The organism is Thalassolituus sp. ST750PaO-4 (assembly GCF_020320405.1).
GTDB classification, from domain to species: Bacteria; Pseudomonadota; Gammaproteobacteria; order Pseudomonadales; family Oceanobacteraceae; genus Venatoribacter; species Venatoribacter alkanivorans.
Map to the genome: position 1 here is coordinate 1 of NZ_JABVCB010000005.1, position 46,199 is coordinate 46,199.

Sequence of the window (46,199 nt, forward strand, 5' to 3'; positions counted from 1 at the left end):
CTCAACACGGCCGGTAACAACAGTACCACGACCCTGGATAGAGAATACGTCTTCGATTGGCATCAGGAAGGCGCCGTCGATAGCACGCTCTGGCTCAGGGATATAAGAATCCAGAGTTTCTACCAGCTTCTTAACAGCGGTAGTACCCATTTCGTTCTCATCTTCGCCGTTCAGGGCCATCAGAGCAGAACCCGGGATGATTGGAGTGTCGTCGCCTGGGAAGTCGTATTCAGACAGCAGGTCACGCAGTTCCATTTCAACCAGTTCCAGCATCTCTGCGTATTCTTCAGAATCGGCACCGCCGCAATCTTCAGCCAGCAGGTCAGCTTTGTTCAGGAATACAACGATGTAAGGTACACCAACCTGACGGGACAGCAGGATGTGTTCACGAGTCTGAGGCATTGGGCCGTCAGTAGAACCACATACCAGAATCGCGCCATCCATCTGCGCAGCACCGGTGATCATGTTTTTAACATAGTCAGCGTGGCCCGGGCAGTCTACGTGTGCGTAGTGACGGTTCGGAGATTCGTATTCTACGTGGGAGGTAGAAATGGTGATACCACGCTCACGCTCTTCAGGAGCATTGTCGATACCGTCGAACGCTACCGCTGCACCGCCCCATACTTCGGAACATACGCGGGTCAGAGCCGCAGTCAGAGTGGTTTTACCGTGGTCAACGTGACCGATAGTGCCAACGTTTACGTGGGGTTTTGAGCGTTCAAACGTTTCCTTTGCCATGACCCTGTCTCTTTGTCAGTGTGGTTATCGTTTCTTTGTTACATACACAAAAAGGCAGGCCGCCGGCCTACCTTTTTCTGAATAATGGTGCTGATACCCAGAATCGAACTGGGGACCTCATCCTTACCAAGGATGCGCTCTACCGCCTGAGCTATATCAGCGAAATTTGGAGCGGGTAGCGGGAATCGAACCCGCATCATCAGCTTGGAAGGCTGAGGTTCTACCATTGTACCATACCCGCTTATTCAGAAGACTTGCCGGGACAATGGCCACACAGCTCGCCTGCTGGCTCCAACAACCCATTCCTGCGGGTTGTTAAAAGTGGTGGTGGGGGCTGGATTCGAACCAGCGAAGCTTTCGCGTCAGATTTACAGTCTGATCCCTTTGGCCGCTCGGGAACCCCACCGAAGTGGCGCGTATTATGTTGATGGGAGGAATACCTGTCAACACTTTTTCGCTTATTTATTATCAACTTACGAATTTACAGCAAAAACGGCGCCGATTGTGCAGATTACGTACAATCAGCCTGCCTGGCTGCATTCAACCAGCTCCCAGCTGATCTCTTTATCGCCCGCCTGAATGCGCTCACGCATGCGCTCATTGAGTTGTGAAACTTCGATAACCTCAACCCAGTATTCGCGCACCGACTTGGTAACCACCAGCACTTCTACCGGTATTCCGGAACTCTCCACATCTTTCTGCAGACCATAGGCCGACTCTTTGTTGCGGAACAGTCCCAGTGAAACACCTTCTGCCAGATCGCCCTGGGTAATGATGTAGCTGTCGAATTTCCGCTTCTGCAGCTCCTTTAAAGTACGCAGGGCTTCTTCGCGGGTAGCCCGTGGCGGAACATGCACCCAGTACTCAGAAGGCTCACCACTGGCGATTTCAACAATATTAATCCGTCCGTGCAGACTCAGCGCCGTTACACGCGCCAGCAGATGGCGCGCATCCAGTTCATCGGCATAAGGGCCAGCTACGTAACAGAGCGAATCACGGTGATCGCTGGTTGCGCGCGGAGCGGCAGGCTGCAAACTATCTCCGGCCTCACTGACAAGCTGCAGGCGCTTGACCGACCCTGGAATTTCCAGTGCGCCAGGCGGCGCCGCATTAACTTCACCCTGCTTTTGCCAGAACGTCGCCAGCAACAGCAGGTTGCCAAACACTAAGGTAAAAAAGATCCAGCGCATAAGGAATCCATACCATCAAATACAAGATCAGGCCGGTACTCACAGCCCAGCTGTGTTGCCAACCATAAACCATCGCCACCGGTAACAAGCAACAGATGCTGTGGATAGTCCTGCTGAACAGAGCGCACCAGTGCAACCTGCTGGCGGTAAACACCGGAGCTGACACAACCAACAGTGTCCCGCCCCGGCAACAACTGCTGAGCAGCCTGCTCGTCATTATAAGGACGCACACGCTGCGTACTGTTAAACAGCGCCTGCTGCGCCAGCTGTAATCCGGGGACAATAAAACCACCGTCATGGTGATTGCCTGCTGACATTAAATCAACCGTCAGTGCCGTACCGGCATCGGCCACTATTAATGCAGAAGAATAATGACAACGCGCCCCCAGCATAGCCAGCCAGCGGTCCACGCCGAGCCTTGCCGGGTCAGGGTAACAATGCACAAACTCGGGGTAATTACTTACCGGCTGCGCCAGCCAGTGCAGTCTGGCGCCATAATGCGCATGCAGACTCTGATGCAGCCCGCTATTGTCGCGCACACTGGCAACCACAACACGGTCACATTGCGCCGGGAAAAGACGCCCCACTTCAGCATCAGACATCTGTGCCAGATCGGTATGAGCAACGCCCCCATGAGCCTGCACAACACCGGCCTTGCGCCACTGCCATTTTATGCGGCTGTTGCCGGCATCAATCAGCAGGACGGACACTGAGCTCTCCGGCATTAATAACTTCAATCCCGTTATCCGTCTGCAGCATTAATTCACCTTTACGGTTAACGCCTTTTACCCTGCCGCGCTTTTCATGAGCGGCGGATATGATGCGCACATCCTGTTGATGGTAAATATCGCGTTCCGACCAGTATTGCTGATAGGGAGCAAAACCATTGCGCTGAAACTCATCCACAACGGCAAGCAACTCATCAAGAATGGTGGCGGCCACTTCATTACGCGACAGATCCGGCTTAAAGCTGCGCAACTCGGCCCAGGGTTGTTCAATACTTTCCGCATCGCTGTTGCTGAGCGCCAGATTCAGTCCGACACCAATAACAACCTGACAATGGCTGCTGTACTCACCGGTCACTTCCAGCAAAATGCCGGCGAGTTTTTTTCCGTCGGCGTAAACATCGTTCGGCCATTTCAGACCAATGCCATTAATACCCAGCCGGGCGAGTGCTTTTTCGACCGCAATAGCCGTCATCAGACTTAACCCTTCGAGGGCAGCCATACCGCCGGCAAATGAAACCAGCAGTGATAAATAAATGTTTTTACCAAAGGGGCTGACCCACTGCCGGCCACGGCGGCCGCGACCACTGACCTGCTTTTCAGCCAGCACGGCATAACGCTTACCCATATGATCGCCGGCACGTTCAAACAGATAGGTATTGGTAGAACCAACATCCAGCAGAATTTCCAGAATATCGAGACGCTGACTCAGGGTTTGCTGAATACGCTCTTTGTCCAGCAACTCGATAGCATCCTGCAGGCGATAACCTTTCCCTTTAACGGACGAATAGGGAATATTCAGCTCGTCGAGTTTTTTCAGTTGCTTCCATACCGCAGCGCGGCTGACGCCCAGCGTTTCGCCCAGCTCTTCGCCGGAATGAAACTGACCATCCGCAAGTAATTCAAGAATCCTGTTGAGCATAGTGCTACCTCCGCGCTGCAATATACCCGATCAGCCTGCCCCACACAGCACACCATAATAAGAAGCAGGTAATTTTACCGGCTGCACAGCAACAGCGCTTTCAGCCATACTTTATGCAATCCGGATAATCAGGAACCGCGCACGCCGGTTCACCATCAGAGGCAAACATGGTCAAACCCCTGCTGATACTGTGCCTGTTGATAAGCAGCTCCGCCTTTGCCGCCGAAGCGATACGGGTTCAGCCACAACGGACTGCCGTCGATGGCAGCTACCTTTATTACACCGACCTGTTACGCCTTGTGCTCAATAACACCAGCAAAGAATATGGCGACGCCGAGCTGGTCAGCATCAGCCGCCTGACCCAGGCGCGGGCATTTCAGGCGCTGCACGATAATCTGATCGATGTGTTCTGGGCCGGCACCAGCCGCGAACGTGAAGTCTTCGTACAGCCTATCCGCATCCCCCTGCATGCTGGCTTGCTTGGTTTCCGTATTCCGGTTATCCGCAAAGCCGATCAGGCACGCTTCGATGCCCTGCACAACCTCAGCGACCTGCAACAGCTAGGCGCCTGCCAGGGTGACCACTGGCCGGACTCGGACATCCTTGAAGCCAACGGTTTTAATGTACAGAGAGCAACCAAATTTGAAGTGATGTACCAGATGCTTCAGGCCGGCCGTTGCGACTACTTTCCGCGCGGTATTAATGAAGTCTATGCCGAGGTCAGCCACGTCAGCCGTAATGATCTGATGGTCTACGAACGCATCATCCTCAACTACCCATTTCCGATGTACTTTTTTGTCAGCCATGACAACCCGCGCCTTGCCGAACGGCTGACCAAAGGTATGGAGCAACTGGCCGCCAGTGGTGAACTGCTGAACTTCCTGCAACAACATCCGACAACGCGCGACATATTCCCCCTCAGCCGGCTCAGCAACAGCTGGGTTATTCCACTGCACAACCCGCTTCTGCCCGAGCTGACCCCCTTGTCCAACAAACGCCTGTGGATTGAACTTCCCTCCAGCACCAGGCAGTCACCCACTCCCTGAGTCGCGCAATCAGCTGCCAGCCTTTGGCCCGGGTTCTTCTCACATCACCAGAAAAAATGTCCGGTATAAAGAATATGCGTTCTCTCTATGCAGACAGCGCCGGTGGCCGGAACTGACTCGCCCATAAGAATGAGCGCCGCGGCACACGCAGTGCGGGATACAGCCGCATGCTGGCAAAAATACTGGTAAAAAATTGATCGAAATCAGGGCATCTGAAACCACCTTGTGAGCCTGAAATACAGCATCACCCCCACCGGGCCTGCATTGCGACTAAAGCCCAACATGTGTATAAAACGCCCGTTTGAATTCTGGCCGGCAGACACAATGAGCCACAAGCTCGCGCTGGCAGGCACCAACAGTGCCGAACTGTGTACAGATTTTTACCTACAGGCGAAATCGAATGGCAACAAACAAGGTAGATGTACTGCTTGTTGGTGGCGGGGTTATGAGTGCCACTCTGGGCACCCTGCTCAACAAGCTTGATCCTTCCCTCCGACTGACCATGGTGGAACGCCTGGATCATGTCGCCCATGAAAGTACCGATGGCTGGAACAATGCCGGTACTGGCCACGCAGGCTATTGCGAACTTAATTACACTCCGGAAAACGAGCAGGGCGATGTCGAAATCAACCGCGCCCTGACCATCAATGCCAACTTTGAAGTATCCCTGCAGCTGTGGACTTCTCTGGTTGGCTGTGGCGACCTGCCGGCACCGGACAACTTTATCAATCCAACCCCGCACATCAGCTTTGTCTGGGGTGAAGATAACGTTGCTTTCCTGCGTCAGCGCTGGGAAAAGCTGTCCGCGCATCATCTGTTCAAAGATATGCAATACAGCGAAGACCACGATGTGCTGCGCCAGTGGATGCCACTGGTGATGGAAAACCGCGACCCTGCTGAAAAGATTGCCGCTACCCGTATTAACTACGGCAGCGACGTCGACTTCGGCTCCCTGACCCGCAATCTGGTCGAAACGCTGAAAAAGCGTGAAGCCTTTGAGCTGCTGCTGAACCACGAAGTCAGCGAGCTGGAGCAGAACAAAGACGGTAACTGGAAAGTACGCCTTAAAGACCGCGTCTCCGGTAAGAGCAAAACCATCGAAGCCGGTTTTGTCTTCCTTGGTGCCGGTGGTGGCGCCCTGCCGCTGCTGCAGAAATCCGGCATTCCGGAAAGCAAAGGTTACGGCGGCTTCCCGGTTTCCGGTCAGTGGCTGGTCTGTAAAGACGAAGCCACCGTTAAGCGTCATTACGCCAAGGTCTATGGCAAAGCCGCGATCGGTGCGCCACCGATGTCGGTTCCGCATCTGGATACCCGCATCATCAACGGTACTCCGGCGCTGTTGTTCGGACCTTACGCTGGTTTTACCACCAAGTTCCTTAAGGCCGGCTCCAAGCTGGACCTGATCAAATCCGTACGTGCCAATAACCTGCTGCCGATGATGGACGTGGGTATGAACAATATGGATCTGACCAAATACCTGATCGGTGAAGTGCTGCAATCCCACGAAGACCGCATGAAATCCCTGCGTGAATACTTCCCGGGCGCTGACTCCGGCAAGTGGACACTGGCCGAAGCCGGTCAGCGTGTACAGATCATCAAAAAAGACGGCCGCGGCCGCGGCAAGCTGGAGTTCGGCACCGAACTGGTGGCTGCCAAAGACGGCTCGCTGGCGGCCCTGCTGGGGGCGTCACCCGGCGCTTCGGTTGCCGCGCAGGCGATGATCGAAGTGATCGAACGTTGCTTTAAAGAGCGCCTGGAGAACGGCTGGAAAGCCCGCCTGCAGGAGCTGGTGCCATCCTATGGTGAATCTCTGGTCAACAATGCCGAACTGCTCGGCAGCATCCGCCAGAACACCCTGAGCACCCTTGGCCTGCTGCGCGATTAACGCGCGCAGGTCAGCTGACAATTTCAAGATAATCCAACAGGAGTTTTACCTATGTTGATTGGTGTACCTAAGGAAATCTATCCTGGGGAAGCCCGGGTCGCCCTGATCCCAGCCGGGATTCAGACCCTGCTGACCGCCGGCTTTGAAGTCGTGGTACAGGAAGGCGCAGGCGATGGCGCCCACTTCAGCGATGAAGAATACCGCAGCAGCGGTGCCAGCATCGCCCCGACCGCTGAGTCGCTGTACGAGCAGGCTGACATCATCCTGAAAGTCCGTCAGCCACTGGACAGCGAAGTGCCACTGCTGAAAGAAGGCACCACCCTGATCTGTATGCTGGATGCTTGGTTCAACCAGCCGCTGATTCAGCAACTGGCCGAGCGTAAAGTGCGTTCTTTCGCGCTGGAATTTATTCCGCGCACCACCCGCGCGCAGTCTATGGACGTACTCAGCTCTATGGGTGCGATCTCCGGTTACCGTTCAGTACTGACCGGTGCTATGGCACTGCCACAGTACTTCCCGATGCTGATGACCGCTGCCGGTACTATTCACCCGGCGCGTGTATTCATCATTGGTGCCGGTGTTGCCGGTCTGATGGCGATCTCTACCGCCCGTCGTCTGGGTGCCGTGGTTGAAGCCTACGATACCCGTGCGGAAGTCCGTGAACAGGTTGAATCCCTGGGTGCCAAGTTCGTTGAATTCGACCTGCCACACGAAGAAGGCGGCGCCACCGGTGGTTACGCCAGCGAGAAGTCTGAAGAGTTCTACCGCAAGCAGCGTGAACAGATGACCGCCAAAGTATCCCAGGCGGATCTGGTTATCACCACCGCGGCGATCCCGGGCAAGATGTCTCCACGCCTGATCACCAAAGAAATGCTGCACTACATGAAGAAAGGCTCTGTGATCGTCGACCTGGCTGCCGAGCGTGGCGGTAACGTCGAAGGCACCGTGGCCGGCGAAAAAGTGTACGTCGATGGCGTCACCATCATCGGTTACACCGACCATCCGGGCCGTGTACCTGTGCATGCTTCTCAGCTGCTGACCAAAAACATCTCCACCTTCCTGCTGAACATGTCGAAAGAAGGCGTGCTCAACGTGAATATGGACGATGACATCGTGGCCGCCACTCTGATTACCGAAGACGGCGAAATCAAACACGCGGGCCTGAAAGCCCAGATCGAGAAGGAATAAATCGGATGGAAATGTTCATCATGAGCCTGACCATTTTCGTACTGGCGATCTTCGTCGGTGTGGAAGTGATCAACAAAGTACCCCCTACGCTGCACACCCCGCTGATGAGCGGTACTAACGCTATTTCCGGCATCGTCGTGGTTGGCGCCATCCTGAGTTCCGGCGGCAGCGAGCACACCACTGTGCTGTCTACCGTACTGGGCGTCGCCGCCATCATTCTGGCAACCATCAACATCGTGGCCGGTTTTATGGTAACCGACCGCATGCTGAACATGTTCAAAAAGAAATAAGGTAGCGGGACACAATGGAAATTCTGATTAACTTAGGTTACCTGGCTGCCGCCGTACTCTTTATCTTCGGCATCAAAGGCATGACCACTCCGAAAACCGCCGTGCGCGGTAACCAGATGTCGGCTATCGGTATGCTGGTTGCGGTGATTGCCGCCCTGCTCGACCACAACGTGGTGCGTTTCGAATACATCATCATCGGTGTTCTGGTCGGTGGTGCAATCGGTGCCCTTATCGCCAAGAAAGTGGCCATGACCGATATGCCGGAAATGGTTGCCAGCCTGAACGGTATCGGTGGCGGTGCTTCCCTGCTGGTTGCGGCAGCCAACTACCTGGAAAGCCAGAAGCTGGCGGAAATGGGTCAGTTCACGGCCTCTTACGACTGGTCGCTGGCGGTTATTCTGTCGATCCTGATCGGTGCGGTTACCCTGACCGGTTCTTTCGTTGCCGTGGGCAAACTGAAAGGCAAAATCGGCGACAGCAACAAAGTTATGCTGTTCAAATGGATCGTTAAACTGTGCTTCCTGGTTCTGATCAGTGGGGCGGCGTACTTCGCCATTGTTGATCCGCTGAACTCCGACATGCTGGTTGCCGGTCTGATCATCATCTGTCTGATCCTGGGTGTTTCTCTGGTGATGCCGATCGGCGGTGCCGATATGCCGGTTGTGGTATCCCTGCTGAACTCCTACTCCGGTCTGGCCGGTGCCGCTGCCGGTTTCGTACTGGGCAACAACGGCCTGATCATCACCGGTTCTCTGGTGGGCGCGTCCGGTATCATCCTGACCACCATCATGTGTAAGGCGATGAACCGCTCCCTGACCAACGTTCTGTTCGGTGGCTCAATGGCCGCAACCGCTGGCGTGAGCAAGTCTGAGAACGATGCTTTCTACGAAGGCAAAGTGAAGTTCTCTTCCGCTGACGAACTGGCGATGCTGTTAGACGGCGCGCAGAAAGTGGTCTTCGTTCCTGGTTACGGTCTGGCCGTTGCTCAGGCACAGCACGCCACCCGCGAACTGGCCAACATGCTGGAAGCCAAAGGTTGTGACGTGAAATACGCCATCCACCCGGTTGCCGGCCGTATGCCTGGCCATATGAACGTACTGCTGGCGGAAGCCGAAGTACCGTACGACCAGCTGGTTGAAATGGACACCATCAACCCTGAGTTCTCGCAGACCGATGTGGCCATCGTACTGGGCGCCAACGACGTGGTTAACCCGGCAGCCTCCAAAGACCCGGCGTCGCCGATCTTCGGTATGCCGATTCTGGACGTACACAACGCCAAGACCGTTGTGGTGGTGAAACGTGGTCTGTCACCAGGTTTCGCCGGTATCCCGAACGAACTGTTTATCCGCGACAACAGCCTGATGGTATCCGGCGACGCGAAGAAAGTTCTGCAGGAAACCATTACTGCGCTGAAAGATCTGTAAGACACTTCAGTACGCAGAAACAGAAAAGCGCCCCTAGGGGCGCTTTTTTTATGCCTGACGACTGCCCTGCGGCGACCGTCAACAGCCCGGACACCACCTGCTGTCATTCGAATCCGGTTGTGCGGTTAAAGCTGCTTCTTCCTGCAGCATGATTCTGTGCATTACCCGGTTGCATGCTTAGCGCGGGTCCGAAGGCGGATGTGCTTTCAGTAAGTCGATAAAGTCCTGCAGGTATGGCGGCATATCCTGTTTAAGGGTAACAGCATGCCAGTGACGATTGGCCCATTCGACATTCAGCGAGCGCAATACCACATCCCCCGCATCTGACCAGCGTTTTACTGCCCAGCGGGCCATCAGCGTGATGCCCAGACTGGCACTGCACCATTCCAGAACGGCTTCGGTCAGGGGCATTTCGGTGACGTTAAGTTTGCTGATTTGCGCATCATTAAACATGGCACGCAGTAAACGACTTTTGCCTGAGGGATACAGCAATAAATGCTGATCAAGCAATTGTGCAGGCTGAACAGAATCTGACCGGGCTAATGCATGGTCCGGTGACATCACCACAACAATGTCATCGTTAAACAGAAGGTGATTCGTGAATTTTCCAGCAGACGGTGACATCCGGATGGCAATGTCCAGTTCACCGGATTCTAATTGTTGGCAGAGGTTATTGCTGATTTCCGGCTGCAGCTGAATGCGCACATCAGGGTATTGCTGCTGATAGAGGGGAATAATCCGGGGCAGCCAATGGAATGACGTATAGCATTCTGTCGCCAGGCGAATGCAGACATCATTGCCCCGTTTCAGATTATTCAAGTCGTCGTGCATCGCGGTCAGCTCATCAAATATTGTCCCGGCTGCTTCCAGAACCCGCTGTCCGGCAGGGGTGATCACCATTTTCTTTCCATGGCGATAAAACAGACTGATGGCCAGGGTTTCTTCAAGCACTTTTAACTGATGGCTTAATGCTGACTGAGTGAGATGCAAGCCACTGGCGGCAGCAGAAAGACTGCCGCTGCTGGCAATCGCCCGTATCAGGCGCAGATGGCGAATCTCAAGACGCTTGAGCAGAGATTCCATAGGGCTTGCCCCTCAATAAAACTAATTAAACAGATTCATCATTATTACAAAAACAATGAGATAGATTCACCAATCGCTCAATTCTACACTGCCCGGGTACTGACCACTACCTGAGGAACTACCTATGTACGCACTGTATTATCAGCCTTTCGCCTGCTCCTATGCGGTTCATATCGCGCTGGAAAAAACCGGTCAGCCCTTTGAGTTGCATAAGGTGAATTTACGCAATGGCGAGCAGCAGTCAGAGGCTTTTCTGGCGCTGAACCCGCAGGGACAGGTGCCCGTGCTGCAATATGCTGACGAGACTCTCACCCAGGCCGGGGCCATTCTGTTGCGCTTGTCTGAACGGCATCCTGAGGCTGCGCTTATGCCAGAGCCTTCTTCACCGCTAAGAAGTACGGCGCTGCAAATGCTCTTTTATATATCGAGCACCCTGCACCCGGCTTTTTCGATGCTTTTTTACCCGGAGCGTATCGCCGCATCTGCCCGTGATGAGGTAAAAAGCAAAGCGCTGGAAAAAATTCAGCTGCAACTGAGCCACTTAGAAAGGCGGCTCGGGCAACATACCTATTGCGCCGGTGAGCAGGTATTTGCGCCGGATTACTTACTGCTGGCGATTTTAAACTGGTGCCGCCTGTTTCAGATCTCTCTCAGCTCCTTTCCCAACATTAAGCGGTTTCTGGCCGATATGAATGAAAGAGCCGAAGTGAAAAAAGCACTGGCGACGGAGCTGCAGGAAATGGCGGCTTAAACAAACCTATCCCCGGCTCCGCTTGAGGTGCTGTGCATAAACAGCATCTCAGCTGCCCGGCTACGGCACCCTCGCCCTGACCTTCCTTTACCCATAAGCCCGCAGCCCTGGGTTAGTATTCATATTTTCATTAACAGTGGAGTCAGAGATGAGCGGCAACCACATCCGCGTCTGGGATATTTTCGTGCGCCTGTTTCACTGGCTGCTGGTCGCGGTGATCGGTTTTGCCTGGTGGACTGGCGAACAGGGCGGCGACTGGATGGAGTGGCATAAACGCTGCGGCTATACCGTACTGGGGCTGGTGATCTTCCGGGTGCTCTGGGGTTTTGCCGGTACGGCCTATGCCCGCTTCAGCCATTTTATCTATTCCCCGAAAGCCACGTTCGCTTACCTGGCGGCCATGCTGAAAGGCCGTGAGCCTCTGTACCTGAGCCATAACCCGCTGGGTGGCTGGGCAGTCGTGGTGTTACTGCTGTGGTGTACTTTACAGGCCGGCACAGGCTTATTTGCCAACGACGATATCCTTACCGAAGGGCCGCTGGTGCATCTGGTTGGCTACGATCTGAGTATTGAGATTACCCGCTGGCATAAACTGCTGTTCGATGGTCTGCTGATCATCGTCGCGGTTCATATCGCCGCAGTGCTGTACCACCAGCTGCTGCGTAAAGAGCCGCTGCTGCAGGGCATGCTGACGGGGAATAAAGCGGCCGGCCATAGCCACAATCAGGCAGCCGACAGAGTGTCTGTGGCAGTAAGCGCTGGCTGGCTGAAAGGCCTTGCGCTGGCAGCGATTGCCGCCGCCAGCGTCTGGGGACTGATCAGTCTTTAAACGGCTCAGTCTTTGAACTTGTCGTGGCAGGACTTACAGGTCTTCGCCACATTCATAAAGGCCGGGCGGATGGCGTTCATATCGCCGCTGGCGGCGGTTTCTGCCAGAGCTGCGGCGTTGGTTTCAAAGTCGGACATAATGCCGGCAAAGGTTTCCCAGTCTTTTTCAATCGCTGGTAAGGCATCGGTCGAGCCGCTGTAGCTGCCGTTGTAAGTACCGGCGACAAAACCTTCCAGTGGCATCTTGCTCAGCGCTGCCAGGTTATCCGCGCGGCGGGTAAATTCAGCCGCATTAAACTCCTGCTTGCCTTTCACCATGTCGCCCATCGGGCCGAAGTTCCACTTCACTGCCTTGTAGATACCCTGACGGTATTCCACGGCGTCAGATGCTTTTACTTCAGCCAGGGTTGCTGCACTGATGGCCAGCAGTGTGGCAACGATTCCGGTACGTGTTATCAGGTTCATGCTTTTATCCTCTCAGCATTATCAGTTACCGCTGCAGTGTATCGGTCTGGCCGCCACAGGCTATAAACCATTACCAACCTTTACATTTCTATCAATAAGGGCGTTAACCGGCCCGCGCAGCAACCGTCATTACCGCTTTTAATCAGCGCCATCAGCAGAACTCATTATCCGTGTGGTTATGCCCGCGCCTATGCTGAAAGTTCAGGCTAAAGGCTCAGGCTGACGGCTCATAGCCGAATGCACCGCGTGGCATTCACCGGAGAAATAGAGGACATCACGAATATGATTAAACAAGCGTTTATCAGTGTTTTCGCCCAGTTAGGCGCTCAGGCAGCGGCCGATTCCTGAGTTTCAGGAGCGGCAGCATCGTCCTGCAGTAAGGTGGGGAGCAGAAAAGGCATCAGCGTCTGCGGCGCCAGATCCAGCAGCAAACCCGGCAGGGTGACGGTGAGCGGTGGCAGCCAGCGTGGCGGGCTGTAAGCCAGTTCACATAACTGGCACTGCCCTTCACCGCCGTTACCCAGTCGCTCGGCCAGACTGTGTACGCTGCCCAGTACGATCAGGGCAAGACACAGAAGTAGCAGGGTGAAAGACGGGCGACGACGCATAGCACCTCCGCAGTGGTAACCGGTCAGAACAGAGTTAAGGAGAACACCTGTTCAATCCAGCTTAGCCGCATGGATATTGAAGTGCACCTCAATCGCCCGCTGCACATCACGAATGGTCGGTGTTTTTTCGGTATGCACCAGAATAATCAGCGACTGTGCGTGTACGTGATGATCACCGTCGGGATGGGTAACCACCTCACCGTCTTTGGTCACATACGCCAGCGGTGTGCCCAGATTGGCCTGCACCACCGCATTCACCACATCGGCCCAGCGTTCGCCTTCCAGCCAGACCGGAAAACGCACCGGGTGATCGTCGGCATGGGTAAACATATCTTCAATCACCAGCTCCACGCCGGGTGCGACCATCGCCCGCACAATGATTTCCGGATAGGAGCGGATCGGGCGCAGCACGGTTTTAATCTGCAGCTTACGCAGCCTGGCGCGGTTGCTGTCTTCCACACACTCAACAATAGTGATGTGGCCCAGGTGCAGCTCAAACAGGCGGTAAGCAATATCGAAGGTGTAAGAATCACTGTCGGCGGAATATTCGTCACGCGCCAGCACCACAATATGGCTGGCACGCTCTGCCCCGGCACGTTTTAAATCGTCCGGGCGGCTGGCCAGGCCGGTGGTATGAACGACCCCCAGCTGACGCAGGCTGTCGGGCAAACCATCGGGGAAATCGTCATTCAGCAGCTGGATCGGCGTATCGCGGTATTCGTCGCTTTCACGAATCTGCATGATCATGCGCTGAAAATAGGCTTCGCGGTTATATTTGGGCGAATTAATAATGAGAATATGATCGGCCATGTTCCAGTCCCAGTGTCCGGTGCGGATACGTTCCCGCCGCGCAATGCGGAAATCCACATAATCGCTGATTAAAAAAGTCATAAGTGTGATGCCGCAGATAAACATCAGCAGCATGGTGGCGGCCTGACCGGCCGGGGTAGAGGCAGATACATCACCATAGCCCACAGTAGTAAGCGTGGTCATGGTCAGCCAGATGGCGTGCCAGAGCGCCATCTCCTCCAGCCATACCATCGCCGCCACGTGCAGCGCCGCAAAGCCCAGCAGCACCAGCGCCGAGCGGATAACCGAGCGACGGATATTGGTATCAGTCTGATACACCGCATGCCGCACACGGCGGTGATGATGGATAAAACGGGTTACTTTATTCATGCCCGCATCATAGCCCGGCCCCAGCGCATCCCCAAGCCATCAGTACCTGAAAAATATGCCGTAATCCGCTACACTCGCGCTATTTCTTACCGCGAGAGTCAGCTTATGGGTTACCACATTTACGGCATCGGCAATGCACTGGTCGATAAAGAGTTTGAAGTCGGCGATGAGTTTTTCGCCAAGGCCGGTATTCAGAAAGGCATGATGACCTTAATCGATGAACAGCAACTGGCCAGCATGCTGGAAACCCTGAGCACAGATTACGGCCTGAAAAAACGCGCCTGTGGTGGCAGTGCTGCCAACACCATTATTGGTGCCAGTTATTTCGGCGCGAAAACCTTTTATACCTGTAACGTAGCCGCTGACGAAGCCGGTGATTTTTACGTGGCCGATTTAAAAGCTGCCGGTGTTGATACCAATATTGGCGGCGAGCGCGATCAGGGTGTAACCGGTAAATGTCTGGTGATGGTAACGCCGGATGCCGAACGCACCATGAATACCTATCTGGGAATTACCAGCGACCTGCACGAAAAGCACATCCACGAAGATGCTCTCGCGCAGTCGGATTATGTCTATATTGAAGGCTATCTGGTGACCTCAGACACCTCCCGTGCTGCGGCCGTACGCGTACGCGAACTGGCGCGCAAACACGGGGTAAAAGTGGCGATGACTTTCTCCGATCCGGCGATGGTGCAGTTCTTTAAAGACGGCCTGCTGGAAATGCTGGGCGACGGCGTCGACCTGCTGTTCTGTAACGAACAGGAAGCCAAACTGCTGGCCGATACCGACGACCTGAATATCGCTATCGACGTCATTAAGCAACACGCCAAAACCTTCGCTATTACCCTCGGCGCCGAAGGCGCACTGGCGTTCGATGGCGAAACCCTGCATAAAATTGCGCCGCACAGCGTAACCGCCGTCGACAGTAACGGTGCCGGCGATATGTTTGCCGGCGCTTTCCTTTATGCCATTACTCAGGACTATGGTTTTGATGTTGCCGGACGTCTGGCATCCGCCGCTTCGGCTCAGGTTGTCAGCCAGTTTGGTCCGCGTCTGGATGCTGAACAGCACGCGCCGTTAAAAGCGCATCTGCAGGGCTAGGGTCGACACTAATTAAACAGGCCCTAAGAGAAACGACGGGCGCACAGCCTTTACCTGATGTGGGCAGCCGATAAACACGGCCTGCCCACTTCTCTTTCTGCGGTTCCTTATCCCCTGCGCCGATCCATCAGAAACCGCCGGTCAATCCCGCCCCACCGCGTTATCCAAACAGGATATACCCACAATGATCCGGCCTGCGCTATTGAAGATGCCAGCCGTCCACATAAAATCAAAAATAACTGGTGGCCCCGAAGCTGGGCTTGGTTATGCAGGATTGCTGGTGCTTGTATCATCGGGATAAGAGGGTTGGTGGTACTTTTTGCGGGCAGTCGGGTCATCGGTTTCTTTTAACGCTATTCGATACTGGTGCTTAGATGAATATTGAAAACTATGAGGAACTCATTCTGGCTGCCATGAGCCAGCAGGAGCCACAACGCCTGCTGTTTGTTCTGGCAAAATCAGAGTTGCCCGAGGGATACACAGAAGAGCAGCAGGAACGCTTTGAAAATGGTGAAGGCGGTGTGCTCAGCCCGGTGTTATGCGTTGATAAACTTCCTGGCGAAGTGATGCACTTTCATGAGCTGGTCAGCGAATCGGAAAAAACCGGACAGCAGTGGGACGTGGCATTTATCAGTGCCATGTCTGGCCATGACGGCTTCCCGCCACAGCCGGAAGAGGCTGACCAGTACCTGCAGCTTATGGTGAATAAGATCAACGCCGGCATGATATCCGAATACCTGACGTTCAACCGCAGTGGTGAACTGATCGCCCTTTACTGATTTGCCCTTTGCTGATTTATAGCGATTTCTGGCTCTGTTTATGAATGCGGCTGATTAATTTCATAACCGGGGCCGGAATTCTCCCCATCAGTTCCAGACTGTCGATAAAGTTTTTCAGATACAGCCCGAGCTCGGTGTTACCTGTTATTAACAGCCGACGCTGGAAAAACAGCGTATCCGGATCCACTTCGTTATGCAGCATTTCCAGCAACGATTGCTGATCTGTGCGCAGAGTAACCTCTGAGATCTGCGCCGGGATCATCACTTTGATTCTTTTATCATAAGCCGTAACGGTAAATGAGAAGTTCAGATCACGGATATTAACCGTCGCCAGCTTGCGCTCAAGAAAATCAAGTTCTCCGGCAGACAGCTCTTTTCCAAGAAGATGATTAAGTGCAGATGCGATTACCTGCTCAAGAATAAAATCGGGTGTATAGCGGGTTATTTTCTCAGGTAGTTTTACCAGCCTGTCACCTGCGGCCCTATGAAATTTCCGGGAAAGCATAACTAACCTTCACACCCCAGCACCTGTATTTCCGCCAGAATAAAAAATTCTTAAGCCAATGGGCAAAGCCCATTAATGGGTAGTTCAAACCTACCTATTCGTGGGCTTAGCGGCGATCACCTGATTTCATTAACATATCAATAGTGTCTTAGGTCCTATCATGGCGGAAATACTATGGAATTGCTTTGCCCTGCGGGAAGCCTTCCTGCCTTAAAAGCGGCAATAAACCAGGGTGCTGATGCGGTATATGTTGGCCTTCGGGGAGATACCAATGCCCGCCACTTCGCAGGCCTGAACCTGGCAGGTTCAGGACTGGATGAAGCCGTTGCTTATACGCACAAACATGGGCGGAAAATCCATGTTGCCATCAATACATTTGCGCATACAGACGGCTGGGAGCGCTGGCAGAAATCCGTCGATACCGCAGTAAGAGCCGGGGCTGATGTCCTGATTCTTGCCGATATATCGCTACTGGCATACGCACATGACCGTTATCCAAAAGTTGAAAAGCATCTGTCCGTTCAGGCTTCTGCAACCAATCCTGCCGCTATTGATTTTTACCGCAATCTGGGAATCTCCCGTGTGGTACTGCCGCGGGTATTATCGATGCAGCAGGTAAAATCATTAGCGCGGATTTCAGATATGCCGCTGGAGGTTTTTGCATTCGGCAGCCTCTGCATTATGGCTGAAGGCCGCTGCTATCTCAGCTCTTATATGACCGGTGAGTCACCGAATACTGCTGGCGTCTGCTCTCCGGCTGCCTATGTCCGCTGGGATGAGAAAGCAGACGGATCGCTGGAGTCGCGCCTCAACGGCGTCATGATTGATCGCTTTAATGCTGATGAAAATGCCGGCTATCCCACATTGTGCAAAGGACGCTTTCAGGTCGGAAACGATTTGTACAATGTGCTTGAAGAGCCAACAAGCCTTAATACTCTGGAACTGCTACCGGAATTATTCAATGAAGGCATTGCCTCGCTGAAAATCGAAGGGCGCCAGCGCAGCCCTGCCTACGTGGAAAAAATTACCCGGGTATGGCGCCAGGCAATTGATGCCGTTCAGGAAGATCCGCAACGATTCCGGGTAAAGGATGAATGGAATCAGGTTCTGAATTCATTATCGGAAGGCAGCCAGACCACACTTGGCGCTTACCACCGGAAATGGAAATAAATAATGAAATTTTCTCTCGGTGCAATTCAGTATTACTGGCCTAAAAATACCGTTCTGAAGTTTTATGACGGTGTAGCCGCTTCTGATATCGACATTGTTTATCTTGGCGAAACGGTCTGCAGCAAACGTAGGGAACTGAACTTACAGGATTATCTGGATATAGCATTTAAATTGCGGGAGGCAGGAAAGCAGGTCTGCCTGTCGACAATGACCCTGCTTGAGAGCCCGGCCTTACTGCGGGAAATGGCACGTTATATTGATAACGGTGAATTTGTTATTGAAGCCAATGATATTGGCGCCGTGCAGCTTGCACAGGAAAGAAACCTGCCGTTTATCGCCGGCCCGGCAATCAACTGTTACAACCAGCACACGCTGAAATATCTGGTAAATTCCGGCCTGAAACGCTGGGTAATGCCTGTGGAGCTTTCCCGTGACTGGCTGAAAACATTGCTCGAACAGGAAGTCGTGCGTGATATCCGCAGTTGCTTTGAAACAGAAGTGTTTGCCTTTGGTCATTTGCCTCTGGCCTGGTCAGCCCGCTGCTTTACTGCACGCTCAGAAGACCGGCAAAAGGATCAGTGCGAACTGTGCTGCATTAATTATCCCAAAGGCAGGGAGGTACACAGTCAGGATGGTAAACAGGTATTTGTTTTAAATGGTATCCAGACCCAGTCAGGCCAGCGTTACAACCTGATCAATGATTTACCTTCCATGCACCGGCTGGTCGATATTGTCCGCCTGAGTCCGGAACCGGAAGGTACTCTGGATTGGCTGGACCGTTTCCGGGAAAACATCCGCGGTAAGCATCCGGTCAAGCTCGCAGCAGGAGACAGCAATGGTTATTGGAATCGCCTTGCCGGAATGCTGACGGTTGAAACCTGAGTCAGCACCTGCGCCAATATCTCAGAATGAGTATCTGACATACCTATCTGGTGGGGGCGGAGTATCTCTGCAGCCGAATTGTTTTTGCCCTTAATTCTGTCATCGTAGCCTATTCTATATGGCTTAGTGGCAGGACTTTATATGCCGAATCTGACAGGCTGGAAGCCGGACGATACGGATTTCTGGAAAAATACAGGCAACCGTTATGTACGCCACCTGCCGGTTCTGCAATTAATTCTGTTACTTGCTGGTTCGTCCGTATGGATGGGCTGGTCAGTACTCTCGGCCCTGATGGCCGACAGCAGTTGGGGTTTCAGCCCGCAAGAGCTTTTTTCGCTGATTTATATCGCAGGATTTTCTGGCGCAGCGCTGCGTCTGTGTGGCAGATTTCTGGTATTTCAGCTGGGTACCCGGGCCGTAATCTGGTCAGGAATTATTGGAATATGGATTTCGCTGATTGCCATATTCTGGGTCTTTAAAGAATCAGACACGCCTCTTTGGGCATTCAGAATAGCGGCAGCCTGCTGTGGCTTTGGCGCTGTTATCCTGCCCCAGATCACCAGCATCAACCGCTATATTTATCCACGCCGTATGCGTTTTATTTCCCAGGAAATGCCCATTGGACTGGGTGATGCCGGGCTGATTCTGATTATGGTAATGATCCCGACGATCATCTATTGGAATCCACCACTAAAAAATATTTTTACCGAATACGTTCTTATTCATGACAGCAGCAACCTGATCGGTATCATCCATGAAGGCCACGGGCTTTGGTTTCAGTGGTTAATACTTCCAATTGCCGGAATGTGTCTTTTTGCCGCCTGGCTGAACCGCTTTTCACCGGCAGTTAATATACAGAATATGATGCTGACCCGGTCGGCCAGTATCTCTTCCTGGGGGCGTTCCTGGTTGCTGCTTCTGCTGGTCACATTGGCCAGCATCGGCATCCCCTATATGTCGAATAACAGCATGATTACCGGCGCCTTTCCTGCCGTCAGGGAAATGAGCATTTTTATCGTTATTTTCCTCGTGATTTTTGCCATGCAGAATCTTGCGGGCAATCAGATATTTGCAGAGCAGCAACTGAAAGCCCTGGCTAATCGCGAAGTCCATATACTGGCGCTGATGTACCTTATGGGCCATGGTTCTTTTCTTGGATTATCCGTCAGCCTGCCTCTTCTGACAGACCTGATATTTTCCTATATTCCAACCGATGGTCATACCGGCAGCCGGATCAATCCCGCCGCCCCATCCATCCTGTCCTACTGCTGGATAGGCCCTCTGTTAGGGCTTTCGGCCAGAGCAGCGGGAAGCTGGATGTCTAAACACATCAATCCGGGAAAGATTCATCAGGTGGCACTGTTTGCGCTTTTCCTTAGTACCGTCGGCATGGCTCTGACCATAACATCAGCACTCTCATCACCGAATCCGGAATTCTATTTCTTTCGTTTTTATATGATAACCCTGTTATTTTTCATTGCTTCTGGCATGTCATCCGGAAGCATTACCAGCCTGGCTATTAAGAAGATTCCTGCGAATTACGCCGACCACAGCCTGATATGGATAATCAGTATATCGTCCTTCGGGTTTTTCTATATTCCTGCATTGTTTGCTGATCACTGGCAAAGTGCCGGGCCGGCGGCGGTGTTATCCGGCCTGTCTATTTTTTACCTGACAGGGATGATCATTAACTGGTTTTTTTACTGGCGAAAGGGAGAGGAATCACTCAGCTGAATGACAAGATACAGAATCAGGAATGAATATCGGGGATAATTTTACTTTCTATATGGTTTACCAGATCAAGCAGAACATCGTCGCCATACTCTTCATCCTGGCGTTTTTTTAAGCCATATTCAGAAAGCAACAGATGATGACTCTCGGTGACATCAATGCTGTTAAGACTACGCTGTACGCAGCGCAGCGGACATCCATCAATTGCCAGAACCGGACGACCCGACTGAGCCAACCGGATAATAGGTTTAACCTGGCCACCGATACCGGCTATACAGGACATTTCTGCAACACCTGAACGATCCAGATGAACCGCAATCCGGTTGGCAAGCTGTGCCACCTGAGAACAGCCAGAGCAAGAATAAACCAGTGGTTTTTCCGGATCTTTCATAAGAATTCTCCACTGAAAAAATCTGTATACCAGAGTTTTATTTCCAATAAACAGCTGCGTTTTCTAGTAAAAACGGGGATTAATTACGGGGAAGTTTTAATATATCACGCCGGATATTTTTTACTATCAATCTGTTCAGAACAGATGTCGGTCTTATGCGGAAAAGGTGAGGAGCCTGTGAATAATCCGGTACGGATATGATCCGTTATTCAGAGGCTCACTCTTTGGGTATCAGCCATAGTAAAGGCCATTCCCCCTAGCAGGCTGTTGATTTTCTATCTGCGTTGCCACTGCAGTGTTAAAAACCGACTCAAAATGCTCATTTACGACCTGTAAACTGCGCTTTTTCGCCGGTTTTTGCCTTGCATTGACTACCTCGAAAACGAAAATAAACAACCTGACAAGCCTGTTACTTGGCTTTCTGCTGACTGTAATAGGCAGCAAGGTTAGCAATATCCTGATCACTCAGACCTTTTGCCATTGGCGCCATAATGGCTGCATTGCCTCCGGTTCTCTGGCCATCGCGATAAGCCTTGAGTGCATTTTCAAGATAGGCCGCATGCTGTCCGGCCAGTTTTGGATACATTGGGACCATGCTGTTACCATCAGCATTATGGCAGGCTGTGCAAATTCCTGATTTTGCCTGTCCGGCAGCTGCATCGCCGGCCGCCATGCTGGCAGAACTGAATGCCATAGTAACAATGGCGCTTGCCAGAAGTATTTTTTTCATCATCAATCTCCTTAAGGTTGCCCTGAGGCTTATAGCTGCCAGATGGCAGTCAATGTGACTGCAGAAATGGTTATTATTAACCACCCATACAGAATTCTTTGTAAGAAGAGCGGAGCCTGCTTCATCTCCATAAAATACCGGATGATCCAGATACCTTTTATCAGAGCTGCAAACCAGGCTGCAACTGCTAACAGAATCAGATGCTCCGGCTTGCGGAGAACAACAGCCAGTGTCAGCAACAGCATTAACAACCACAAAGTCTTTAATGACGTTCCTGCCATACTGCTCATAGCATCATCCTGTTTCATCTTAGTACATAAAGCGCCGGGAAAAGAACGATCCACACCAGGTCAACCATATGCCAGTAAGAGGCTGCACTTTCCGCCGCTTTTAGTTTCTGTTCATCGTCCGAGTCTGTCTTTTTCAGCCAGCGGCCGAGAATAATAAGAATCATCATTCCGGCAAGCACATGGAGAAAATGAAAGAACGTCGTGAAAAAATAAAACCCGAAGAATATATCGTAGTGCAACGAATACCCATTGCTATAGAGTGTTTGATATTCACTCACTTTACTAATGACATAGATCATTCCACAGCCGGATGCCGCGAAAAAATAACGCGCATAGCCATCGCCCTGAATGCGGAGCTTATTAACGCCTGTTGCCACCAGGTAACTGCCCGTCAGCAATGCCATCGTATTAATCACCCCGGCATAAACATGCAGCTCCTGCAGACCGGCCTGAAACATCTCCGGCTGCCGGAGGCGAACCAGAGAGAAGCCAGCGATCAGCAGGCCAAAAACAGCCAGTTCAGCACAAAGAAAAAACCACAGGGCAATATCGCCCGGGATCTTGTCTTTTCCGCTCAGAGTCAGCGGGCTGTTCATATGTTCAGTCCGGTCAGATTAAGATAGAGCTTCGGCAGTATCCGTGGCAGCTGATCCGCACGGTTAATACAGAAGTACCCCTGATGACCAAACACATAAGGAACATAATCAGCACTGTTCTGATCAATGGTGACACAGTGGGTTGTTACCCCTGCACGGTGAGCCTCGGTGATCGATACCCGGGTATCTTCAAGGCCATAACGACCTTCATACAGATCCAGATCATTAGGCTTACCGTCGGTCAGTATCAGCAGCAGGCGCTTCTCCGCCGGATGGTCGTTGAGGATATCAGTCGCCTGACGAATAGCGGCTCCCATACGGGTGTAATAGCCGGGCGTTAAGGCTTTAATCCGGCCATGAACATTTTCACCCCAGGGTTCGTTAAAGTTTTTGATCATATTAATCCGCACATGATCGCGCCGGCGTGATGAAAAGCCATACATAGAAAAGCGATCACCGCTGGCATCCAGTGCCTCCCCCAATAAATGCAGACTGTCGCGGATAACATCGATAACCTGCTTATCATTGTTGGCCCAGGCGTCGGTCGACAGCGACAGATCAGCGAGAACAAGACAGGCCAGATCACGGTTCTGACGACGCTGCTGCCGCCATACCGGCGCCACACTTTCGGCGTGTCCCTGCAGCCGGCTGGTGCAGTGATCAATCGCAGCATTTATATCCAGCTGCTGCCCCTGAACCTGCCGCCGCAGTTGCACCGGCTGAGTGTTAAAGCAGGCAAACTGCCGGCGCAGACGCTGCGCAGTCTGCTTAAGCTCATCCGGTAAAGGAGCTGGCTCAGCACCGCGCGGCAGCATCGGAATAACCCGGCAGTAATCCTCACGTAAACGCTGCTGGCGGTAATCCCACTCCGGGTAAGACAGGCCGGAGCCCAGCGGTATGTCATCCTCCGCCGCGCTGGGCAGATCCAGATCGAGACGTATTTTTGAAGCCTGACTGCCACGGGTCCGCGATAGCGTAATCAGATCAAGATCTTCTGCTATTTTTCCGGCATCCGCGTCATCGGCATCATCTGCGGTACGGTCAACAGGAATAAATTCCGACCACGACAATAAGCTTTCCAGACGAAATAACAGCAGGCCATTACGGCCATCAGGATCATCGGCAAATTCGGCCTGGCGGCGGATATTTGCCGTGCTTTTCTGTTGCAACTCAGACGCTGCGGGCTCCTGTACATCGCCACTGCGCTGAAGCGGAGCCAGATTTCTGCCCGGATATAACCACAGGGGCACAGGATCAGGATCTCCCGGCCCGTCAGGCAGCGCAGTAACAGATCCCGGCTCCTTCAGAGCAGCACGCAATGCCATCTCTCTGGGCAGAGCCGCAGCACTGAGCTTCAGCCGTAAATCTCTCTGTTGCAGTTCGGCCTCAACCAGACGCCGGTAGACAGGGACAAGACCGGGATAGCGTTGCAAACAATGCTGCACGCTATGCTGATTATCAACAAACCACGAGGCAGAGCCGGCAGCTGCCGGAAGCGTGCAGGATGCCAATGCCGCCAGCCACAGGTACAGGTCAGCATTCAGCGTCCGCTGCGGATAAAAGTCGATATGATCCGGCAGATATAAATGATTCTGATCGCGCCACGCCAGCGCCTGACGCAGGCCGGAACCCGCCACCTTCTGCAACCACGAGCGCGACGCTTTAACCCGTTGCTCAGCAGCAACCGAGAGACGCAACCCGGCATCGCCGCCCAGCGCCCTGAATATCATCGCCAGTGTTTTCTGTTCATCGCTGAGCAACACCGCCGCATCCGGATAAGTACGGACAGCCACGCGGGTAATAAAATGATGCCAGCGGATACCAACAGCTTCTTCCATCGCAGTTACTCCTGTTCCCGGGCAATAATTACTGGTAATTGCCGCTCATACTGTCTGGCATCATCGCCACTGGCCCAATACAGCAGTGATCCGGCAGGATTGTATTTTTGCACTTCAGCACAGGTATCAATACAGAGCCTGCATTGAGTGCAGCTAATCTTCCGCTGCTTATGTGCTCTTGGCGGCAGGCGCATAGGGCAGACCTGATCACAGGCATGACAGTCACGGCAGTCTTTTCCCCGCTCTTTGCGGTAACCAATTACCAGGCCACGCGGATTAGCTGCCCAGATCAGACTCTGAAAAATTCCGACCGCGCAGCCATACCGGCAGAACCAGTGACGGGCCAGCGTAAATTCGATAAAAAATAATACCGTTGCCGCACACAGAAAAATCAGCGGATATGTATCAACCTGCAGCCGGAAAATACCCTGCCATAAAGGCAGCGGAGGAATCAGATAACTGAGCAGAGAAACCGCCCATAAAAAAGAACAGGCCAGAATCCAGAAAAAAAGTACCGTTCTGGAACCAGGACGCGCCCCGCTGCTGCTCTTTTCCCACAACGAACGCCTGCCAAGCCAGTAATGCATTTTACTGTCCAGCCACTCCAGAACAGAAAAATGCGGGCACAACCAGCCGCAGTAAATTCGTCCCCAGCGCCAGACAAAAGCAATAAGTACGATGACCGTCAGCAGGACGGGCAGCGCCAGACGCCAGAATAATTGTGAAAATACTGAAGCAGCACTCTGACCAGCAGCAGGTGCAAGCTCCAGCGTCCAGTCATAACCAAAAAAAATAAAATGGCCGAGCGTCAGATCCAGGCGAAAAATATCCAGAACCGGCGCCAGCAGAAATAATAAAAAAAATACGCTGCGGCTGATCAGACGGTAGCGTTGCACCCCTGAATTCATCAGCCTGTCTTCCTGGCCGCTGCCCGAAGGCAGCGGCTGTGAACTTTGCATATATTCAGGCACTGACAGGTAAAGCAGGTGCATCAGCCTGAGTACGGCTGGCGACAACAAAACTGTATAAGTACAGCATCACGCCACCACCAAAAGCGATACCAGCAACCAGACGTGCCCAATAAATAGGAACAATCAGGTCTTGTGTCGCCATATAGCCCAGGGCAATGCCATCAGCCGGCATACGCTGCTGCATCACCTGAATAATACCCGCCGCAGTCAGCAGCAGAGTAATCATCAGCATGGATACACACATGACCCAGATGGAGGCAATTTCCACTTTCTGCGCCTGCAGACTGTTACTTAAACGTCCCTGCAGCTGTGGCCATGCGTAAGAGATAATCGCCAGCACAATCATCACGTAAGCGCCAAAGAATGCCAGGTGACCATGAGCGGCCGTAATCTGAGAGCCGTGGGTGTAATAATTTACCGGCGCCAGGGTATGCAGGAATCCCCAAACGCCCGCACCAAGGAAAGCCATAATGGTACAGCCGGCAGCCCAGGTAACGGCGGCTTTGTTAGGGTGTTCGCGGCGGCGCTGTTTAATCATGCTGAAAGCGAACACCATCATCATGAAGAAAGGTAACGGCTCGACGGCAGAGAAAACCGATCCGATCCATAACCAGTATTCCGGAGCGCCGATAAAGAAATAATGGTGGCCGGTGCCAAGAATGCCGCTGATCAGAGCCATCGCAATAATCAGGTACAACCATTTTTCCACAACCTCACGATCCACACCGGTGGTTTTGATCAGAATAAAGGCGAGGATACTGCCGAGAATCAGCTCCCAAACACCTTCAACCCACAGGTGCACAACCCACCACCAGAAATACTTATCCAGAGTCAGTGATGCCGGATTATAAAAAGAGAACAGGAAGAACACGGCCAGGCCGAGAAGACCGGTGATCAGCACCATGTTAATCACGGTTTTACGGCCACGCAGAATAGTCATACCAACGTTAAACAAGAATCCGAGTGCAACAATAACAATACCTATTTTGGTAATAGTTGGTTGCTCCAGAAATTCCCGCCCCATGGTTGGCAGAATATTGTTGTATGTAATCTCCGCCAGCGTTGCATAGGGAACCGATAAATAACCAACAATGGTCAGGGTGCCGGCAATGGCATAAGCCCAGAACAGTATCCAGGCCAGTTTCGGACTATACAGCTCACACTGAGTTTCTTCAGGTACAAGATAGTAAGTCGCGCCCATAAAACCACAGAGCAGCCAGACGATCAGAAGATTGGTGTGCACCATACGGGCAACGTTAAAAGGGATTTCCGGAAACAGGAAATCACCGATGATGTACTGCGTGCCAAGAATCAGACCGAAGACAATCTGACCGACAAACAGCAACATGGCAAAGGCAAAGTACGGTTTTGCAACCGCCTGGCTTTGATATTTCATGATGTTTGATCCTTGAATAATTAAATTGAAATGGTCGTCATGCATCAGCCTTCGATATTTGGTGGCCAATCGTTGGTGTCGATGCGGGAAGTCCAGATCAGGAACTCAGCTAAATCGTTAATCTCCTGCTCTTTTAAATGGAACTGTGGCATTTGGCGGCGTCCTTCAACACCGGTAGGCATTGCCTTCATCCAGGCAGAAAAATACGCCTTGAATACCTGCTCATTTTCCATCCCGCGGCGCTGAAAAACGTTCCCCAGCTCGGGAGCAAAATAGGCCCCCTCTCCCAGCAATGAATGACAGCCGACGCAGTTATTTTTTTCCCAGATTTCTTTGCCATGTGCGACTTCAGCGGTGAGCAGTTCACGATTCTCACGCTTCGGCAGCACCGTAACGGTATCAACCGTCAGAGCAACAAAGAGGAGGAAAAAGAATGCGCCCCCACCGTAGTAAATATTCCGGGCCATGCCCTTAGTGAAACGTTCTGACATAAAATGTCTCCTCGCGGTTATAAAAAGACGGCTCATTCACCAACTGGCATAAGAGCACGGATAATCTGGCGAACAGCTTGCTGGGCGGCGGGCTCGTCACTCAGGGTTTCAGTCAGAGCCGCTTCCGTTGCGATTTCTGCCGGCAACCCGCTGCGGATCAGACGGGCACAATGAATCAGAAGGCGGGTAGAAGGAGACTCCTCAAGATCGGCGTCATTAAGCTTGCGCAGAGCAGCAGCAACCGCACACAGACGCTGCGCAGTCTGCAGATCGATACCACTTTCCTGCATAACGATCCGGGCTTCCTGCTGTTCATCCGGGTAGTTAAAACCGATGCTGACAAAGCGCTGGCGGGTACTGGGTTTAAGCCCTTTCATCAGGTTGCGGTAACCCGGGTTATAAGACATAACCAGCATAAAACCCGGCGCGGCATGAAGCTGCTCTCCGGTGCCATCAAGCGGCAGAATGCGTCTGTCATCGGTGAGGGGGTGAATAACAACCGTTGTATCCTTGCGGGCCTCAATAACCTCGTCCAGATAACAGATTGCCCCTTCGCGCACAGCGCGCGTCAGTGGGCCGTCCTGCCAGAACGTGCCGTCGTTACCGATCAGGTAGCGGCCAATCAGATCGGCAGCGGTCAGATCATCATGACAGGCAACGGTATAGAGCGGGCGCTTCAGCTGCTCCGCCATATGCTCAATAAAACGTGTTTTACCGCAGCCGGTAGGGCCTTTAATCAGAACAGGAAGCTGATTACGGCTGGCGTGCAGGAAGAGTTCAACCTCACTTCCCTGCGGCTGATAAAAGTGCAGCCGTGAGTCCGCTGGCGACACAGCAGGAGCATTCATATGCCGATCCTATGGGTAACTTTACGGTGCTAATGCTGTCCTTTAGCAAAGAGGTCATAAATACCAAACAATAGAGATCGATATACCTACATATAGGTACTTTTCCTTAAAACAGGCAAAATATACCTCTTCAACCAACTATCAGAATCAAAACCGAATGAAAGCAAGTTATTGTTTATTAAAGATTTTAATTTAAAAATCAAAACCAAAAACCTAAAAATGGTTATTTATTCAACCTAAATGGTTAAATATACCCAAGTATAAAAAATACCAACTCAAGTCAATTTTATAGCCGGGATAAGGCAGTCGTTATTATATTTTTGACCTGAATCAGTTTTTTATCCGCACATCTGGTTGAGCATGCAATTCCATTCAGGAATTAATGGATTTCGGCATGACACGCAAACCTCCGGGTCTCCTCAGCCTGTTATTTGTATTGCCTATGGCATCCCCCGCCCTGCCATCCCGGGCCGATAACACAGCCGCAAGCCTGCCACTGATGGTGGTTTCCGCAACCGGCTACCGCCAACAGGCACTGATGAGCCCGGCAGCTATTACCGTGCTGGAACAGGAGCAACTGAATCAGCAACCGGTATCCGACCTCGCCGAAGTACTGCGTGATATTCCCGGCATAGCCATTGTCGACTCCGGGGTTCCCGGCATGAAACGTCTGTCATTGCGGGGGGAAAGCGCCCGCCGTGTGCTGGTAAAAATTAATGGCCAGCCGCTGGCCGACCATTCCAATTACGGCACGCCATTACTGATCGATATTAATATGATCGAACGTGTCGAAGTCGTTCGTGGCCCATCCTCTGTTGTACATGGTGGTAATGCTCTCGGCGGTGTTATTAATATCATCACCCGTCAGGCATCTGCCGGTGAGCAGGAAGTTATTTTCAGCTCCGGATATTACTCAGCAACCCGCGGACAACGCGTTTCTGCCGGTGTACTGGCTGCCCGGCAAGGGCTGGATATGCGCCTGCAGGCCAGCCGCACATCCCATCAGGATCGCCGTCTGGCTGATGGCACACTGGAGAATTCCGATTCTCTGCAGCGCTCAGTCTCAGCAGAGCTGGGTTACAGCCAGGCACAACACCATATCAGCTGGCAGGGCGACTATTTCAAACAATATGCCAGCGCCTGGGTGGAACCCGACTCGGGTATTGATTATCTGCGCTTTCCGGAGCGCAACTCTCTCCGTCATGCGCTGAATTATGAATACTTTCAGGATCACGGCAGCCTGCAAAAAATTAATGCCCGGATGTATCAGCATAATGGCCGGCGCATTATGGAAAATGCGATCAGCAGTCAGACACCCGTGGTGGCTGTGAATGTTGATAATTTCTCCGATGATGATCTGCTGACCAGTGGTGGCCAGTTAAGTACAGAAGCCCGCTGGCTGGGAAATAACCTGACGGTAGCTGGTATGGATTATCAGAGCGACCGCCTGGATACAGACAAGCGCTCGCAAACAACACTGCGTATGCTGACTCTGCCGGTTCCGCCAACCGTGACAGAAAAAACATCCGCGCAACAAGCGGAACAAAACCAGTGGTCAGCATTTTTACAGCAACAGATTGTATTAACCGCAGATGCTGAGGCACACGCCGGTCTGCGTTATTACCGCATTAATTCACGCCTGACCGACAGCACAGAGCGCTCTGACAGCGATAACCATGATGATGAAATGGTTGGCTCCGTATCCATGGTCTGGCGCGCCACTCCGGCCTCGGCATTACGCATCAACCTTGCTCAGGGATATTCCTACCCCAGCGTCACCCAGCAATTTGCCGTTACCGCCGGTGGCAGCAATGTGCATTTTGGCAACCCGGATTTAACCGCAGAAAAAGCAACCACACTGGAATTCGGATTCCGCCTCGACAACAAGCAGTGGCTGCTTGACCTCGCGCTGTATTACAACCGCGCACGTGACTTTATCGACCGCGAAGCCCTGACTGCGGCTCCGCCTGAATACACCACAACCACCACAGCATCACAGTCTCTCTGGCGCTGGGTCAACATCAATAAAGCCAAAAGCTACGGTCTGGAACTGGCCGTTTCCCGTCAGCTTAAAACGCTCCGCCCTTACGCCAACATTACCGTACAACGCCGGGAGCTCGATTTCGCCAGCGGTGAAGACACCTGGAACAGCGGCCTGCCCGAATACCAGCTGCAGTCCGGAGTGCAATGGTCAGCCCTGCCAAATACACAGCTGGATATCTTTCTGCGCTCTTACGGTGATGCCCGGCGGGATGACGAAAATGGCGTAAAAACCGCACAAAGCGGTGGCTACGCAGAATTCAATATCGCCATGCAGTATCAGCCGGTTAACAACCTGATGCTGACCGCTGCGGTTAATAACCTGACCAATCAAAGCTACCAGAACCCTGAAGAATTACCGGCTGCCGGACGTGCGCTCAATGCCGAAATGCATTGGCGTTTCTGATGACAACCAGACGACCTGAAACTGGGATATATGAGAGAGGAACGATCATGAAATACTGGAAACATCCACTTTGCCTGGCCATTGCCGCGCTCAGCTTAGCGGTTCACGCGGTACCCAACCCGGAAAATGCTGCATCGGCTTATCAGGGCGAAGCGTCTGCTATCGACCCGGCATCGGCTAAAGTGGTGCGCTCACCCGGCGCACCGGATCTGACTGAGGCAGAATTTGAAAAAGCCAAGAAGATTTATTTTCAGCGCTGTGCCGGCTGTCACGGCGTACTGCGTAAAGGCGCAACCGGCAAGCCACTGACACCAGATATTACTCAGCAAAAAGGCCAGGCTTACCTCGAAGCACTGATTGGTTATGGCTCGCCGGCCGGTATGCCAAACTGGGGATCGTCCGGTCAGTTTTCTCCGGAAGAAGTCACACTGATGGCCAAGTACGTTATGCATGAACCACCGACACCTCCTGAGTGGGGTATGAAAGAAATGCTGAATACCTGGGAGGTATTTGTTAAACCTGAAGACCGCCCGAAAAAACAGATGAATGATCTTAATCTGGATAATCTGTTTTCTGTCACACTGCGGGACGACGGTAAAATTGCATTGATCGATGGTGACACCAAAAAAATCGTAAAAACCATCGAAACCGGATACGCCGTGCATATCTCCCGCATTTCGGCCTCGGGCCGTTACCTGCTGGTTATTGGTCGTGATGCCCGGATCGATATGATTGATTTATGGATGAAATCACCTGGCAAAGTTGCTGAAATCAAAATCGGCATCGAAGCCCGCTCGGTAGAAACATCCAAATACGAAGGCTACGAAGATAAATACGCCATTGCCGGTGCTTACTGGCCGCCGCAATACACCATTATGGATGGCGAAACCCTGGAACCGCTCAAAATTGTTTCGACCCGTGGCATGACCGTCGATAAGCAGGAATACCATCCGGAGCCCCGCGTTGCTGCGATTATCGCATCACATGAGCATCCGGAATTTATCGTTAATATTAAAGAAACCGGTAAGGTACAGCTGGTTAACTATCAGGATGTCGATAACCTGACCGTTACCACCATTGGCACCGCTCCGTTCCTGCACGATGGTGGCTGGGATGTAACCCATCGCTACTTTATGACTGCGGCAAACCAGTCGAATAAAATTGCCGTGATTGACTCCAAAGAGCGGAAAATGACTGCACTGGTTGATGTGGGCAAAATTCCTCATCCGGGACGTGGCGCTAACTTTGTGCATCCGGAATTTGGTCCGGTCTGGGTAACCAGCCACCTGGGCGATGAAACTATCTCCCTGATTGGTACCGATCCTGAAAACCATCCGGATCATGCCTGGAAAGTTGTGCAGACTCTGAAAGGACAAGGTGGCGGTTCTCTGTTTATCAAAACACACCCAAAATCGAACCACCTTTACCTGGATACCACCTTTAACCCGGATGCTAAAGTCAGCCAGTCTGTGGCGGTATTCGACATTAAAAATCTGGCAAAAGGCTACACTGTTCTGCCGATTGCTGAGTGGTCCGGAATCAAAGAAGGAGCCAAACGGATTGTTCAGCCGGAATACAATGCCGCCGGTAACGAAGTCTGGTTCTCAGTCTGGAACGGCCAGGAAGAACCGTCCGCGATTGTGGTGGTTGATGACAAAACACTGAAACTGAAAAAGGTAATTAAGGATAAACGCCTGATTACCCCAACCGGTAAATTCAATGTGAAAAACACTCAGCACGATATCTACTGATCATCGTCTGCTGAGCAGAAAAGCGGCACATTATGTGCCGCTTTTTCTTTTTTCAGGTGCGGAAAATTCAGCCGGATGATGCTCATCAGCATGAGAGCTCAGAGGAAACTTCTGCTCCAGAAGTTCAAGCTCAGGCCGGTGCAGCCAGGCAATCCGACCCGCCAGTTCATCGCCGGCAGGCAGCAGATGTATTTCTATGCAGCGCTTATCGGTTATCGATTCACGCCGCTCGACCAGACCCAGCTCACAACAGCGGTCGACCAGCATCACCGTGCCATGATGTTTTGCCTGAAGTTTTTCCGACAATTCACTGATCGTGGCCCACTCCCGTCCGGAAAAGCCTTTCAGATGCAGCAATAAAAGATACTGCAATGAAGTCAGACCATGGGCTTTGCAGATATTTTCACTGTGGCGCTGGAAGATACGCAGGCGATAGCGGAAATCCGAAAGGTTCTGATAATCCTGCTTATTCAATTTATCCATAAAGAATCTGATCCTCAGACAGCTTCAGCAATACGGCCCGATATGCTTGCCACCGGATTAAAGGTGATCTAAACCATATATATCATAGCATGATATATATGGAGGTAATTATGAACCTGTCAGAACTGATAATGCCCTGGTCAGCGAAAGGCTGGGAAAAAATGCAGTCGATGAATATCTCCATACCGGTTCTGGCCTGGAAGCTGGTTCTGCCACTGTCTTTCCTGCCGCCGGTTCTGCTCTATTATGCCGGAACCCATTACGACAACAGCTACATTCAGAACTTCCCGGAAAAAAACTGGCATTTTATTACCACCACATTTTTCCTCGCAGAATTACTGACCTTTTTTGTAATGGGATGGCTTATTCACTCAGTACTGGAAAGCCACGATCTGGCCATTAACTATCACGACGCCTACTTACTGGCGGCTATTGCCCCCATTCCTATGTGGCTGTCTTCTCTGGGATTACTTATTCCTTCCGCTTTAATTACCGGCATTTTTGCAGGTGTCGGATTAGTCGCTTCCTGTGTCATTCTCTACCTTGGAACCAGCGCGCTCTGTCACCGCAATACGGATGATGTGGTCAGCATGTCCGCAACCTATACGATAATGTCTGCCGCATTTCTCGCCTGGATTATGCTGATGGTTATCGTCTGGGCTTATTAACACCCCGGACGGTTAAACCTTGAACCAGGGCCTGTTAACACTCATTAAACAGGCCCTAACCTGATCACCGGACAAACCATCAGGTTGCTTGCCTTTACACCGACAGAAAAATCACACCACGAGAAAATTCTCGCTGCTGAAAATATATCTGCAGTTTTAATTGGCATTTTGCGCCATGCCATTCCATCGACACGGAAAATTTTTCTTATCCCTGAAGCTGTCAGGCTGTTTTTGCAACGACTGGCCCAGACAGTCCAAATAACCGGCTTATACATCCCCCTGTAACCTCTGATTTTATGCGCCAAAAAATATTTAATGGCGGGTGACAGGGGTTATTGATTAAAAACACAAAAAATTGACCTGAGTCCTTCAACCTACCTCCAATGGGGTATGTTGGCTGTGTCCGGTGACTGCGACAATTTGACGCATTAGCCAGACTGATGCTCATTCCAGACATCAGGCTGACGCTGAATAGGAATTGTATGATGTCAGCACCTGACAGCCCCCTGAAACATTATTTATGGCCTTTTTTTGTCCTGATGTTTTTTGTCCTCAGTATTTCCGTAACAGCGGTTCCGGAAGTGGCAGCCTCAGAAAACGGTGGACACAAAGCAGAAAATCGACAGCAGAAACGCCTGCAGGCTCATAAGCCCTCCGATAAATCAGAAGACACCGCACAGCAACGCCTCCGCCTTATTCTGCCTGAGGCGACAGAGATATCGTCTCCCGAAGGTGATTTCGGTATCCGGACCATCAAAGGAAATGACCGTTTACTGGGCTATATGTTTGAAACAATCAACGTAGCCAATATTCCTGCCTACTCCGGCAAGCCGATTAATATGCAGGTTATCCTCAGCCCTGAGGCCGTTATTCTTGATGCCTGGCTGCTGGAACACCACGAGCCAATTCTGCTGGTCGGTATTCCGGAACAGAAGCTGGTTGATTTTGGCGTAGCCTATCAGGGCATCAGGGCTGATCAGCGCGTCGTGGTTGGCAGCACCAATGATGAAAACGCTGTGACCGTCGATGCCATCACCGGTGCCACCGTTACCGTGATGGTTGTGAATGAAATCATCATGAAGGCCACTCACACAGTCGCCGCATCATTGGGACTGGTCGAAGCGCAACTGTCACAGAAACAGAAACCCGCCAATATTCTGCCAGAGGTTTACAGTAACGCCGGCTGGCAGCAGCTGACCGGAGACGGCTCCATCCGTCGTATGCACCTGTTACGCTCCCAGGTGGACGAATCATTCAGGGGCACCGACGCCGAGCAGGTGGAAAAAGCCACAGCGGATCAGCTTAACGATACCTTTATTGATCTGTATGTTGCCTATCTGAACGCGCCAACTATTGGCCGCAACCTGTTGGGTGACAGTCAGTACCGTTTCCTGATGGAGGAGCTGAAACCCGGCGAGCACGCCATTGCTGTGCTGGCCAACGGCATGTTCTCATTTAAAGGATCAGGCTATGTGCGCGGCGGTATTTTTGACCGCATCCAGCTGCGTCAGTTTGGTGATGTTATCTCCTTCCGCGATCTGGACCAGCAACGTCTGTACGATGTCATGGCCGACGGCGCACCGGAGTTTAAAGAAAAATCGCTGTTTATTATCCGTGACAAAAGCCATTTTGACCCTGGCACTGACTGGACCTTTGAGTTGCTGGTACGCCGCCAGACAGGCCCGGTGGATGGCGTATTCACCAGTTTCGAACTGGGTTATCAACTGCCCCAAACCTACTTCGAACGGCCAGCATTAACAGCCGAAGAACTGGCTGCCATTGAAGAAGCCAACCGCCCTCTGTGGCTGAACATCTGGTATCAGAAGAGTTTCCAGATCGGAGTTCTGATAACTGCCCTGGGTGTTTTGCTGGTGATTTTATTCCTGCAGGATTATTTCACCAGCAAGCCTGCATTTCTGCACTGGCTGCGCCGGGGTTATCTGTTATTTACCGTGTTCTTTATTGGCTGGTATTGCCTCGGCCAGCTGTCGGTTGTCAACGTACTTACCTTTGTTCATTCACTGATGCAGGGCTTCCGCTGGGAGCTGTTTCTCAGCGATCCCGTTATATTTATTCTCTGGGCATTTACAGCAGCCACCATCCTGCTCTGGGGACGGGGAGTATTCTGCGGCTGGCTGTGTCCGTTCGGAGCTCTGCAGGAGCTGATTAACGAAGCCGCCCGTAAATTAAAAATCCGCCAGTATGAATTGCCCTTTGCTTTGCACGAACGCTTATGGGCCGTTAAATACATTATTTTATTGGGTTTATTCGGGCTGTCTCTGGAGTCACTTTCTACCGCAGAACGATATGCCGAAGTGGAACCCTTTAAAACCGCCATCATGCTCAAATTCAGCCGTGAATGGGGCTTTGTTTTCTACGCTGTGTTGTTGCTGGTTATCAATATTTTTACGCGCAAAGTCTACTGCCGTTATATCTGTCCTCTGGGAGCTGCCCTGGCAATACCAAGTAAAGCCCGCCTGTTCGACTGGCTGAAACGCCGTAAAGAATGTGGCCAGCCCTGCCAGCTCTGCGCCAATGAATGCGAGATACAGGCCATTCATCCCGATGGTCATATTAATCATAACGAATGTCACTACTGCCTCGATTGCCAGATGACATATCACAACGATCATAAATGTCCGCCACTGGTTGCTAAACGTAAAAAACAGCAAAGAAATAAACCCGTTCCACAGCGTATCCCGGTGGTACAGATGGATCCGCAAAACTGAAGAAGCCAATCTTGTTCAAGGAGATAGACCATGACAGATGACAGCAATAAAAATGTACCCGGAAAAGAAAAAACCGGACTAAGCCGCCGCGGATTTCTCGGTGCCAGTGCTCTGACTGGTGCCGGTGCGGCACTGGTCGGCGCAGCCGGCCTGGGTTCTGCAGTAATGAGCCGCGAGGCCTTTGCCGCAGCCGCTCAGGACGCCAAAAAGAAATACCATGTAGAGCCAGGTGAACTGGACGATTACATCGGCTTCTGGAGTGGTGGTCATCAGGGCGAAGTGCGCGTACTGGGTATTCCATCCATGCGCGAACTGATGCGGATTCCGGTATTTAATATCGACTCGGCTACCGGCTGGGGCATCACCAACGAAAGTAAGGCGATAATGGGCGATAGTGCGAAGTTCCTGAATGGTGACTGTCACCATCCGCACATCTCCATGAAAGATGGCAAATACGATGGCAAATACGTTTTTATCAACGATAAAGCCAACAGCCGTGTAGCCCGTATCCGCCTGGATATTATGAAGTGTGACAAGATGCTGACCGTGCCTAATGTTCAGGCGATCCACGGACTGCGTCTGCAGAAAGCACCGTACACCAAGTATGTATTTGCTAATGCTGAATTTGTTATGCCACATCCGAACGATGGCAAACATTTCGATTTGCAGGCCGATTACAGCTACACCATGTTTAACGTCATTGACGCAGAAAGCATGGAAATGGCATTTCAGATTATGGTTGACGGTAATCTGGATAACTGTGATGCCGACTACACAGGCCGCTTTGCTGCTTCCACCTGTTACAACTCAGAAAAAGCCTATGATCTGGGCGGCATGATGCGTAATGAACGTGACTGGGTTGTGGTATTTGATATCCAGGCTGCAGAAAAAGCGGTTAAAGCCGGTAAATTCACCACTCTGGGCGACTCTAAAGTACCGGTGCTGGATGGCCGTAAAAAAGGCGAAAAAGACAGCCAGTTTACCCGTTATATTCCTGTACCGAAAAACCCGCATGGCTGTAACACCTCATCCGATGGCAAGTACTTTATTGCCAACGGCAAGCTGTCACCAACCGTATCCATGATCGAAATTGCCAGACTGCCAGACCTGTTTAACGGCAAAATCAAAGATCCGCGTGACACCATTGCTGCAGAACCGGAACTGGGCCTTGGACCGCTGCACACTACCTTCGATGGTCGTGGCAATGCCTACACCACACTGTTTATCGACAGTCAGGTCGTGAAGTGGAATATGGCCGATGCGGTACGTGCCTATAAAGGTGAAAAGGTTAACTACATCAAGCAGAAACTGGATGTGCAGTATCAGCCTGGTCACATTCATGCCTCGCTGTGCGAAACCAGCGAAGCTGATGGCCAGTGGCTGGTTGCTTTGTGCAAGTTCTCCAAAGACCGCTTCCTGCAGGTTGGCCCACTGCACCCGGAAAACGATCAGCTGATCGATATTTCCGGCGAAGAAATGAAACTGGTGCACGATGGCCCAACCTTCGCAGAACCGCATGACTGCACCATGGCACGCCGTGATCAGATCCGTACCCGGAAAATCTGGAAACGGGATGATCCTTTCTTTGCCGGCACCACCGCCATGGCGAAAAAGGATGGAATCAATCTGGAAACCGACAACAAGGTTATCCGTGATGGTAATAAAGTCCGGGTTTACATGACCTCGGTAGCGCCAGCCTATGGCATTAACGAGTTCAAGGTAAAACAGGGCGATGAGGTTACCGTAATCATCACCAACCTGGACCAGATCGAAGACGTTACCCACGGGTTCTGTATGGTGAACCATGGTGTCTCCATGGAAATCAGCCCACAGCAAACTGCGTCAGTTACCTTTGTGGCCGACAAAGTGGGTATGCACTGGTACTACTGCAACTGGTTCTGCCATGCTCTGCATATGGAGATGGTAGGTCGAATGCTGGTTGAACCAGCCTGATCGGCTGGCGGCGGGCCGTGATGCCCGCCGCCCCTCCACAATTGCGGGACACTATGATCCTTTCTGTCTTTTTTTTACTGCTGCTGGCCAGTGCCGGTGCGCAGGCCCAGTACCAGTCATTACCGCTGCAACCGCAGGGGGATATTCTGGTTTTACCCGCCGGTCACTATCAGGGGAATTTTCTGATTGATCAGCCCGGCCACATCCGCTGTGCAGCCAACGCCGTCATCGACGCCGGGGCGCAGGGCCATGCGGTGAAAATTACCGCCGCCAAAGTCAGCCTTGAAGACTGCCATATTATTAACTGGGGACGTAACCTCACCGATCTGGATTCAGCCATATTTGTTGCTGCCCGGGCCGACCATGTACGTCTGCTGAATAATCATCTGCAAGGGGCCGGATTCGGCATCTGGGCCGATACCAGCCAGCATATTGAAATCCACGGCAATCAGATCAGTGGCGATAACACTGTGCGCTCACAGGACCGTGGCAATGGCATTCATCTGTTTTCTGTCCGTCAGGCCAGTGTGACCGACAACGTTATCCGCCACACCCGGGATGGCATCTACATCGACACCTCCAACCACAACACGCTGACCGGTAACGTGCTGGAAGATCTGCGCTACGGAATTCACTATATGTTTTCCAATAACAATGTGGTGCATAACAACACAACCCGCCGCACCCGCACCGGTTATGCCCTGATGCAGAGCCGTAATCTGGATGTACGCAATAATCTGTCTGAAGACGATCAGAACTACGGCATTCTGATGAACTACATCACCTACTCCACCATCAGCCACAACAGAGTGCAGGGGGTGATCAGCGGCAGCACCGGCGACAGCATGATTCAGGGAGCTGAAGGCAAAGCGTTGTTTATCTACAACTCCGTATTCAACACCATCAGCCACAACTACTTTGCCGACAGCGTGATGGGTATTCACCTTACCGCCGGCTCTGAAGACAATAAAATCTTTGGCAATGCCTTTATCGCTAATCAACAGCAAGTTAAATATGTCGCAACCCGAACCCAGGAATGGTCCGAAAATGGCCGCGGAAATTACTGGAGCGATTATCTTGGCTGGGACCGGAATGTCGATGACATCGGCGATCTGATTTACGAACCAAACGACAATATCGACCGCTTGCTGTGGCTTTATCCACAAATGCGTTTATTACTGAACAGCCCGGCCATTGAATTACTGCGCTGGGTACAGCAAGCGTTTCCGGTCGTTAAATCCCCCGGCGTGCGGGACAGCTTTCCCCTGATGCGCCCACCGCTGACAGAGGCCCCTTAAAATGAACCTGGTAGAACTGCAGAATGTCAGTCTTGCTTATGGCCGGATGGAGGTTATAAAAAACCTTTCTCTGCATCTGGCAGAAGGTGAAGTACTTGGTTTGTTCGGCCATAACGGTGCCGGCAAAACAACCACCATGAAAATGATCCTCGGCCTGCTCGCGCCCGGCAGCGGCCATGTTCAGGTATTTGGCAATACTCCGGATCATACCGAAGTCCGTAAGCGGCTTGGTTATCTGCCGGAAAACGTTATGTTTTATCCGCAATTAAGCGGAGAGGAAACACTGACTTATTTTGCCCGCCTGAAAGGTGCAGCTCATCATCAGATCGGAGAATTACTGGAAAAAGTCGGGCTGACCCATGCCGCTACACGTAAAGTAAAAACCTATTCCAAAGGTATGCGTCAGCGGTTGGGTCTGGCTCAGGCGCTGCTGGCAAATCCACGTCTGTTATTACTGGACGAGCCGACCGTCGGTCTGGACCCGGTAGCCACGCAGGAACTTTATCAATTACTGAACGAGCTGCGTCAGAACGGCACCGGCATTATTCTCTGCTCTCACGTGTTACCCGGTGTTGAACCTTATATCAGCCGCGCCGCCATTCTTGCCGGTGGTCAGTTACAGGCTGTCGGTACCCTGAGTGAATTACGCCGTCAGGTAGCACTGCCTACGCGCATTCGCCTTGGCAGCCTCTCGGAACCGGAGCACTGGCAAACCCGGTTATCCGGCCTCGGCTTCGATTCCCGCTGTATTGGCCGCGATGCTCTCGAAGTTCTGACTCACAACGGCGCCCGCCGGGAGTTACTTAACACCCTGATAAACAGCAGCGAAGCCGCCGATCTGGAGGTCAGCCCGCCGTCCCTTGACGATCTGTACCGCCATTTTGCGGTCGTTCCGGCACAGGAGAAATCGCAATGATGCAAGTCTGGAATATCGCCATTAAAGAGCTGAATGATGGTCTGCGTAACCGCTGGCTGCTGGCCATCAGTCTGCTGTTTGCCATTCTCGCTGCGGGCATTGCCTGGCTTGGCTCAGCCGCCGCCGGCCAGGTGGGTTTCAGTTCCATTCCGGCAACCATTGCCAGTCTGGCCAGCCTGGCAACATTTCTGGTTCCGCTGATTGCTCTGCTGCTTGCTTACGATGCCATCGTGGGTGAAGAAGAAGGCGGAACCCTGTTGTTATTGCTGACCTACCCGCTCAGTCGCGGGCAGTTACTGCTGGGAAAATTTATCGGTCACGGGCTCATTCTTGCGCTCGCCACCTCTATTGGTTTTGGCAGTGCCGCCGTCGCCATTGCATTATTGGTCAGCGATCTGGATATCTGGCTTCTGATTCAATCGTTCTCACGCTTTATTTTTTCAGCCACGTTACTGGGCTGGGTATTCCTTGCTTTGGCCTATTTTCTCAGCAGCAAAGCCAGCGAAAAATCCACCGCGGCCGGCCTCGCTCTTGGCGTGTGGTTTCTGTTTGTGCTGGTGTTTGATCTCAGTCTGCTGGCACTGCTGGTCTTCAGTAAAGGGCAGCTCAACCCTGACCTTCTGCCATGGCTTTTACTGCTTAATCCCACCGATATATTCCGGCAAATAAATCTGTCCGGTCTTGGCGACGGCAGTGCAATGAATGGTGTTATGGCTTTGGGGCGGGATTTACCCATCACAAATCCGGGATTGTGGTTCTCATTATTTATCTGGTTGATTGCCAGCCTGGGTATTGCTCATTTCGCCTTACGTCGTCGTGCGATTTAACGTTATAAAGGATAAGTTCATGAAAAAAGTACACTCCATCATTTCTGTTGCTGCCCTGATATTCAGCGCATTACTGGCAGGCTGCAGCCAGCCAACCAGCAGCGAAACCACCACACATTCACCGGTCGCCTTTCACTCATCAGATGAATGCCACGTGTGCGGCATGGCCATCACCCGCTTTCCCGGTCCCAAAGGCGAAGCGATATCGGGCAATGGTGCAACCAGAAAATTCTGCTCATCCGCCGAGATGCTGCACTGGTGGTTACAGCCTGAAAATCAGGTTCAGCAAATGACGTTATACGTTCACGATATGAGCCGCAGCGACTGGAACAGACCGGATGATGCACATCTGATTAATGCCATGCAGGCGTTTTACGTTGTAGCCCCCGATATGGCAGGCTCAATGGGCACGCCCATCGCCAGCTTTGCCAATAAGGAAAGTGCAGCATTGTTTGCCTCGGACAGACAAACCAGCGTGATGACATTCGAACAGCTGAAAGAAGCCCTGCTGCAGCATCAGCAAATGATGGGCGAAAACCATTCCGAAGATCACAGCATGCACCATTGAGGCGGTACGTATTATGGGAATAAGTCCATGGCAGTTACTGATCGTACTGCTGATTGTAATCGTATTATTTGGCAGTAAACGGCTGCGCTCTCTGGGAGGTGATCTTGGTGGTGCGATCCGGGATTTTCGTAAAGCCGCCAATAAACAGCCAGAAGATAACGAGCAATAATCCAGGCCTGTCCGGATGCCGGCAGGCAGCTTCTGAAAATAAATAAAAAGCTGCTATGCCGGCACAAAAAACAGAAAATAATCAGCTCGCCGGACGGAAAATACTGATGACCTCCGGATTACATTCCAGATAGGGCCCATCCATAAGATCAATACAGTAAGGTACAGCGGGAAATACCGCATCCAGACACTGACGTATTGCTTTCGGCTTGCCCGGCAGATTAATAATTAATGATTGTTTTCTGAGTCCGGCAGTCTGACGTGAAAGAATGGCGGTAGGCACATATTTCAGAGACTCCATGCGCATCAGCTCACCGAACCCCGGCATCATACGATCACAGACCGCCTCGGTTGCCTCCGGCGTCACATCACGCAGAGCCGGCCCTGTACCTCCGGTAGTAATTACCAGACAGCATTTTTCCTCATCCACCAGCTCACACAGTGTTTCTTCAATCTGTGGACGCTCATCGGCGATCAGACGATAAACCGCTTCCCACTCACCGGATAAATATTCCGTTAATGTTTCACGGATAGCCTGACCCGAAATATCTTCATAAATACCGGCACTGGCTCTGTCGCTGACCGTCAGAATGCCGATACGGATTTTTTTCTGCATGATAACTCCTGAAGTTTTCCGGAAATTCAGTAACAGGGGTAAATATACAACGATATACCGCCGCTATCAGTTATTGTTATGCGGAAACCTGATGTGAACAATGAAGGTGTTTCTTAAATCACTGAGAAATCCGTACGAAGACTGGGCCGATTCGCACCGGCCCCTCGCAGGTTTTATATTACTGGCAGCTGCCGCAGCAGTCTGAAGACGTTGCTTTAGGTGGTACAAACAGAAAATAATTTTCCAGCGTGATGTGCCGCATAAGATCGTCCACCAGCGTCTGCAGTCCCAGATACAGCGAGCGCCAGCTGTTACAGGCACCGGCCGGAACTTTCATATTATTGGTCAGACTGCACAAGCGGTTAATGGCTTCCAGATGTTCCAGGTGCTCATCCTGCATCACATTAATCGGGCCATTCGGATAAATTCCCCCGGCCAGCATCGGAAACAGGATCTGCTCCTCTTTCATCATATGGCTTTCCAGCTCATGACTCATATCGCGCAACAGATCAGCCAGTCCGGACGGACAGTTGGCGGAATCGCTGTGCACCCGTTCAACTTTGGCAGCCAGGAAGATCAGCTCCGGTAACTGCTCACGATGGCGGGCATGGTAACGCTCCAGGATGTGACCGATCAGTTTCATGCGGGGTTCTTTGCCCCAATCAATGGCGGGATCATCATGATGGTGTTCGGTCATTTCAAGTTCAGCCAGACCGGCCGCCACCTCTTCCGGATCAAGTCCCTTATGTTCCAGTGCCTGCTGCAAGCTCACCATGCCCTGATTGCAGAAATTAATATCCAGCTGACGTAACAAAGCAGAAGCACCGGGAATGGTTGTGGCAATATCACTCAGAGAACGATTCAGAATTTCCATAAACTCTCCTGATATATAAAGGTTTTGATTCAACAGAAGTGATCAGCAAGATGCAGGCCAGCCGCCAGAGCGCATACTTGCTGCCGGTCAACAGAGGGTGGGTATAAATAACCCGGATATTCCCTGTAAAATCTACACTTTGGTAAATACCACCAAGCACATACCAACACAGAGACCTCTCATGCCCGGACAACAGCTGCTTACGGAACTCATCAAAGATATGCCGGCCGGCGAACGCTTTGACCATATCGTTAAAAGTATCCGCACCAGCTTTAACTGTGGCGCTGTCGCTCTGCTGCGCCTGCAGGGTGAGTATCTGCGGCCTGTCGCCGTCTCCGGTCTGGTTACCGAAGCGCATGGCCGTAAATTCAGTCTGGCTCAGCACCCACGCCTGTCGGCCGTTATGACCACCAGCCATGCCCTGCGCTTTCCGCCAGACAGCCCGTTACCCGATCCCTATGACGGCCTGCTGGAGACTCAGCCCGGGGAAGCATTGCCGGTGCATGACTGCATGGGAACCAGCCTCTGGCTGAACGGTGAGCGCTGGGGCGCCCTGACCCTCGACTCTCTGACTCCGGGCACCTTTGATCAGAGCCGCATTGACGAGCTGGACAGCTATCGCCCGGTACTGGAAACGGCCATCCGTATCAGCATGCTGGAAGAAGAAATACGCGGTCTGCGCCGTGTCCGGCTGGATGGTGCCGGCAATATCGCCATTGGCACCGAAGCCGACAATGAAATTATTGGCAACAGCAGTGCCATCCGTCAGATTAAAAAAGAACTCGAAGTGGTTGCGGCCTCCGACCTGCCGGTACTGCTGCTGGGAGAAACCGGTGTCGGTAAAGAAATCTTTGCCAGCTACACGCACCGGCTGTCCGCACGTGCTGCACGGCCAATGGTATATATCAACTGTGCGGCACTGCCGGAACATCTCGCCGAAAGTGAATTATTCGGCCATGTTAAAGGCGCATTTTCCGGTGCCACCAGCGACCGGGCCGGGCGGTTTGAAACCGCAGATAAAAGCACACTCTTTCTTGATGAGGTCGGTGAACTACCGCTGCCGGTACAGGCCAAGCTGCTGAGGGTTTTGCAGAATGGTGAAATTCAAAGACTGGGCAGCGATAAGACCCGCCATGTGGATGTCCGTATTCTGGCCGCGACCAACCGCAACCTGAAAGAGCAGATTACCGAAGGCGCATTCCGGGCCGATCTGTATCATCGCCTGTCTGTTTATCCTATCCCAATTCCTCCCCTGCGTGAGCGCGGGCAGGACATTCCTCTGCTGGCCGGGCATTTTCTGGAATTAAACCGCACCCGCTTAGGGTTGCGCAGCTTGCGCTTATCGGCCGATGCCGAGGCAGCACTGCAGACCTATCCATGGCCCGGCAATATCCGTGAGCTGGAGCATGTTATCAGCCGGGCAGCCATCAAAGCGCTGAGCCGGGGAGCACAACGGCACGATATTGTGACTCTGGATTGCCGTTCACTGGATCTTGAGCTGCCAACCTCCCGTCACCATGCACACGCAACAGGCGAAGACAGCAGTGATTCATTACTGAAAGCGGTGCAGGGAATGCCAATGAAAGAAGCCGTTAAATACTTTCAGCAGACTCTGGTTCTGCACGAACTGCAGCAACAGCAAGGCAGCTGGAGCAAAACCGCACGGGCTCTGGGTATGGACCCGAGTAATCTGCACAAGCTGGCACAGAAGCTCGGGCTTAAATAAACCGTACCGCTTTACTCAGGACTGAGCAGCGCAATCGGCACAGTCCGGGCGGCGGGTAATCCGCCATTCATGAAAGCGGCTGGCACGGGCATCAAACGACAGCAGCCGCCCACACAGAGACTCACCGGCAGCGCTCAGCAGCTTCAGGGCTTCCACCGCCTGTAACGTACCGATAACTCCTACCAGAGGCGACAGCACGCCACTCTCACTGCAATTACGCTGGTCCGGCTGCACATCCGGATACAGGCAACGGTAACAGGGGCTGTCGGCCCGGCGCGGATCAAACACCGTCAACTGACCGTCCATGGCGACAGCGGCTGCACTGACCCAGGGAATCCGGTGTTTCAGCGCCGCTTTATTGAGAGCGTAACGGACCAGAGGCTCGTCGGTGCAATCCAGCACCAGAGAAAACTGCGGTAAAACCTGCTCAAGCCAGGCAGCATCTGCGCGGCGGATTTCGGTATGCACCCGCACATCATGATTCAGCTGCATCACGGTTGCCGCGGCAGACTCGGCTTTGCTCATTCCCACCCGATCCTGCGGATGAATAATCTGGCGTGGCAGATTGCTGAGCTCAACATGATCATCATCCACCAGCGTCAGCTGCCCGATACCGCTGGCCGCCAGATAGGGTAAAGCGGCCGCGCCCAAACCGCCCAGACCAATCACCAGAACATGGCTGTCATACAGGGCCAGCTGGCCATCGATATCAATCTGGGGGAGGAAAATATGCCGGCTGTAACGCAGCAGTTGTTCGTCGTTCATGGTGTTAAGGCACCTCTGAATAATTCTGCACAGCTTCGCGTGAGTGCTGCAGAGTGCTTTTGACAAGGCGTCGATTGCAGTGAATGGCGAGTCCTTTATAAAATCGACAACACCGTCAAAACGCTCTGCAGCCCACGCCCTTCGGGGCTTGCTGAAAAAATCCACTCGCTGTTGTCACGTTTTGACGTAACCCATGATGCCTTCAATATAGTGCCTTCAACGTGGCGCCTTGATCTGAACGTTTTCAGTAAGCCGAAGCGGGCACTGAATTATTCAGAGCTGCCTTAGGGCCTGTTAACACTAAGTGAATCGGGCCTGCTGAGAGCCAGTTTTTCTCAGAACAAGGAGAGAGGAGTGATATTAGCGGGCT

General features: G+C 52.3%; 46 protein-coding genes and 3 tRNA genes. 23 read left to right on the plus strand and 26 right to left on the minus strand.

Translation table 11 applies throughout. The features are described 5' to 3' along the window. From HUF18_RS02375 to birA, 7 genes are all read right to left on the minus strand, one after another. Positions 1–738, minus strand: a 738-nt coding sequence (locus HUF18_RS02375; protein ID WP_225691009.1) for a GTP-binding protein, incomplete at its 3' end; no start/stop codon positions are given. A gap of 85 nt (positions 739–823) precedes the next feature. Then, positions 824–899: transfer RNA gene (locus tag HUF18_RS02380), tRNA-Thr, on the minus strand. 6 nt (positions 900–905) lie between these two features. Beyond that, a tRNA-Gly gene (locus tag HUF18_RS02385) sits at positions 906–979 on the minus strand. Between the two features lie 81 nt (positions 980–1,060). Then, positions 1,061–1,144, minus strand: a tRNA-Tyr gene (locus HUF18_RS02390). Positions 1,145–1,259: 115 nt separating this feature from the next. Beyond that, complete coding sequence (locus HUF18_RS02395) at positions 1,260–1,928, minus strand: SPOR domain-containing protein (RefSeq protein ID WP_145468067.1); 669 nt, start codon at positions 1,926–1,928, stop codon at positions 1,260–1,262. Next, positions 1,904–2,638: a type III pantothenate kinase gene (locus HUF18_RS02400; protein ID WP_225691010.1), complete on the minus strand. Its 735-nt coding sequence runs from the start codon at positions 2,636–2,638 to the stop codon at positions 1,904–1,906. Before HUF18_RS02400 ends, HUF18_RS02395 begins: the two co-directional genes overlap by 25 nt. Continuing rightward, entirely contained in the window at positions 2,619–3,575 is a 957-nt protein-coding gene (gene birA, locus HUF18_RS02405) for a bifunctional biotin--[acetyl-CoA-carboxylase] ligase/biotin operon repressor BirA (protein ID WP_145468063.1), read from the minus strand. The genes HUF18_RS02400 and birA overlap by 20 nt, the downstream gene beginning before the upstream one ends. A gap of 167 nt (positions 3,576–3,742) precedes the next feature. Here birA and HUF18_RS02410 point away from each other — a divergent pair, with 167 nt between their 5' ends. The 5 genes from HUF18_RS02410 (at position 3,743) to HUF18_RS02430 (ending at position 9,408) form a co-directional block, all read left to right on the plus strand. After that, positions 3,743–4,621 (plus strand): substrate-binding periplasmic protein, encoded by an 879-nt coding sequence (locus tag HUF18_RS02410; RefSeq protein ID WP_225691011.1) that lies wholly within the window; start codon positions 3,743–3,745, stop codon positions 4,619–4,621. 400 nt (positions 4,622–5,021) lie between these two features. Continuing rightward, positions 5,022–6,506, plus strand: coding sequence for a malate dehydrogenase (quinone) (gene mqo / locus HUF18_RS02415; RefSeq protein WP_225691012.1), 1,485 nt, complete (start codon positions 5,022–5,024; stop codon positions 6,504–6,506). A 51-nt stretch (positions 6,507–6,557) separates the two neighbouring features. Continuing rightward, positions 6,558–7,694, plus strand: coding sequence for a Re/Si-specific NAD(P)(+) transhydrogenase subunit alpha (locus HUF18_RS02420; protein ID WP_225691013.1), 1,137 nt, complete (start codon positions 6,558–6,560; stop codon positions 7,692–7,694). Between the two features lie 5 nt (positions 7,695–7,699). Continuing rightward, a complete protein-coding gene (locus HUF18_RS02425) occupies positions 7,700–7,984 on the plus strand; it encodes an NAD(P) transhydrogenase subunit alpha (RefSeq protein ID WP_225691014.1) in 285 nt (94 codons plus the stop codon). A 14-nt stretch (positions 7,985–7,998) separates the two neighbouring features. Beyond that, positions 7,999–9,408, plus strand: a complete 1,410-nt coding sequence (locus HUF18_RS02430) for an NAD(P)(+) transhydrogenase (Re/Si-specific) subunit beta (protein ID WP_145468053.1) — start codon at positions 7,999–8,001, stop codon at positions 9,406–9,408. A gap of 177 nt (positions 9,409–9,585) precedes the next feature. Here the strand turns inward: HUF18_RS02430 and HUF18_RS02435 are convergent, their stop codons facing one another. Further along, positions 9,586–10,491 (minus strand): LysR family transcriptional regulator, encoded by a 906-nt coding sequence (locus tag HUF18_RS02435; RefSeq protein ID WP_145468051.1) that lies wholly within the window; start codon positions 10,489–10,491, stop codon positions 9,586–9,588. Positions 10,492–10,615: 124 nt separating this feature from the next. Between HUF18_RS02435 and HUF18_RS02440 the strand changes: the two genes are divergently transcribed. Further along, a complete protein-coding gene (locus HUF18_RS02440; protein WP_145468049.1) occupies positions 10,616–11,242 on the plus strand; it encodes a glutathione S-transferase family protein in 627 nt (208 codons plus the stop codon). A gap of 148 nt (positions 11,243–11,390) precedes the next feature. Further along, positions 11,391–12,071, plus strand: a complete 681-nt coding sequence (locus tag HUF18_RS02445) for a cytochrome b/b6 domain-containing protein (protein WP_145468047.1) — start codon at positions 11,391–11,393, stop codon at positions 12,069–12,071. A 5-nt stretch (positions 12,072–12,076) separates the two neighbouring features. Here HUF18_RS02445 and HUF18_RS02450 read toward each other — a convergent pair whose 3' ends face one another. From HUF18_RS02450 to HUF18_RS02460, 3 genes are all read right to left on the minus strand, one after another. Beyond that, positions 12,077–12,535 carry a c-type cytochrome gene (locus HUF18_RS02450; RefSeq protein WP_225691015.1) on the minus strand — a complete coding sequence of 153 codons (459 nt, stop codon included), beginning with the start codon at positions 12,533–12,535 and terminating at the stop codon, positions 12,077–12,079. A 326-nt stretch (positions 12,536–12,861) separates the two neighbouring features. Beyond that, on the minus strand, positions 12,862–13,143 hold the full coding sequence (locus tag HUF18_RS02455) for a hypothetical protein (RefSeq protein WP_145468042.1): 282 nt from the start codon (positions 13,141–13,143) through the stop codon (positions 12,862–12,864). Between the two features lie 51 nt (positions 13,144–13,194). Beyond that, positions 13,195–14,322 carry a potassium channel family protein gene (locus HUF18_RS02460; RefSeq protein WP_225691016.1) on the minus strand — a complete coding sequence of 376 codons (1,128 nt, stop codon included), beginning with the start codon at positions 14,320–14,322 and terminating at the stop codon, positions 13,195–13,197. A 105-nt stretch (positions 14,323–14,427) separates the two neighbouring features. Here HUF18_RS02460 and HUF18_RS02465 point away from each other — a divergent pair, with 105 nt between their 5' ends. Together HUF18_RS02465 and HUF18_RS02470 are read left to right on the plus strand one after the other, a co-directional pair. Continuing rightward, positions 14,428–15,423 carry an adenosine kinase gene (locus HUF18_RS02465; protein ID WP_145468038.1) on the plus strand — a complete coding sequence of 332 codons (996 nt, stop codon included), beginning with the start codon at positions 14,428–14,430 and terminating at the stop codon, positions 15,421–15,423. Between the two features lie 374 nt (positions 15,424–15,797). Next, positions 15,798–16,202 (plus strand): ribonucleotide reductase subunit alpha, encoded by a 405-nt coding sequence (locus HUF18_RS02470; protein ID WP_145468036.1) that lies wholly within the window; start codon positions 15,798–15,800, stop codon positions 16,200–16,202. 16 nt (positions 16,203–16,218) lie between these two features. Here HUF18_RS02470 and ubiT read toward each other — a convergent pair whose 3' ends face one another. After that, the gene (gene ubiT, locus HUF18_RS02480; protein WP_145468035.1) at positions 16,219–16,707 is read right to left on the minus strand and encodes a ubiquinone anaerobic biosynthesis accessory factor UbiT; all 489 of its coding nucleotides are present in this window, start codon (positions 16,705–16,707) and stop codon (positions 16,219–16,221) included. A gap of 174 nt (positions 16,708–16,881) precedes the next feature. On the opposite strand from ubiT, the gene ubiU reads away from it, so the two are divergent. The 3 genes from ubiU (at position 16,882) to HUF18_RS02495 (ending at position 20,493) form a co-directional block, all read left to right on the plus strand. Then, positions 16,882–17,877 carry a ubiquinone anaerobic biosynthesis protein UbiU gene (gene ubiU / locus HUF18_RS02485; protein WP_145468033.1) on the plus strand — a complete coding sequence of 332 codons (996 nt, stop codon included), beginning with the start codon at positions 16,882–16,884 and terminating at the stop codon, positions 17,875–17,877. A 3-nt stretch (positions 17,878–17,880) separates the two neighbouring features. Then, positions 17,881–18,759, plus strand: coding sequence for a U32 family peptidase (locus HUF18_RS02490; RefSeq protein WP_145468031.1), 879 nt, complete (start codon positions 17,881–17,883; stop codon positions 18,757–18,759). Between the two features lie 591 nt (positions 18,760–19,350). Continuing rightward, positions 19,351–20,493 (plus strand): hypothetical protein, encoded by a 1,143-nt coding sequence (locus HUF18_RS02495; protein ID WP_225691017.1) that lies wholly within the window; start codon positions 19,351–19,353, stop codon positions 20,491–20,493. A gap of 16 nt (positions 20,494–20,509) precedes the next feature. Here the strand turns inward: HUF18_RS02495 and HUF18_RS02500 are convergent, their stop codons facing one another. From HUF18_RS02500 to HUF18_RS02540, 9 genes are all read right to left on the minus strand, one after another. Continuing rightward, positions 20,510–20,881 carry a putative zinc-binding protein gene (locus HUF18_RS02500; RefSeq protein WP_145468027.1) on the minus strand — a complete coding sequence of 124 codons (372 nt, stop codon included), beginning with the start codon at positions 20,879–20,881 and terminating at the stop codon, positions 20,510–20,512. Positions 20,882–21,290: 409 nt separating this feature from the next. Further along, positions 21,291–21,611 (minus strand): c-type cytochrome, encoded by a 321-nt coding sequence (locus HUF18_RS02505; protein WP_145468025.1) that lies wholly within the window; start codon positions 21,609–21,611, stop codon positions 21,291–21,293. 29 nt (positions 21,612–21,640) lie between these two features. Then, the gene (locus HUF18_RS02510) at positions 21,641–21,901 is read right to left on the minus strand and encodes a cytochrome C oxidase subunit IV family protein (protein WP_145468023.1); all 261 of its coding nucleotides are present in this window, start codon (positions 21,899–21,901) and stop codon (positions 21,641–21,643) included. Between the two features lie 14 nt (positions 21,902–21,915). Then, positions 21,916–22,497: a cytochrome c oxidase subunit 3 gene (locus HUF18_RS02515; protein ID WP_225691018.1), complete on the minus strand. Its 582-nt coding sequence runs from the start codon at positions 22,495–22,497 to the stop codon at positions 21,916–21,918. Continuing rightward, on the minus strand, positions 22,494–24,335 hold the full coding sequence (locus HUF18_RS02520) for a nitric oxide reductase activation protein NorD (protein WP_225691019.1): 1,842 nt from the start codon (positions 24,333–24,335) through the stop codon (positions 22,494–22,496). Before HUF18_RS02520 ends, HUF18_RS02515 begins: the two co-directional genes overlap by 4 nt. Positions 24,336–24,340: 5 nt before the next feature. Continuing rightward, positions 24,341–25,243 carry a 4Fe-4S binding protein gene (locus HUF18_RS02525; RefSeq protein WP_225691020.1) on the minus strand — a complete coding sequence of 301 codons (903 nt, stop codon included), beginning with the start codon at positions 25,241–25,243 and terminating at the stop codon, positions 24,341–24,343. Between the two features lie 55 nt (positions 25,244–25,298). Continuing rightward, positions 25,299–26,702 carry a cbb3-type cytochrome c oxidase subunit I gene (locus tag HUF18_RS02530; RefSeq protein WP_145468016.1) on the minus strand — a complete coding sequence of 468 codons (1,404 nt, stop codon included), beginning with the start codon at positions 26,700–26,702 and terminating at the stop codon, positions 25,299–25,301. Between the two features lie 44 nt (positions 26,703–26,746). Then, a complete protein-coding gene (locus HUF18_RS02535; RefSeq protein WP_145468014.1) occupies positions 26,747–27,193 on the minus strand; it encodes a c-type cytochrome in 447 nt (148 codons plus the stop codon). Positions 27,194–27,225: 32 nt separating this feature from the next. Further along, complete coding sequence (locus HUF18_RS02540; protein WP_225691021.1) at positions 27,226–28,041, minus strand: CbbQ/NirQ/NorQ/GpvN family protein; 816 nt, start codon at positions 28,039–28,041, stop codon at positions 27,226–27,228. Positions 28,042–28,435: 394 nt separating this feature from the next. Here HUF18_RS02540 and HUF18_RS02545 point away from each other — a divergent pair, with 394 nt between their 5' ends. Both HUF18_RS02545 and HUF18_RS02550 read left to right on the plus strand, forming a co-directional pair. Then, a complete protein-coding gene (locus HUF18_RS02545) occupies positions 28,436–30,487 on the plus strand; it encodes a TonB-dependent receptor (RefSeq protein WP_225691022.1) in 2,052 nt (683 codons plus the stop codon). A 47-nt stretch (positions 30,488–30,534) separates the two neighbouring features. Beyond that, entirely contained in the window at positions 30,535–32,238 is a 1,704-nt protein-coding gene (locus HUF18_RS02550; protein ID WP_145468010.1) for a nitrite reductase, read from the plus strand. Positions 32,239–32,268: 30 nt separating this feature from the next. Here the strand turns inward: HUF18_RS02550 and HUF18_RS02555 are convergent, their stop codons facing one another. Continuing rightward, positions 32,269–32,721 (minus strand): MarR family winged helix-turn-helix transcriptional regulator, encoded by a 453-nt coding sequence (locus HUF18_RS02555; protein WP_145468008.1) that lies wholly within the window; start codon positions 32,719–32,721, stop codon positions 32,269–32,271. 110 nt (positions 32,722–32,831) lie between these two features. On the opposite strand from HUF18_RS02555, the gene HUF18_RS02560 reads away from it, so the two are divergent. Beyond that, positions 32,832–33,389, plus strand: a complete 558-nt coding sequence (locus HUF18_RS02560) for a Yip1 family protein (RefSeq protein ID WP_225691023.1) — start codon at positions 32,832–32,834, stop codon at positions 33,387–33,389. 44 nt (positions 33,390–33,433) lie between these two features. Here the strand turns inward: HUF18_RS02560 and HUF18_RS02565 are convergent, their stop codons facing one another. Next, entirely contained in the window at positions 33,434–33,664 is a 231-nt protein-coding gene (locus tag HUF18_RS02565) for a hypothetical protein (protein ID WP_225691024.1), read from the minus strand. 207 nt (positions 33,665–33,871) lie between these two features. Between HUF18_RS02565 and nosR the strand changes: the two genes are divergently transcribed. Genes nosR through tatA form a run of 7 tightly spaced genes read left to right on the plus strand, consistent with a single transcriptional unit; the run spans position 33,872 to position 41,849 of the window. After that, entirely contained in the window at positions 33,872–36,118 is a 2,247-nt protein-coding gene (gene nosR / locus HUF18_RS02570; RefSeq protein WP_225691025.1) for a transcriptional regulator NosR, read from the plus strand. Positions 36,119–36,148: 30 nt separating this feature from the next. Further along, a complete protein-coding gene (gene nosZ / locus HUF18_RS02575) occupies positions 36,149–38,071 on the plus strand; it encodes a TAT-dependent nitrous-oxide reductase (protein ID WP_225691026.1) in 1,923 nt (640 codons plus the stop codon). Positions 38,072–38,124: 53 nt separating this feature from the next. Then, positions 38,125–39,369 carry a nitrous oxide reductase family maturation protein NosD gene (locus HUF18_RS02580; RefSeq protein ID WP_225691027.1) on the plus strand — a complete coding sequence of 415 codons (1,245 nt, stop codon included), beginning with the start codon at positions 38,125–38,127 and terminating at the stop codon, positions 39,367–39,369. Between the two features lies 1 nt (position 39,370). Continuing rightward, positions 39,371–40,285 carry an ABC transporter ATP-binding protein gene (locus HUF18_RS02585; RefSeq protein WP_145468000.1) on the plus strand — a complete coding sequence of 305 codons (915 nt, stop codon included), beginning with the start codon at positions 39,371–39,373 and terminating at the stop codon, positions 40,283–40,285. Then, positions 40,282–41,112 carry an ABC transporter permease gene (locus HUF18_RS02590; protein WP_145467998.1) on the plus strand — a complete coding sequence of 277 codons (831 nt, stop codon included), beginning with the start codon at positions 40,282–40,284 and terminating at the stop codon, positions 41,110–41,112. The genes HUF18_RS02585 and HUF18_RS02590 overlap by 4 nt, the downstream gene beginning before the upstream one ends. A 19-nt stretch (positions 41,113–41,131) precedes the next feature. Further along, the gene (locus tag HUF18_RS02595) at positions 41,132–41,680 is read left to right on the plus strand and encodes a nitrous oxide reductase accessory protein NosL (RefSeq protein WP_225691028.1); all 549 of its coding nucleotides are present in this window, start codon (positions 41,132–41,134) and stop codon (positions 41,678–41,680) included. 13 nt (positions 41,681–41,693) lie between these two features. Next, positions 41,694–41,849 (plus strand): twin-arginine translocase TatA/TatE family subunit, encoded by a 156-nt coding sequence (gene tatA / locus HUF18_RS02600; RefSeq protein ID WP_225691029.1) that lies wholly within the window; start codon positions 41,694–41,696, stop codon positions 41,847–41,849. An 81-nt stretch (positions 41,850–41,930) separates the two neighbouring features. Here the strand turns inward: tatA and mog are convergent, their stop codons facing one another. After that, positions 41,931–42,464: a molybdopterin adenylyltransferase gene (gene mog, locus HUF18_RS02605; RefSeq protein WP_145467992.1), complete on the minus strand. Its 534-nt coding sequence runs from the start codon at positions 42,462–42,464 to the stop codon at positions 41,931–41,933. Positions 42,465–42,642: 178 nt separating this feature from the next. Next, positions 42,643–43,338, minus strand: coding sequence for an iron-sulfur cluster repair protein YtfE (gene ytfE, locus HUF18_RS02610; RefSeq protein ID WP_145467990.1), 696 nt, complete (start codon positions 43,336–43,338; stop codon positions 42,643–42,645). Positions 43,339–43,519: 181 nt separating this feature from the next. Here ytfE and norR point away from each other — a divergent pair, with 181 nt between their 5' ends. Then, positions 43,520–45,064, plus strand: a complete 1,545-nt coding sequence (gene norR, locus HUF18_RS02615) for a nitric oxide reductase transcriptional regulator NorR (protein ID WP_225691030.1) — start codon at positions 43,520–43,522, stop codon at positions 45,062–45,064. Positions 45,065–45,079: 15 nt separating this feature from the next. Here the strand turns inward: norR and HUF18_RS02620 are convergent, their stop codons facing one another. Next, entirely contained in the window at positions 45,080–45,829 is a 750-nt protein-coding gene (locus tag HUF18_RS02620; protein WP_225691031.1) for a HesA/MoeB/ThiF family protein, read from the minus strand. Positions 45,830–46,199: the final 370 nt, after the last annotated feature.

Coding starts and splice junctions, on each gene's coding strand:
- mog (WP_145467992.1), bottom strand. CDS start 42,464: ATGCAGAAAAAAATCCGTATCGGCATTCTGACGGTCAGCGACAGAGCC.
- HUF18_RS02565 (WP_225691024.1), bottom strand. CDS start 33,664: ATGTATAAGCCGGTTATTTGGACTGTCTGGGCCAGTCGTTGCAAAAAC.
- HUF18_RS02580 (WP_225691027.1), top strand. CDS start 38,125: ATGATCCTTTCTGTCTTTTTTTTACTGCTGCTGGCCAGTGCCGGTGCG.
- HUF18_RS02495 (WP_225691017.1), top strand. CDS start 19,351: ATGCGTTTTATTTCCCAGGAAATGCCCATTGGACTGGGTGATGCCGGG.
- ubiT (WP_145468035.1), bottom strand. CDS start 16,707: ATGCTTTCCCGGAAATTTCATAGGGCCGCAGGTGACAGGCTGGTAAAA.
- HUF18_RS02490 (WP_145468031.1), top strand. CDS start 17,881: ATGAAATTTTCTCTCGGTGCAATTCAGTATTACTGGCCTAAAAATACC.
- HUF18_RS02455 (WP_145468042.1), bottom strand. CDS start 13,143: ATGCGTCGTCGCCCGTCTTTCACCCTGCTACTTCTGTGTCTTGCCCTG.
- HUF18_RS02425 (WP_225691014.1), top strand. CDS start 7,700: ATGGAAATGTTCATCATGAGCCTGACCATTTTCGTACTGGCGATCTTC.
- tatA (WP_225691029.1), top strand. CDS start 41,694: ATGGGAATAAGTCCATGGCAGTTACTGATCGTACTGCTGATTGTAATC.
- HUF18_RS02550 (WP_145468010.1), top strand. CDS start 30,535: ATGAAATACTGGAAACATCCACTTTGCCTGGCCATTGCCGCGCTCAGC.
- HUF18_RS02530 (WP_145468016.1), bottom strand. CDS start 26,702: ATGAAATATCAAAGCCAGGCGGTTGCAAAACCGTACTTTGCCTTTGCC.
- HUF18_RS02585 (WP_145468000.1), top strand. CDS start 39,371: ATGAACCTGGTAGAACTGCAGAATGTCAGTCTTGCTTATGGCCGGATG.
- ytfE (WP_145467990.1), bottom strand. CDS start 43,338: ATGGAAATTCTGAATCGTTCTCTGAGTGATATTGCCACAACCATTCCC.
- HUF18_RS02555 (WP_145468008.1), bottom strand. CDS start 32,721: ATGGATAAATTGAATAAGCAGGATTATCAGAACCTTTCGGATTTCCGC.
- HUF18_RS02395 (WP_145468067.1), bottom strand. CDS start 1,928: ATGCGCTGGATCTTTTTTACCTTAGTGTTTGGCAACCTGCTGTTGCTG.
- HUF18_RS02545 (WP_225691022.1), top strand. CDS start 28,436: ATGACACGCAAACCTCCGGGTCTCCTCAGCCTGTTATTTGTATTGCCT.
- ubiU (WP_145468033.1), top strand. CDS start 16,882: ATGGAATTGCTTTGCCCTGCGGGAAGCCTTCCTGCCTTAAAAGCGGCA.
- HUF18_RS02510 (WP_145468023.1), bottom strand. CDS start 21,901: ATGAGCAGTATGGCAGGAACGTCATTAAAGACTTTGTGGTTGTTAATG.
- HUF18_RS02525 (WP_225691020.1), bottom strand. CDS start 25,243: ATGAATTCAGGGGTGCAACGCTACCGTCTGATCAGCCGCAGCGTATTT.
- HUF18_RS02435 (WP_145468051.1), bottom strand. CDS start 10,491: ATGGAATCTCTGCTCAAGCGTCTTGAGATTCGCCATCTGCGCCTGATA.
- HUF18_RS02445 (WP_145468047.1), top strand. CDS start 11,391: ATGAGCGGCAACCACATCCGCGTCTGGGATATTTTCGTGCGCCTGTTT.
- nosR (WP_225691025.1), top strand. CDS start 33,872: ATGATGTCAGCACCTGACAGCCCCCTGAAACATTATTTATGGCCTTTT.
- norR (WP_225691030.1), top strand. CDS start 43,520: ATGCCCGGACAACAGCTGCTTACGGAACTCATCAAAGATATGCCGGCC.
- HUF18_RS02500 (WP_145468027.1), bottom strand. CDS start 20,881: ATGAAAGATCCGGAAAAACCACTGGTTTATTCTTGCTCTGGCTGTTCT.
- HUF18_RS02465 (WP_145468038.1), top strand. CDS start 14,428: ATGGGTTACCACATTTACGGCATCGGCAATGCACTGGTCGATAAAGAG.
- nosZ (WP_225691026.1), top strand. CDS start 36,149: ATGACAGATGACAGCAATAAAAATGTACCCGGAAAAGAAAAAACCGGA.
- HUF18_RS02470 (WP_145468036.1), top strand. CDS start 15,798: ATGAATATTGAAAACTATGAGGAACTCATTCTGGCTGCCATGAGCCAG.
- HUF18_RS02505 (WP_145468025.1), bottom strand. CDS start 21,611: ATGAAAAAAATACTTCTGGCAAGCGCCATTGTTACTATGGCATTCAGT.
- HUF18_RS02595 (WP_225691028.1), top strand. CDS start 41,132: ATGAAAAAAGTACACTCCATCATTTCTGTTGCTGCCCTGATATTCAGC.
- HUF18_RS02540 (WP_225691021.1), bottom strand. CDS start 28,041: ATGAATGCTCCTGCTGTGTCGCCAGCGGACTCACGGCTGCACTTTTAT.
- HUF18_RS02590 (WP_145467998.1), top strand. CDS start 40,282: ATGATGCAAGTCTGGAATATCGCCATTAAAGAGCTGAATGATGGTCTG.
- mqo (WP_225691012.1), top strand. CDS start 5,022: ATGGCAACAAACAAGGTAGATGTACTGCTTGTTGGTGGCGGGGTTATG.
- HUF18_RS02520 (WP_225691019.1), bottom strand. CDS start 24,335: ATGGAAGAAGCTGTTGGTATCCGCTGGCATCATTTTATTACCCGCGTG.
- birA (WP_145468063.1), bottom strand. CDS start 3,575: ATGCTCAACAGGATTCTTGAATTACTTGCGGATGGTCAGTTTCATTCC.
- HUF18_RS02430 (WP_145468053.1), top strand. CDS start 7,999: ATGGAAATTCTGATTAACTTAGGTTACCTGGCTGCCGCCGTACTCTTT.
- HUF18_RS02420 (WP_225691013.1), top strand. CDS start 6,558: ATGTTGATTGGTGTACCTAAGGAAATCTATCCTGGGGAAGCCCGGGTC.
- HUF18_RS02410 (WP_225691011.1), top strand. CDS start 3,743: ATGGTCAAACCCCTGCTGATACTGTGCCTGTTGATAAGCAGCTCCGCC.
- HUF18_RS02460 (WP_225691016.1), bottom strand. CDS start 14,322: ATGAATAAAGTAACCCGTTTTATCCATCATCACCGCCGTGTGCGGCAT.
- HUF18_RS02450 (WP_225691015.1), bottom strand. CDS start 12,535: ATGAACCTGATAACACGTACCGGAATCGTTGCCACACTGCTGGCCATC.
- HUF18_RS02560 (WP_225691023.1), top strand. CDS start 32,832: ATGAACCTGTCAGAACTGATAATGCCCTGGTCAGCGAAAGGCTGGGAA.
- HUF18_RS02440 (WP_145468049.1), top strand. CDS start 10,616: ATGTACGCACTGTATTATCAGCCTTTCGCCTGCTCCTATGCGGTTCAT.
- HUF18_RS02535 (WP_145468014.1), bottom strand. CDS start 27,193: ATGTCAGAACGTTTCACTAAGGGCATGGCCCGGAATATTTACTACGGT.
- HUF18_RS02515 (WP_225691018.1), bottom strand. CDS start 22,497: ATGAACAGCCCGCTGACTCTGAGCGGAAAAGACAAGATCCCGGGCGAT.
- HUF18_RS02620 (WP_225691031.1), bottom strand. CDS start 45,829: ATGAACGACGAACAACTGCTGCGTTACAGCCGGCATATTTTCCTCCCC.